The organism is Parundibacterium terreum (genome assembly GCF_014636315.1).
GTDB lineage: Bacteria > Pseudomonadota > Gammaproteobacteria > Burkholderiales > Burkholderiaceae_D > Undibacterium > Undibacterium terreum.
Window position 1 is genome coordinate 403699 of the sequence record NZ_BMED01000005.1, and the last position, 57475, is coordinate 461173.

The 57475-nt window shown below is 55.0% G+C and carries 54 protein-coding genes (2 of these 54 running past the window's edge); 38 read left to right on the top strand and 16 right to left on the bottom strand.

Annotated elements, in window-relative coordinates:
• From lpdA to IEW12_RS22590, 3 genes are all read left to right on the top strand, one after another.
• A protein-coding gene (gene lpdA / locus IEW12_RS22580; protein WP_188568368.1) for a dihydrolipoyl dehydrogenase crosses the window boundary here: on the top strand, positions 1–734 show its 3' portion. The gene continues 694 nt to the left of window position 1, outside the view; the window shows 734 of its 1428 coding nt (coding positions 695–1428); its start codon lies beyond the left edge, outside the window; it ends in the stop codon at positions 732–734.
• A gap of 283 nt (positions 735–1017) precedes the next feature.
• Positions 1018–2115 carry a cell division protein ZapE gene (gene zapE, locus IEW12_RS22585; RefSeq protein ID WP_188568369.1) on the top strand — a complete coding sequence of 366 codons (1098 nt, stop codon included), beginning with the start codon at positions 1018–1020 and terminating at the stop codon, positions 2113–2115.
• Positions 2116–2128: 13 nt separating this feature from the next.
• Positions 2129–2575, top strand: a complete 447-nt coding sequence (locus IEW12_RS22590) for a hypothetical protein (RefSeq protein WP_188568370.1) — start codon at positions 2129–2131, stop codon at positions 2573–2575.
• Positions 2576–2627: 52 nt separating this feature from the next.
• Here IEW12_RS22590 and IEW12_RS22595 read toward each other — a convergent pair whose 3' ends face one another.
• The 3 genes from IEW12_RS22595 to IEW12_RS22605 form a co-directional block, all read right to left on the bottom strand.
• The gene (locus tag IEW12_RS22595; protein ID WP_188568371.1) at positions 2628–3821 is read right to left on the bottom strand and encodes a pyridoxal phosphate-dependent aminotransferase; all 1194 of its coding nucleotides are present in this window, start codon (positions 3819–3821) and stop codon (positions 2628–2630) included.
• Positions 3822–3885: 64 nt separating this feature from the next.
• Positions 3886–4533, bottom strand: coding sequence for a uracil phosphoribosyltransferase (upp, locus tag IEW12_RS22600; RefSeq protein WP_371874571.1), 648 nt, complete (start codon positions 4531–4533; stop codon positions 3886–3888).
• 22 nt (positions 4534–4555) lie between these two features.
• Positions 4556–4702: a hypothetical protein gene (locus IEW12_RS22605; protein ID WP_188568373.1), complete on the bottom strand. Its 147-nt coding sequence runs from the start codon at positions 4700–4702 to the stop codon at positions 4556–4558.
• Between the two features lie 304 nt (positions 4703–5006).
• Between IEW12_RS22605 and IEW12_RS22610 the strand changes: the two genes are divergently transcribed.
• The 4 genes from IEW12_RS22610 (at position 5007) to IEW12_RS22625 (ending at position 16085) form a co-directional block, all read left to right on the top strand.
• A complete protein-coding gene (locus IEW12_RS22610; protein ID WP_188568374.1) occupies positions 5007–9002 on the top strand; it encodes a response regulator in 3996 nt (1331 codons plus the stop codon).
• A 2-nt stretch (positions 9003–9004) separates the two neighbouring features.
• Positions 9005–9379 (top strand): response regulator, encoded by a 375-nt coding sequence (locus IEW12_RS22615; RefSeq protein WP_308789154.1) that lies wholly within the window; start codon positions 9005–9007, stop codon positions 9377–9379.
• Between the two features lie 181 nt (positions 9380–9560).
• Complete coding sequence (locus IEW12_RS22620) at positions 9561–10631, top strand: HD domain-containing phosphohydrolase (RefSeq protein ID WP_229751289.1); 1071 nt, start codon at positions 9561–9563, stop codon at positions 10629–10631.
• 219 nt (positions 10632–10850) lie between these two features.
• Positions 10851–16085 carry a hypothetical protein gene (locus IEW12_RS22625; RefSeq protein WP_188568376.1) on the top strand — a complete coding sequence of 1745 codons (5235 nt, stop codon included), beginning with the start codon at positions 10851–10853 and terminating at the stop codon, positions 16083–16085.
• Positions 16086–16246: 161 nt separating this feature from the next.
• Here the strand turns inward: IEW12_RS22625 and IEW12_RS22630 are convergent, their stop codons facing one another.
• Together IEW12_RS22630 and ompR are read right to left on the bottom strand one after the other, a co-directional pair.
• Positions 16247–17593 (bottom strand): ATP-binding protein, encoded by a 1347-nt coding sequence (locus tag IEW12_RS22630; protein ID WP_188568377.1) that lies wholly within the window; start codon positions 17591–17593, stop codon positions 16247–16249.
• Positions 17594–17640: 47 nt separating this feature from the next.
• Positions 17641–18405 carry an osmolarity response regulator transcription factor OmpR gene (gene ompR / locus IEW12_RS22635; protein ID WP_188568378.1) on the bottom strand — a complete coding sequence of 255 codons (765 nt, stop codon included), beginning with the start codon at positions 18403–18405 and terminating at the stop codon, positions 17641–17643.
• A 275-nt stretch (positions 18406–18680) separates the two neighbouring features.
• On the opposite strand from ompR, the gene IEW12_RS22640 reads away from it, so the two are divergent.
• The gene (locus IEW12_RS22640; protein WP_188568379.1) at positions 18681–19025 is read left to right on the top strand and encodes a hypothetical protein; all 345 of its coding nucleotides are present in this window, start codon (positions 18681–18683) and stop codon (positions 19023–19025) included.
• A 104-nt stretch (positions 19026–19129) separates the two neighbouring features.
• Here IEW12_RS22640 and smpB read toward each other — a convergent pair whose 3' ends face one another.
• On the bottom strand, positions 19130–19579 hold the full coding sequence (gene smpB / locus IEW12_RS22645; protein WP_188568380.1) for an SsrA-binding protein SmpB: 450 nt from the start codon (positions 19577–19579) through the stop codon (positions 19130–19132).
• Positions 19580–19722: 143 nt separating this feature from the next.
• Here smpB and IEW12_RS22650 point away from each other — a divergent pair, with 143 nt between their 5' ends.
• Together IEW12_RS22650 and IEW12_RS22655 are read left to right on the top strand one after the other, a co-directional pair.
• On the top strand, positions 19723–20154 hold the full coding sequence (locus IEW12_RS22650; protein ID WP_188568381.1) for a type II toxin-antitoxin system RatA family toxin: 432 nt from the start codon (positions 19723–19725) through the stop codon (positions 20152–20154).
• Positions 20147–20452, top strand: coding sequence for an RnfH family protein (locus IEW12_RS22655; protein ID WP_188568382.1), 306 nt, complete (start codon positions 20147–20149; stop codon positions 20450–20452). Before IEW12_RS22650 ends, IEW12_RS22655 begins: the two co-directional genes overlap by 8 nt.
• 34 nt (positions 20453–20486) lie before the next feature.
• Here the strand turns inward: IEW12_RS22655 and IEW12_RS22660 are convergent, their stop codons facing one another.
• On the bottom strand, positions 20487–20987 hold the full coding sequence (locus IEW12_RS22660) for a DUF4124 domain-containing protein (protein WP_188568383.1): 501 nt from the start codon (positions 20985–20987) through the stop codon (positions 20487–20489).
• 147 nt (positions 20988–21134) lie between these two features.
• Between IEW12_RS22660 and guaB the strand changes: the two genes are divergently transcribed.
• The 3 genes from guaB (at position 21135) to guaA (ending at position 25451) form a co-directional block, all read left to right on the top strand.
• Entirely contained in the window at positions 21135–22595 is a 1461-nt protein-coding gene (gene guaB, locus IEW12_RS22665) for an IMP dehydrogenase (protein WP_188568384.1), read from the top strand.
• Positions 22596–22796: 201 nt separating this feature from the next.
• A complete protein-coding gene (locus IEW12_RS22670; RefSeq protein WP_188568385.1) occupies positions 22797–23846 on the top strand; it encodes a GGDEF domain-containing protein in 1050 nt (349 codons plus the stop codon).
• Positions 23847–23849: 3 nt separating this feature from the next.
• Positions 23850–25451, top strand: coding sequence for a glutamine-hydrolyzing GMP synthase (gene guaA, locus IEW12_RS22675; RefSeq protein WP_188568386.1), 1602 nt, complete (start codon positions 23850–23852; stop codon positions 25449–25451).
• Between the two features lie 206 nt (positions 25452–25657).
• Here the strand turns inward: guaA and IEW12_RS22680 are convergent, their stop codons facing one another.
• Positions 25658–26629, bottom strand: coding sequence for a GlxA family transcriptional regulator (locus IEW12_RS22680; protein ID WP_443098508.1), 972 nt, complete (start codon positions 26627–26629; stop codon positions 25658–25660).
• 156 nt (positions 26630–26785) lie between these two features.
• On the opposite strand from IEW12_RS22680, the gene IEW12_RS22685 reads away from it, so the two are divergent.
• From IEW12_RS22685 to IEW12_RS22695, 3 genes are read left to right on the top strand one after another with little or no spacing between them, the layout of a single operon-like run.
• Entirely contained in the window at positions 26786–27430 is a 645-nt protein-coding gene (locus IEW12_RS22685; RefSeq protein ID WP_188568387.1) for an HD domain-containing protein, read from the top strand.
• Between the two features lie 51 nt (positions 27431–27481).
• Entirely contained in the window at positions 27482–28489 is a 1008-nt protein-coding gene (locus tag IEW12_RS22690; protein WP_229751290.1) for an MBL fold metallo-hydrolase, read from the top strand.
• Entirely contained in the window at positions 28437–28667 is a 231-nt protein-coding gene (locus IEW12_RS22695; protein ID WP_188568388.1) for a hypothetical protein, read from the top strand. The genes IEW12_RS22690 and IEW12_RS22695 overlap by 53 nt, the downstream gene beginning before the upstream one ends.
• A gap of 138 nt (positions 28668–28805) precedes the next feature.
• Here IEW12_RS22695 and IEW12_RS22700 read toward each other — a convergent pair whose 3' ends face one another.
• Entirely contained in the window at positions 28806–29435 is a 630-nt protein-coding gene (locus IEW12_RS22700; RefSeq protein WP_188568478.1) for a TetR/AcrR family transcriptional regulator, read from the bottom strand.
• A gap of 320 nt (positions 29436–29755) precedes the next feature.
• Between IEW12_RS22700 and IEW12_RS22705 the strand changes: the two genes are divergently transcribed.
• Both IEW12_RS22705 and IEW12_RS29160 read left to right on the top strand, forming a co-directional pair.
• A complete protein-coding gene (locus tag IEW12_RS22705; RefSeq protein WP_188568389.1) occupies positions 29756–31255 on the top strand; it encodes a sensor domain-containing diguanylate cyclase in 1500 nt (499 codons plus the stop codon).
• A 42-nt stretch (positions 31256–31297) separates the two neighbouring features.
• Complete coding sequence (locus tag IEW12_RS29160) at positions 31298–31615, top strand: DinB/UmuC family translesion DNA polymerase (protein WP_371874570.1); 318 nt, start codon at positions 31298–31300, stop codon at positions 31613–31615.
• On the opposite strand, the gene IEW12_RS22710 is transcribed toward IEW12_RS29160, so the two are convergent.
• Complete coding sequence (locus IEW12_RS22710) at positions 31584–32216, bottom strand: TetR/AcrR family transcriptional regulator (RefSeq protein WP_188568390.1); 633 nt, start codon at positions 32214–32216, stop codon at positions 31584–31586. The genes IEW12_RS29160 and IEW12_RS22710 overlap by 32 nt on opposite strands.
• Positions 32217–32351: 135 nt before the next feature.
• Here IEW12_RS22710 and IEW12_RS22715 point away from each other — a divergent pair, with 135 nt between their 5' ends.
• From IEW12_RS22715 to IEW12_RS22735, 5 genes are all read left to right on the top strand, one after another.
• Positions 32352–33143 carry an SDR family NAD(P)-dependent oxidoreductase gene (locus IEW12_RS22715; RefSeq protein WP_188568391.1) on the top strand — a complete coding sequence of 264 codons (792 nt, stop codon included), beginning with the start codon at positions 32352–32354 and terminating at the stop codon, positions 33141–33143.
• A 513-nt stretch (positions 33144–33656) separates the two neighbouring features.
• Positions 33657–34292: a 7-carboxy-7-deazaguanine synthase gene (gene queE, locus IEW12_RS22720; protein ID WP_188568392.1), complete on the top strand. Its 636-nt coding sequence runs from the start codon at positions 33657–33659 to the stop codon at positions 34290–34292.
• 55 nt (positions 34293–34347) lie between these two features.
• The gene (gene queD / locus IEW12_RS22725) at positions 34348–34791 is read left to right on the top strand and encodes a 6-carboxytetrahydropterin synthase QueD (protein WP_188568393.1); all 444 of its coding nucleotides are present in this window, start codon (positions 34348–34350) and stop codon (positions 34789–34791) included.
• 1 nt (position 34792) lies between these two features.
• Positions 34793–35308, top strand: a complete 516-nt coding sequence (gene tadA / locus IEW12_RS22730; RefSeq protein WP_188568394.1) for a tRNA adenosine(34) deaminase TadA — start codon at positions 34793–34795, stop codon at positions 35306–35308.
• Positions 35309–35353: 45 nt separating this feature from the next.
• The gene (locus tag IEW12_RS22735) at positions 35354–36262 is read left to right on the top strand and encodes an LD-carboxypeptidase (RefSeq protein ID WP_188568395.1); all 909 of its coding nucleotides are present in this window, start codon (positions 35354–35356) and stop codon (positions 36260–36262) included.
• 109 nt (positions 36263–36371) lie between these two features.
• Here the strand turns inward: IEW12_RS22735 and IEW12_RS22740 are convergent, their stop codons facing one another.
• Positions 36372–38054, bottom strand: coding sequence for an MFS transporter (locus tag IEW12_RS22740; RefSeq protein ID WP_229751291.1), 1683 nt, complete (start codon positions 38052–38054; stop codon positions 36372–36374).
• Between the two features lie 443 nt (positions 38055–38497).
• Between IEW12_RS22740 and IEW12_RS22745 the strand changes: the two genes are divergently transcribed.
• The 12 genes from IEW12_RS22745 (at position 38498) to IEW12_RS22800 (ending at position 51431) form a co-directional block, all read left to right on the top strand.
• Entirely contained in the window at positions 38498–39676 is a 1179-nt protein-coding gene (locus IEW12_RS22745; protein WP_188568396.1) for an acetyl-CoA C-acyltransferase, read from the top strand.
• 159 nt (positions 39677–39835) lie between these two features.
• On the top strand, positions 39836–41653 hold the full coding sequence (locus IEW12_RS22750) for an acyl-CoA dehydrogenase (RefSeq protein ID WP_188568397.1): 1818 nt from the start codon (positions 39836–39838) through the stop codon (positions 41651–41653).
• A gap of 179 nt (positions 41654–41832) precedes the next feature.
• Positions 41833–42624 (top strand): SDR family oxidoreductase, encoded by a 792-nt coding sequence (locus IEW12_RS22755; protein WP_188568398.1) that lies wholly within the window; start codon positions 41833–41835, stop codon positions 42622–42624.
• A gap of 15 nt (positions 42625–42639) precedes the next feature.
• Positions 42640–43098 carry a PaaI family thioesterase gene (locus IEW12_RS22760; RefSeq protein WP_188568399.1) on the top strand — a complete coding sequence of 153 codons (459 nt, stop codon included), beginning with the start codon at positions 42640–42642 and terminating at the stop codon, positions 43096–43098.
• A 128-nt stretch (positions 43099–43226) separates the two neighbouring features.
• Positions 43227–44225 (top strand): NADP-dependent oxidoreductase, encoded by a 999-nt coding sequence (locus tag IEW12_RS22765; protein ID WP_188568400.1) that lies wholly within the window; start codon positions 43227–43229, stop codon positions 44223–44225.
• A 7-nt stretch (positions 44226–44232) separates the two neighbouring features.
• Positions 44233–45165, top strand: coding sequence for a glutathione S-transferase family protein (locus tag IEW12_RS22770; RefSeq protein WP_188568401.1), 933 nt, complete (start codon positions 44233–44235; stop codon positions 45163–45165).
• Positions 45166–45221: 56 nt separating this feature from the next.
• Complete coding sequence (locus tag IEW12_RS22775; protein ID WP_188568402.1) at positions 45222–46124, top strand: SDR family oxidoreductase; 903 nt, start codon at positions 45222–45224, stop codon at positions 46122–46124.
• Positions 46125–46234: 110 nt separating this feature from the next.
• Positions 46235–47131, top strand: a complete 897-nt coding sequence (locus tag IEW12_RS22780) for an alpha/beta fold hydrolase (protein ID WP_188568403.1) — start codon at positions 46235–46237, stop codon at positions 47129–47131.
• A 5-nt stretch (positions 47132–47136) separates the two neighbouring features.
• On the top strand, positions 47137–47589 hold the full coding sequence (locus IEW12_RS22785) for an acyl-CoA thioesterase (protein WP_188568404.1): 453 nt from the start codon (positions 47137–47139) through the stop codon (positions 47587–47589).
• A 45-nt stretch (positions 47590–47634) separates the two neighbouring features.
• Positions 47635–48066 (top strand): GNAT family N-acetyltransferase, encoded by a 432-nt coding sequence (locus IEW12_RS22790; RefSeq protein WP_188568405.1) that lies wholly within the window; start codon positions 47635–47637, stop codon positions 48064–48066.
• 483 nt (positions 48067–48549) lie between these two features.
• Positions 48550–50274, top strand: a complete 1725-nt coding sequence (locus IEW12_RS22795; RefSeq protein WP_229751292.1) for a methyl-accepting chemotaxis protein — start codon at positions 48550–48552, stop codon at positions 50272–50274.
• A gap of 146 nt (positions 50275–50420) precedes the next feature.
• Positions 50421–51431 carry a hypothetical protein gene (locus IEW12_RS22800; RefSeq protein ID WP_188568406.1) on the top strand — a complete coding sequence of 337 codons (1011 nt, stop codon included), beginning with the start codon at positions 50421–50423 and terminating at the stop codon, positions 51429–51431.
• Between the two features lie 18 nt (positions 51432–51449).
• Here IEW12_RS22800 and IEW12_RS22805 read toward each other — a convergent pair whose 3' ends face one another.
• Genes IEW12_RS22805 through IEW12_RS22820 form a run of 4 tightly spaced genes read right to left on the bottom strand, consistent with a single transcriptional unit; the run spans position 51450 to position 54560 of the window.
• Positions 51450–51764, bottom strand: coding sequence for an Mpo1-like protein (locus tag IEW12_RS22805; RefSeq protein ID WP_188568407.1), 315 nt, complete (start codon positions 51762–51764; stop codon positions 51450–51452).
• A 47-nt stretch (positions 51765–51811) separates the two neighbouring features.
• On the bottom strand, positions 51812–52429 hold the full coding sequence (locus IEW12_RS22810) for a LysE family translocator (protein ID WP_188568408.1): 618 nt from the start codon (positions 52427–52429) through the stop codon (positions 51812–51814).
• Between the two features lie 12 nt (positions 52430–52441).
• A complete protein-coding gene (locus IEW12_RS22815) occupies positions 52442–53248 on the bottom strand; it encodes an alpha/beta fold hydrolase (RefSeq protein ID WP_188568409.1) in 807 nt (268 codons plus the stop codon).
• Position 53249: 1 nt separating this feature from the next.
• The gene (locus tag IEW12_RS22820; protein WP_188568410.1) at positions 53250–54560 is read right to left on the bottom strand and encodes an O-acetylhomoserine aminocarboxypropyltransferase; all 1311 of its coding nucleotides are present in this window, start codon (positions 54558–54560) and stop codon (positions 53250–53252) included.
• Positions 54561–54865: 305 nt separating this feature from the next.
• Between IEW12_RS22820 and IEW12_RS22825 the strand changes: the two genes are divergently transcribed.
• The 3 genes from IEW12_RS22825 to IEW12_RS22835 all read left to right on the top strand — a co-directional run bounded on the left by IEW12_RS22825 (position 54866) and on the right by IEW12_RS22835 (position 57228).
• Positions 54866–55315: a CBS domain-containing protein gene (locus IEW12_RS22825; RefSeq protein ID WP_188568411.1), complete on the top strand. Its 450-nt coding sequence runs from the start codon at positions 54866–54868 to the stop codon at positions 55313–55315.
• 166 nt (positions 55316–55481) lie between these two features.
• Positions 55482–56477: an NAD(P)/FAD-dependent oxidoreductase gene (locus IEW12_RS22830; protein ID WP_188568412.1), complete on the top strand. Its 996-nt coding sequence runs from the start codon at positions 55482–55484 to the stop codon at positions 56475–56477.
• 130 nt (positions 56478–56607) lie between these two features.
• A complete protein-coding gene (locus IEW12_RS22835) occupies positions 56608–57228 on the top strand; it encodes a transglutaminase-like domain-containing protein (RefSeq protein WP_188568413.1) in 621 nt (206 codons plus the stop codon).
• On the opposite strand, the gene IEW12_RS22840 is transcribed toward IEW12_RS22835, so the two are convergent.
• Positions 57184–57475 carry the end of an ABC transporter ATP-binding protein gene (locus IEW12_RS22840; RefSeq protein ID WP_188568414.1) on the bottom strand. 1493 nt of this gene lie beyond the right edge of the window, so the window shows 292 of its 1785 coding nt (coding positions 1494–1785); its start codon lies off the right edge, out of view; it ends in the stop codon at positions 57184–57186. The two genes, IEW12_RS22835 and IEW12_RS22840, sit on opposite strands and share 45 nt — an antisense overlap.

Consider the following 57475-nt stretch of genomic DNA (forward strand, 5'->3'; position numbering starts at 1 on the left):
AGCTGTTTGCCAAGCAAGGCCTGTCCATCAACCTGGGCGTCAAGATCGGCGATATTTCGGCAAGCAAGAAAGATGTTACCGTCAGCTACACCGACGACAAGGGCAATGCGCAGACAGGCGTGTTCGACAAGCTGATCGTGTCCATCGGCCGTACGCCGAACACCAACGGCCTGAATGTTGAAGGCGTAGGCCTGAAACTGGACGAGCGCGGCTTTGTTGCAGTCGATGGCGATTGCAAAACCAATTTGCCGAATGTCTGGGCGATCGGTGACGTCGTGCGCGGCCCTATGCTGGCGCACAAGGCGGAAGAAGAGGGCGTTGCCGTTGCAGAGCGTATCGCCGGCCAGCATGGTCACGTGAACTTCAACACGATTCCATGGGTTATCTACACCTCGCCGGAAATCGCATGGGTAGGCCGAACCGAACAGCAATTGAAAGCTGACGGCGTTGCTTACAAGGCGGGCACCTTCCCGTTCATGGCTAACGGCCGTGCACGCGCACTGGGTGATACCTCTGGTATGGTGAAGTTCCTGGCAGATGCAAAGACCGACGAAATCCTCGGCGTGCACATCGTTGGACCGATGGCATCGGAACTGATTTCCGAGGCCGTGGTAGCAATGGAATTCCGCGCATCGGCGGAAGACATCGCACGTATCTGCCATGCACATCCATCCCTGTCGGAAGCAACCAAGGAAGCCGCATTGGCGGTGGACAAACGTTCTTTAAACTTCTGATGTAGCAATAGTGTCCTCTTCCGTAAATTCGCAACATAAAAGATGGCGGGAATCGAACCGAGCACTGCGTCAAAAATACTCGCAAGGATGTATCCTTGCCGTGCTTTCTTCCTTGTTTCGATCCGATTTCGCCACTTTTATTTGTTACGAACATACGGAATAGGACACTAGACGGCCGCTGATGATTCCCTCATCGGCGGCCTTTCCGTTTCTGCGGAAAATGTACCGTACATTTGCACAACTTAGCCCGCTTGATTTATGGTAGGCGCTGACCCTATCCATCATGAATGTTCTCGAGTTTTATCAGGAAGCTTTAACCCAGCGCGGTTTTCAGGCCGATGCAGCGCAGCAGCGCGCAGTAGATCGTTTGCAGCAGGCATACGATGAGTGGGTAGAGTACAAATCCAAAAGATCGAACAGGCTGACCCGCCTGATTACCCGTCCTGAAGTACCGCGCGGCGTGTACATGTGGGGTGGTGTCGGGCGTGGAAAATCCTTCCTGATGGATAGCTTTTATTCCGTGGTGCCGGTGGTGCGCAAGACCAGGCTGCACTTCCATGAGTTCATGCGCGGCGTGCATCGCCAGCTGGATGAGTTGAAAGGTGTTGCCGATCCGCTGGATGAGGTTGCCCGCCGTGTCGCCAAGAAATACCGCCTGATCTGCTTTGACGAGTTTCACGTATCGGATGTGGCCGACGCGATGCTGCTGTACAACCTGCTGAAGGCCTTGTTCGACAATGGCGTGTCTTTCATGATGACGTCCAACTATCAGCCGGACACCTTGTATCCGGATGGCCTGCACCGTGACCGCATGCTGCCCACCATAGGCTTGCTGAAAGAGCGCATGGACGTCATGAACGTCGATTCCGGCAATGACTATCGCAAGCGCGCGATGGAGCAGGTGCAAGCCTACCTGACGCCGCTGAATGCCGAGACGGACAAGGCATTGCGTTCTGCCTTCAGCCGCATCGCTGAAACCGCTGATGAAGACCCGCGGGTGAATATCGAAGGCCGCGATTTACGCGCGCTGCGTAAGGCCGGTAGCGCGATCTGGTTTGATTTCTCTACCTTGTGCGGCGGTCCCCGCTCGCAAAATGATTACCTGGAAATCGCCAGCCGTTTTCACACTGTGATTTTGTCGTCGGTGCCGCGCATGTCCGCTGCCATGTCGTCGGAAGCGCGCCGCTTTACCTGGCTGATCGACGTTTTTTACGATAATAAGGTTAAGCTGATCATATCGGCTGAAGTTGCACCGGAAGAGTTGTATACTCAGGGTATGCTGTCCAACGAGTTTCACCGCACTGTGTCGCGCATCATAGAAATGCAGTCGCAGGAGTATATGGATGCGGATCAAAGAAATATCGCTGAATCGATAGCCTGATACCTGAGAAACCATGAAAATTTCACCGACTATGCGAGGCTGGAAAACACTGGCACACACGCCACTTTACCTGTTGGCGGCAATACTGCTGAGCGCTTGCGCGACGACCAGCGCCGATGTGCCATCCATCGACCCTATGGGGAAGCAGCTGGCAGCGGCGATCAAGGATCTGGATACCTATTACGTTCCCGGGACGATACAAACCAGGGACGTTTCCCAGGCAGCATTGAAACAGGTATCCGTCAATGAAGCAGCGCTGCAGGACTGGTATGTGCATTCTGAGCAGGCTTGTTATGACAAGTTCTTCGTCAATTCCTGCCTGACCGACATCAAGCTGTACCGGCGTGAGTACAGGATGAAGCTGCAAAGGATAGAGATAGAGGCCAAGGCCTTGCAGCGCAAGCTGCATATCGACGAGCTGGATGAAGACTTAAAGCGGCGCCAGGCACAGAAGCCATAATGAAAAAAGCAGGGTATCCCTGCTTTTTTTACGTGCAAATGTATGGCGCCTTTCAGATTTTCTGCAGGCAGGCAATCGCTTTTTGCAAAGTTGCATCCTGCTTGGCGAAGCAAAAACGCACGATGCCGGACTCTTTCTGCTGCTTGTAAAACGCCGATACCGGAATGGCCGCGACACCCACTTCAGCCGTCAGCCACTGGGCAAACTCCAGCTCGGGCAAATCCGAAATCGCCGTATAGTCGACACACTGGAAATAGGTCCCCGCAGACGGAAGCATGCGGAAGCGTGAATTTTTCAGGCCATCGCGAAACAGGTCGCGCTTGCGCTGGTAGAAAGCCGGTAAATTCAGGTACGGCGCCGGATCGTTCATGTATTCGGCGATGCCCACCTGCATAGGCGTATTGACGGTAAATACGTTGAATTGGTGCACCTTGCGGAACTCGGCCATCAATGCTGCAGGAGCTGCGACATAACCGACTTTCCAGCCGGTCACGTGGTAGGTTTTTCCAAAGCTGGAAATGATGAAACTGCGTTCTCCCAGTTCCGGGTGGCGGCACAGCGATTCGTGCCGTACGCCGTCGTAGACCATATGCTCATAGACTTCGTCCGAGGCAATCAGGACCTGGGTACCGCGCACGATGTCGGCCAGCGCCTTGACGTCTGCCGCGCTGAGTACGAAACCGGTAGGGTTGTGCGGAGAGTTCAGCATGATCAGGCGGGTTTTGCTGCGGATGCTGGCCGCGACTTTATCCCAGGGAATGGTATAACCGTGCTGATTCAGCTCCATGGAGACAAACACCGGCACGCCGCCTGCCAGTTGAATCGATGGGACATAGCTGTCATACGCCGGCTCGATGACGATGACTTCATCTCCTGCATGTACGCAAGACAGTAGTATGGTCATGATGCCCTGGGTCGCACCTGCCGTGATCGTGATTTCGCTGGCGGCGTCATAGCTGTGGCCGTAGATCGATGCAATCTTGGCGGCGATCCTTTCTCTCAGCATGGGTACGCCGGGCATGGGAGGATACTGATTGTGTGCCGCCGCCATCGCAGCGGAGACCGCGCCGGTCAGGGCAGGATCGCACTCAAAATCAGGAAACCCTTGCCCCAGGTTGACCGCTTTTTTTTCAGCGGCCAGTGCCGACATGATGGAAAAAATGGTGGTGCCCACTTCCGGCAGCTTGGAATGCAATGCCAGCGTACTTGCCGGCGTTGACTGTATGCTCGTCGATAAAGAATTCATGCTTGAATCTGTGAAGAGGTTCTCTGCTGGCAGCGCAGAGAACCATGCCGAAAGGGAGGGGGTATTACTTGGTGCCGAACAGGCGGTCGCCAGCGTCGCCCAGGCCGGGGATGATGTAACCATGCTCGTTCAGGCATTGGTCTATCGATGCAGTCACGATAGGCACATCCGGATGGGCCGCTTGCATGACCTTGATGCCTTCAGGCGCTGCCAGCAAGCACACAAATTTCATCGACGTAGCACCGCGCTCTTTCAGCTTGGTGACTGCCGCAGCGGCAGAATTGCCGGTTGCCAGCATAGGGTCCACCACGATAACCAGGCGCTCTGCGATGTCGTCAGGCACTTTGAAATAGTACTCTACCGGCTCCAGCGTTTCAGGGTCGCGGTACAAGCCGATATGGCCTACGCGGGCTGCCGGCAGCAGGTCCAGCATGCCGTCCAGGATGCCGTTGCCTGCGCGCAGCACGGAAATGACACACAATTTCTTACCGCTGATTGTTGGCGCTTCTATGGTTGCCATCGGCGTTTCTATCGTGACGAACTCCAGTGGCAGGTCGCGGGTGACTTCATAAGCCAGCATCTGGCTGATCTCGCGCAACAGGCGGCGGAAATTGTCCGTCGTTGTTTCTTTGCTGCGCATGAGGCTAAGTTTATGTTGCATCAGGGGATGCCTGATTTCCGTCACGTAATCTGACAAGGTGATTCTCCGTATATGGGTAAGGGATACTTTGCTGCTATGCCTGTGCCTGGGCGGCTGGTGACCACATGGACATGGTCGCAGCAATCAGGACTTGCTGCTTTGCCGCCGGCAAATCCTGGCTAGGCCTCAATTTTACGCTGGCATTGCCGTGAACGGAAATGCTTTTAATGGTATTGGTCATGCCCCTACTAATCACTAATATATCTGCATTTGAAAAACAGCGTATGCCTGCCTGGCGCAGACCAAATCTAGTGGGGCACTGGCGGCAATGAACCGAAGGACTGGAACCAGGAATACACGAGACAAGTTAAATATGGCGCAGTCGATGGCCCGGTAGGGCGGGCCACTTGCACATGCCTTGCGACATTGTTAAATTTTCTTGCTAAATATTCAAAAACATTGACAGTTTTGCACTTTGCCGTCTAATCTGGACTCGTAGGCCGAGATTTCCTTCAATGCATCCCGGACGTGATACAGGGGGGTAGATGAGCTCTGGCAGTGAGCAATTCGGATCCAATTTTGCAGGCATACGCGCTCGCATGCTGCTGCTCATCATCGTCATCCTGGTTCCGGTGCTGGCACTCTACGTCCAATATGCGACTGTGACGCGCGAAATAGGCGAACAGCGTGAAATCAATGAGTTGCAAACCATGTCGCGCGAAGTGGCTGCGGCTACTGCGCGTATCAGCGATGCCACGTCGGCGCTGATACAGACTGTCGCGAATTTGCCCGAAGTGCGGCAAATGGATGCGGACGCCTGTCCGAAAACAATGAAGGCGCTGCTGGAGCGATTGCCGCGCTATTCGAATATCACAATATCAAACCTGAATGGCGACATCGTCTGCGGTGGATTGATTAGTACCGGAAAGAAAATCAATGTCGCCGACCGCATCTACTTCAAGGATGCCCTGGATAGCCACAGTGCGGTCGTTGGCGTTCCCACCATAGGCACCATCAGCGGCGAAGCCATATTGCCGGTTTCTTTTGCGGCGCGTGACGCCGACGGGCATGTGCGCTTCGTCATCGCGGCCTTCATGCGCCTGGGCTGGATAGCCAACGATGAAGGGCGTACCAAGAACAGGCCGGGTATAGGATTGATTTTTCTGGATGCGGAAGGCCGGATACTGGCAAGTTTTCCTAGCGAGATCGGCCGTGTAGGCAAGCTCCACCCTGTGGTGAGTCCCTTATTGCGCAGTTGGGAGGCGGCCTTCGTGACCAGGGGCATGGGCTTTGACGAGAAGCCTCGCCGCTATGCGGTAGATCCGGTCAAGCTGGGCGACTACCGGTTCTGGATCGTGGCGACCCTTTCCGAGCAGGAGCTGTTTGGCGCACTGGAGCAGGCATTTGTAAGGAATATGATTGCGCTGGCCTTCTTTACGGTGTTTGCACTAATACTGGCCTGGATTTTGGCTGAGCGCCTGGTGCGGCGGCCCATGATGCGTCTTATCCATGTCTCGCAAGCCCTGCGCGCGGGTGACTTTTCGGCGCGGGTCGGAGGGCCGCGCATCAGCGGAGAAATAGGTATATTGATGGACCAGTATGACTTGACTGCGGCCGACCTGGAAAAGCGCGAACAGGAGCGCAGCAGGCGCGAAGCGGAAATCAAGGCGCTGAACCGGGTGTTGCGCATGATAGGCAACTGTAACCAGGTACTGGTGCACGCCATGGATAAGCAGCAATTACTGCAGAGTTTTTGCAGGCATATTGCACAGGATGGTGGATATCCGCTGGTATGGGTCGGACTGCTGAAAGCCGACGTCCGGCAGGGCGTGGAAATTCTGACGCATTTTGGCGAGGAGCAGGGTTACCTGAATATCGTACAGCTAAGCTGGGGCGATGGCACCCAGGGGCAGGAGCCGGCAAGCCGCTCGGTGCGGGAAGGGCGGCCACTGATTGAGCGGTATTTCGACGACGATGGCAATCCCGGATTTTGGCATGTGGAGTCTGTCAAGAGGGGCTTCCTGTCGTCGCTGTCCCTGCCTTTGCTCAGCAATGGCGAAGTGATCGGTGTGCTGTCAGTCCATGGTGCAGAAGCGAGGGCTTTTCCGGATACTGAAAAAAGCCTGTTTGAGGAGCTGGCGGCGGATCTCGCTTACGGTATCGCCGCCTTGAATGGCCGGGTAGCGCGTGAGAAGGCGGAGACGGAGTTGCGCCAGCACCAGCAATTGCTGGAACACAGGGTGGCTGAGCGTACTGCGCAGATATCTCTCACCAATGATGAATTGCAAAGAGAGATTGTCGATCACCAGATCGCTGAAGAGGCCTTGCGCAAGGCGGCTGCGTACGACCAGACGCAGCGCAAGACGCTGGCACTATTCAATAATGTGCGCGAGCGCGCCGAGCTGTTGCAGGGCATGTTTGAACTGCTGGCTACCGAGCAGGCGTTTCCGGTTGCCGCCTACTATGACTATGATGAATGGCGAGGGATATTTACGGCACAGTCGAGCTGGGGCATGCCGGCAGGTGCACCGCGTGAAATCCGGGTCGGTGAGGGGCTGGTAGGGCAGGTTGCACAATCAGGCAAGGCGATGCTGCTGCAGGACGCGGCTGAGACTGGCAAACTGGAAATAGATACCGGTATTTTTGCCTTTAAGCCGCAGGCAGTATTGATGGTGCCCGTGATTTACCAGGAGCAGCGTTTTGGCGTACTGGTACTGGCATCGGCTCGCGAGTTGAGCCCGCGCGACCGTGATTTTGTCGATCAGTTGGCAGGCCAACTGGGTGTGGCCCTGCACAATCTGACACAGCATGAAAACCTGCAACTGCTGGCTACGCAGTTGCGCGTGCGCGGCGAGGAAATTACGCGGCAAAACCTGCAATTGGAAGATGCGAGCAGGATGAAGAGCGAGTTTCTGGCAAATATGTCTCACGAGCTGAGGACTCCGCTGAATGCGATTATCGGTTTTTCAGAGATATTGAAAGAAAATCTGGTTGGCCAGCTGACTCCGCAGCAGCAGGGACTTACCAGGGATATTTATACCAGCGGCGAGCATTTGCTGTCGCTGATTAACGATATCCTGGACCTGTCCAAGGTCGAGGCCGGATATATGACGCTGGATATGGCGCCTTTACCTATCCAACTGTTGTATAACAACAGCCTTTCCATCGTCAAGGAAAGGGCGATGACGCATCGCGTCAAACTGCAGAGCAATATCGATCCAGACCTGCCCGACATTGTCGCCGACCCAAGGAAGGTGAAACAGATTGTCTATAACCTGTTATCCAATGCGATCAAATTTACTCCTGAAGGAGGGACGGTCAGTTTCGATTTAAAACGGGCCGCAGCTCCCACCGCACCTCCCAATGGCAGCTATTTTGACGTCAGCACGACGGATACCGATTTTCTTGAGATTGTTGTGGCTGATACCGGCATAGGCATCCAGGCGGAAGACCTGCCACGCTTGTTCGAGCCATTTGTACAACTGGATTCTGCTTTGTCCAAGCACTATGAAGGCACAGGGCTTGGCCTGGCTATGGTCAAGCGCCTGGTGCAATTGCACGGAGGCGCGCTGGCGGTGGAATCGGTGCCGGGCGAAGGTTCCCGTTTCAGCGTGTGGCTGCCGTACAAGCTGGCCGGGGACATGCCTGCGCAGGCCGTGTTGCCGGTTGGACCGGTCTCCGGCGATGAAAGGATAGAGAGACTCGTCCCTCCGCGCCGCCATCAGCAGAATCACGCGCAGCAACGGTTCTCGGTGCTGATTGTAGAGGACGACGATCAGGCTGCGCATACGATGCGCCTGCAATTGGAGGCTGCGGGTTTGCAGGTCAGCCGGGCTGTAAGCGGTGAACACGCGCTGGAAGTAGCAGCTGCCGACCCTCCCGATGTGATTACGCTGGATATTTTGCTGCCCGGGATAGACGGCTGGGATGTGCTGACCCGCCTGAAGCAGGATGTCCGCCTGGCGCATATCCCGGTACTGATCGTGTCGATAGTGGCCGATGCGGGCAAGGGTATCAGCCTAGGCGCTACCCAGGTATTACAAAAACCGGTATCAAGGCAGGATCTGGCAGACGCTTTTGCCAGCATAGGCATGCAGACAGGCAAAGCCAAACCTGTGCGTGTACTGGTGATCGATGATGATCCCAAGGCGGTGCGTATCATCAGCACCCATCTTGAGCAGGACGGTTTCAGCGTCGAACGTGCGTATAGCGGTTACGAAGGGATTGCTGCGGCCAGGATAGGGCATCCGGATGTGCTGATACTTGATCTGATCATGCCGGAGCTGAGCGGCTTCGATGTGGTGGAAGCTCTGAAAACAGATGCAGCAACTGTTAATATACCGATTATAGTCATGACATCGAAGATGCTGACGTCGGCGGACCGTGCGGCATTGAACGGACATATTGCTACAATCATTGAAAAATCTGCCTTCAAGCCCGAAACACTTATGAGTGAAATACATCGATTACTGCAAATGACTATGCGTAAAGAACATCAAAGGCAACTGGTGGTTGCCACTGCATCCTCAGAGAGGGAATGACGATGAAAGTTCTTGTTGTTGAAGATAATGAGGCCAATATGAAATTGGCCGTCATCGTGCTGGAAAGTGGCGGTTATCAGGTAGTGCAGGCGGTGGACGGTGCCCAGGGAATAGAGCAGGCAAGACAGGAGTTGCCCGACCTGATCCTGATGGACATCCAGCTACCCGGCACGGATGGCTTGACGGCTACCCGCATCCTCAAGGCGGACGCTGCGACCCGCCACATCCCTATTATCGCGCTGACGGCCTATGCGATGAAAGGTGACGATGAGAGGATGTTTGCAGCCGGCTGTGATGGCTACATAACCAAGCCTATCCACTATCCCGAATTGCTGGCGCAAGTAGCGAGGCATCTGGAACGAGACGTGGAGAGGTAGGCTGCATCGTTTATTTTGTCTGGATTACGCCTGAATTTCGTCTGATTTTTGCCTAACTTGGCTGGGCCCTGCGGACAAGGCTGAGGTAATCCCGTAATCGGCAGCACAATCCAATCAAGCCGTAGCATCATGAAGCCGGCATAGCTTAACAGGCACTGGCAAGGAAGCACGAATGGAGGTAATGATGGCGGACACAGACTCTCGCATACTCATCGTTGACGACGATGTCCATAATGTGAAATACCTGGAGGCAGTGCTGGGTACCGGCGGCTATAGCACCAGGATTGCGACCCACGGCGAAGAAGCGCTGGAAATAACCGCGATTTTCAAGCCCGATCTGATCCTGCTGGACCTGATCATGCCGGGTATAGACGGATTTGAAGTGGCGCGCAGGCTGAAGCTGGATCCAGCAACCAAGAACATCCCCATCATCATGATCACGTCGCTGGATGACCGCGACTCCAAGATCCGTGCGCTGGAAGTGGGGGCGGAAGAATTTCTCACCAAGCCGGTGGACAGGGCGGAACTGTGGGTCAGGGTGAGAAATTTGCTGCGGCTGCGTGAATATACCAATTTCCTGGCCAACCATACCCAGATACTGGAAGGACAGATCAAACAGCGCACTGCGCAACTGACCTCCAGCTATCGTGAAACCATACAAACGATGAACCGGGCTGCCGCCTACAGGGATGAGGAGACCGGTGCCCATGTGAAGCGCATCAGCTACTACTGCGTGGAACTGGCGGAAACCATGGGCATGAGCGCCGACTTTTGCGAGCGGATATTTTATGCAAGCCCCATGCACGATGTTGGCAAAATCGGAATTCCAGACTCGATATTGCAAAAACCGGGTGGTTTTCGGGAAGATGAGTGGGAAATCATGAAATCGCATTCCGCCCTGGGAGCCAAAATGCTGGATGGCGGGGAGTCTCCCTACCTGACGATGGGCCGTGAAATCGCGATGTGGCACCATGAACGCTGGGACGGCACCGGCTATCCGCACGGCTTAGCCGGCGAAGAAATACCATTGGCCGCCCGTATCATGCAGATTGCCGACGTCTATGACGCATTGCGTTCCCAGCGGCCTTACAAGCCGGCCTTTACGCAAACCAGAGCGCTGGACATTATCCTGAACGGCGACGGACGGGTAATGCCGGGGCATTTTGATCCGCAGGTGCTGGATGCCTTCCGTATCAGTTCGCGCCGGCTGCTGGAAATATACGACACCGAGTTTGCATCGGCAGGCCATTAGGCCCGGTACGGCGCTTGCCTTCCGCGGCTTTTCAGCCGCCCATACACCTGAATAAACGGGAAATAGGCAGTGTTTCCCGTTCTGATTCATCAATTGCTTGCCTTTCTGTTCAGTGATAATCCATGTTAGTAAAGCTCCGATTCGGGGAGCGACTCTCAATGGAGGCATAGAATGGACGCAAAGGCATTGTCAAATAGATTGTCTATGGGAAATTTTTCCATGGATACGCATGCCGATTTAAGAGAAGAGTTCCATGCGTCGGAAGCTCCTTTTGAGTCTAATTCCCGGATAGACGTCAAAGGCATACGCGAGGCAATCGCCCGTGTCGAGGCAGAGGCCCGCGCTACCGTTGCCGCAGAAAATCGCGTGCTGGCAGAGGCCCGCGCCCGTGCTCTGGCTGAAGATCGCGCCCAGGTAGATGCCGAAGCCGCCGCTTTAGCCCGGCAAAAAGCCGAACTGGATAAGGATGTCCTCTCCAGTAATCGTGCGCGTCTGGAGGCTGAACGCCTGTCGCGCCAGGCGAGTGAAGCCAGGATCGCTGCAGCGAATGAAGAAACGCTGGAGCTGCAAGAACGCATCAAGATGGACGAGTTGGCGCGCCAGCAGACCGAAGAGCGCACCAAATCTGAAAAAGAAGCGAATAAACGGGCCGCAGAGCAACTGGAAGCCGAGGCTGAGCTTGGTGCCAAAGCCAAGCTCGTTGCCGAAAACCTGGCCAGGGAAACCCTGAATGCCCGTAACTGGGCCAGCGAGCGTTTTGCTGCATCCGATGCAGCCCGCCAGGAAGCGGAGGAGCGCGCGCGTGCCGATTTGCGCATTGCCGAATTGGCCAGGGAGCGTGAAAAACGCGACCGCGAAGCGCGTGAAACTGCTGAAATGCTGCTGAAAGTCCGCACCGAAACCCTGCAACTGACCAAAGAGCGCGACGACGCCGATGCAATGGCGCTGGAGTTTGCAATCAACCGCGCACCGATAGAAGTCCGTGCACGCGAAGATGCATTGGCCAGGGTAGCGATGGAGCAGGAACACGAGGCAATGGCAAGAGCGCGTGTAGAGTCTGAGCGCCGTGCTACAGAAGCGATACAGATGCGCCTGCAGGCAGAGACGGAATTGCGCAATGCGGCTGCCAAGCGGGAGCAGGCCGAATTGATCGCTGCGGCAACGGCGCAAGCCCGGCGCGATGCGGAAGAAAGCATACGCCAGGTGACAGAATCCCGCATCACGGCCGAGCGCGAATTGCAGTCTACTGCAATGCACAGGATAGAAGCGGAACAACTTGCCGATGAAGAAGCACGGATACGGTTGGAAGCGGAAACTGCTGCCACTGCAGAGGCGCGTCGCCGCGCTATGCTGGAGCAGCATGCCGGGCAGGCTGCACAGCAGCGGGCACAGGAAGAGCAGCGGGCAGCCATGCTCGCCAAGGAACGTGCCGATAGGGAATCCGAATCCCTGAGCCTGGCGCGTGAACAGGCAGAGTCTGAACAGCAGGCTCTGGCAGCATCTACACTGCATGTCGAATTGTTGAAGAAAACCAGTGTGGCTGCGGCACAAGCGGCCGAGGCTGCGCTGGAACTGGCACACGCCGAGCAGTCGCGCGTAGAAGCCGAGCAAAAGGTTGCGCGGACTATCCAGGAAAAACTACAGGCAGAACAGAAAAAGGTCGAGCAGGCGGAAGAGGCTGCAAGACTGGAGCAAGTCCGTATCAACTTGCTGAAGGAGCAGCAGGAAGTTGAAGCCCAGGTCAAGCTGGCGCGTGAAAAGGAATGCGCGGCTGAGCAAGCCATTCTGGAAAAGAACCAGGAGCAGGCCGAGCTGCAACAGCAAATCGCTGCACTGGCGGTCAAAAAAGAAGAAGACGCTGCAGAATTGTTGCGTCTTGAGCAGCAACGCGCGAACGATGAGCAAAAAGCGGCAGAACTGATGCGTGACAAGCTGGAAGTCGAGCGCAAACGTGCTGGCGCAGTACAGCAAGTCATCCTTGCCACGCAGGAAAAATTGAGCCTGGAGCAAGCTGCGCAGACAGAGGCTGAAGCTCGTTTGCAGGCAGAAGAAGAAGCGCAAGCAGTTGCACAAGCCAGGGCTTTGCACGAAAAAGAAGCCAGGATGGCATTGGAGGCGACAGCTACCGCCGAGAAACATGCCCTAGAACAAGCAGAGCAGCTTGCCGAAATGCAAAAGAAAGCCGCCAAACTTGCTTTGGTCAAAGCGCGCCAGGCGGTAGAGCTGGGCAAGGCAGAGCAAGTCCGCTTGCAGGCCGAGCATGAGGCCGTCGTTGCCGCTCAGCAAAAATTGGAAGCAGAACGCGCTGCTGCTGAAGAGGTTATCGCACGCGCCGTGATAGACCGCGAGCACGCGGCAGTGTTCCATCAGCGCCAGCAGCAGGAAGCAGCCGCCAAGGAAGCCCGTCAGGCAATGTTGCAGGCAGAACAGTTGCGCCTGGAAAAAATGACTGAGCATGCAGAGTTGCAACGCGAGTCCTCTACCATTGCCCAGACCAAAGTCGCAGAGGCATTGGAATTGGGCAAGACTTTGCGCCTGCGTGCCGAATCCGAAAAACGCGCCTTGGCTGTCGTTGAGCAAAAGCTGGCCGCTGAAAAGCAATTGATTATTGAGTTGGAGCAAAAAGCCGCCCAGGAACAGCAGCAACTGGATGTATGCAATGCGAAGTTGCGCGCAGAACAGGAAACACTCGCTGCGACTGCGATCAAGCTGGAAGCCGGGAAAAAATTACTGGCGCAAAACCAGGCTCAGGCCAAGTCGGAGCAGGAACTGGCATTGGCACTGAGTGCAAAAGCAAGCGTTGCGGAGCAATTAGCCAACGCTGAGAAGGAAAAAGCGCTGGCGCAGCAGCGCAATGTCGCTATTTTGCAGGAGCAGTTGCAAGCTGAGCAAGAGCGTGCCCGGATTGAGCAATTGCAAATGCAGGCAGCTCAGGAAAGGCTGAACGCCGAACAGGCAGCGCTGGCAGATGCAGCGGCGCGTGCGCAGGCGGAACAATTACAAGCCGAACTGGCAGCGGCGCGGGCCGTGGCTGAACAGCAGGCGAAAGGCGCAGCGCAAGCCAAGCTTGCACAAGAACAGGAATTGCACGGCAGGGTAAAAGCATTTGCAGAAGTACAGCATCAGGCCAGGGAGTTGCTGGTTGCGAAGATGCACAAGGTGGCAGAGCTGGAGGAGGCTGCCGCGCAGCGCCTTGCAGCAGATGCGCAATTGGTCAAGCTCACCCAGCAAAAACTGGATACAGAGCGGCGTGCACGCGATGAGGCAAATGCAAAACTGCAGGCAGAACAGCAGTTGAAAGACTATGCCGATGCGCGGGAAAATGTGGAGAGGCAATCGCGTATTTCCACTGAGGCGCTGTTGCATGGCGAACAATCGTTGTATCAGGAAATGGCGGCTCACGCAGAAGCGCAGAATCTGGTTGCCCAACTGACCCAGCAGCGTTTGCTGGATGAAAAGACGGCGCACACATTGCAGCAGCAGCGCCTGCAAGCGGAGCAGGGCGCTGCCCAGATGATGGCGCAAAGGCAAGTGGCAGAAGCGCTGGCTTGCCAGGAAGCGCAGGCCCGGGCGGCTGCAGAACAGCAGCAGCTGAACTTGGTGCAGGAAAAATTGCGGGCGGACGCTGCAGTAAAAAGCGCCGTCGAAGAGTTGAATCAGGCGGAGCAGCGTTGGATCGCCTCTTCTGCCGAAGAGGCGGACAACAAGCGCGATGCTGCGCAGGCGCTGAATGAAAAGAATCGCTTGCTGGTTGAATCTGCAATCGCCGAGAAGGCGCGTTGCGAGGCTGATCAGCAGTTGATACTGGAATTGCAAGCCAAACTGGAAGCTGAGAACAGGGAGCGCGAAGCTGTCGCGCAGCGTGCAGAGTTTGAACATGGCGTTGCTGACGTCTCTCGCCAAAGGGCTGAGCTGGAAGAGCAGGCTGCGGCGGATCTGGCAGCGAAACTTGCGGCTGAGCAGGCTTTGTTTGCGAAATCGGCAGAACATGCGGAAGCGCAGCGGGTTGCAAATGAGGCTGTGCAAGAAAAGCTGAAGGTCGCTGCCGAAGTGGCTCGCCTGGAAAATGAAAGGGCAGCAGCGGAATTGAACGCTGCTGATCTGGTGCAGCGTAAATTGGCGATGGAAAAACTGGCTTTCACTGAAGCCGGCAAGCGCCAAAAAGCGGAACAGGAATTGCTGGCGATAGCCGAAGCGAAAGCCAGGGCCGAGCATGAAGCGAACCAGAATATCCAGGCCAGGCTTGCCAGTGAACGGGAAGCTGCCGAATTGCTTGCGCAGCAAGCACAGATCGCACAGCAGGCAGCCGAGCTGGCCGAAATCCACGCAAAGGATATGCGTGAATTGCAGCAAGCCCAATTGCAGCATGCCGATCTGGAACAGGAAAAGCTGCTTGCAACACAAGAACAGTTGCGCTTGGAGCAGGAAAAGATCGCGTTGAATGAAGCTGCACTGGCTGCGATAGAAGAAAAAATCGCCGCCGAAAAAATGATTTTTGCAGAATCCGAACAGCGCGTGCGCATGGAACAGGAACTGTGCAGGCAAAGCGAATTGCGTGCTGAGCAGGAACTGGCTGCGCGCGAAGCGTCACAAGAGCGTCTGGAACTGGAACAAGAGTTGAATGCTGCTGAAGTTAAATTCGCAGAAGAGCAAAAACAGGCATCCAAACAAATCGCCGCTCAACTGGAGCATCAGGCACTGCAACAGCAGCAATTGATACAACTGGAAGAAGACCGTCTGGTGGCGCAGCGTCAACTGGCTGAAACCATGCAGCAACAGCAAGTGGCCGAGAGCAAGCTGTGCGAAGAAGTTCTGCAGAAGCTCGCCCTTGAGCAGGAAAACAATGCATTGCTGCAGCAGCGCCTGGAACTGGAAGCACATGCAGTAGCGACTTTGCAGGCCAGCGTTGCAGCGGAACAGGCAGCGATGGAAGTGCAGCAGGCGGCATTGATTGCAGCGCAGCAGGCAGCAGCCGAAGCCAGTGAAATGGAGCGCCAGCAACAACAGGTCCAGGCGCAACTGGAGCAAGAGACTGAGGCCGCACGCCTGCAATTGCAGCGTGAAACCGAGCAGGCAGAATCAATTGCGAAAGAATTGCTGACCCGTTTCACGCAGAAAACTGAGCAAAACCTGGTTTGGCGTCATCGCGCTGAGGCAGTTTTGTCGGAAGCCCCGGTTGCCGTGGCCTTGCCTGCAAAACGCGCCGGCAAGCTGCGCACCTCGGTATTCAGCGGTATTGCCGTTGCGGCTGGCGTGGCCGGCGTTGTTGGATGGACTACCCTGGATTTATCCCACGCTGCCGGCTTGGGCGCCAAAGGGGCAGTGCGTACGGCTGCTGTAGCCGGAGCGATCTCTCCTGCCAAGGCGGTAGATAGCAAGCTGAAGATGTCCTACCAATTGGCCGCTGCAACGCCTGCGGCTGATGGCAATGAATTGAAGTTGGCACAGAAATAGGCACAATGCGCTGACTTTAAGGAAGGCTAAACGACTAACGGCTGCCCAGAAATGGGCAGCCGTTTTTTTAATCAGTCTGCAAAAAGGTGGCCGTGGATATCGGTGGCCAGGTTTCCAGTCCTGGTGCGCAGCCTTAGTTCGCAGCCTTAGTTGCAAGCTTATTACGGAAAGGCGATCAGCACCATGAAGCCGCCATTCGGATGGTTGGATATCCTGAGCTTGCCATGGTGGCGCTTGACGATGCGCTCCACGATAGCCAGCCCCAGGCCGGAGCCGTTAGCCTGGCCACGCGCTGCGTCCAGCCTGGTAAATGGTCTCAGCAGGCGTGGCAGGTCGGCCTCGGGCACGCCTTGGCCGTGGTCGCGGAAACTGAGCATGATGCCCTGTTTCTTTTCCTTGTTCTTGTAGCTGGTGCGGATATCAATGTGGGTGAAAGCGGTGTCGGCGGTTTTGCCGTAGCGCCGTGCATTTTCGATAATATTGGTAAACAAGCGGTGCAGTTCAACCGTGTTTCCCTGAATTTCCATGTTCGGATGAATCGCTGCACGGACTATGATGTCGCTTTGCCGGGAGTATTCTTCAATGATCTGCTCCAGCATATCGCTGAGGCTGACAAATTCAAAGTTCAGCTCTTCAGACGGTTTTGCGTAGACCAGGAACTGTCCTATGATGGCGTCCATCTGGCTCAGGTCGGACTGCATGCCCAGCCGGGCGTCATCGGTCAGGCTGGCCATTTCAACTTCAAGCTGCATGCGCGCCAGCGGCGTGCGCAAGTCGTGCGAGATACCTGCCAAAATCACCGCGCGGTCTGATTCTATACGCACAAGATCTTCCACCATCTGGTTGAAGCTGATATTGGTTTCCTTGATTTCGTTCGGACCTGCTTCAGGTAGCGGCTTGGGCTGTTTGCCTTTGGCCAGCATGCGGGCGGCAGCGCTAAGGCGGGCCAGCGGCTCATTAATCAGCTTGGAAATGAAGGCCGCGCCGAGCAAGGTCAGGAACAGGGTAATCGCCGCCCAGCCCAGCAATTGCAGGCCGGTCGCAGGTTCCAGCCGGCCTTCATCCAGTTTTAGCCAGTATTGGTCGCCGTCGATTTCGAAACTGATCCAGAAGCCCGGAACATTGTTCATCTTCTTGGCAAAGCGGGTATCTTCACCCAGGCGCTCCCGCACCAGGCTTTGCAGTTCCCGGTAGATGGGAGTTTCTTCCGGCGGGTCTATCTTGTCCGTATCCTCCAGCAAATAGATACGTATGCCCTCATTGCTGGCCAGATCAATCAGCAATTCCGTGCGTTTGTCGGGAGCGGAGTGGGTGAGAGCGGCGCGGGTAATCGTGACGACAGAAACGATCTGGGCCGCGATCTGCTGCGCTCGCGGGGTGCGTTCCACCATGCGAAAGCTCGCAAACCAGGCCGCCATACTGCTCATGACCAGAAAGGTCAGCAAAAAGAATGTGCGCCAGAACAGCCCGCTCAGGAGCCAGTCAAAACTGTTTAAATAGGCGCGCATTCACATTTGGGCGGCAAGGTCTCGATGAAAATCGCTAACGATACTGTTTATTGACGGGATTGGCCGTCAGGGATAAACACATAGCCCAGGCCCCATACAGTTTGTATGTACAGGGGATTGGATGGGTCCGGCTCTATCAGTTTGCGCAATCTTGAGATTTGCACGTCCAGGCTGCGATCAAATACCTCATATTCGCGGCCACGGGCCAATTCCATCAATTTCTCGCGCGATAGCGGCTGCCTTGCGTGGCGGGCAAATACCTTCAGCACAGAAAACTCGCCGGTAGTCAGGGCGATATTTTCACCGTTCTTTTTCAGCGTGCGGGTTGCCAGATCCAGTACAAAGTCGCCGAACTCAAAAGATTGCGGACCATCGGAGGGGGCGCCAGGCAATTCATCGGGGGTCTTGCGGCGCAGTACAGCGTTGATCCTGGCGACCAGTTCGCGTGGGCTGAAAGGTTTTGGCAGATAGTCGTCCGCGCCCATTTCCAGGCCGATGATGCGGTCCACTTCTTCGCCTTTGGCGGTCAGCATGATGATGGGAGTCTGGTCGCCGGCACCGCGCAGGCGGCGGCAAATTGCCAGGCCGTCTTCTCCAGGCAGCATCAGGTCCAGCACCAGCAAGTCATAGCGCTCGCGTATCCATAATTTGTTCATGGCCTGCGCGTTTTCCGCGCTGACGACGTTGAAGCCTTGCTCAGTCAGATAGCGCCGCAGCAGGTCACGCAGGCGAACGTCGTCGTCTACTACGAGGATTTTTGCTTTCGGTCCGCTATTGGCGGCGTTGTCGGGGTTGTTATCTATAGTATTCATAGGGGTATGTTACTGTCAGAAACAAATTTGATCGTCATATTTTGTTAATCCATTACAAACTGTTACACACTTTACCGATTTGGCTGGAGGATTGCGAACAGCAGCGCATAAACTAACATCAAATAATTTATTTGAATGTCCAGCGTTGGATTTAAGCATAAAACCGTCGCTTTATGCTGGCCTCCCACGATGTACTTAGAGCATAATTGCTGCGTTGACACAAAAGATTTCTTGATCATTCATAGCTAGGAAGTCGCTTGTTTGCGAAAAACGGAATGGATATAAGACGTTCACAACTTGTTTTCTTTTTGCTGCTGCAGACAGTTAGCCTGACTGCGCTCGCCGAGCCTGGCCGCTTTGGCGGCTTTTTCTCGTTCGGAAAAAGCAAGGCCCCTGAGCACAGGGAAGAGCAAGTCCAGCGCGCAGCAGACAAGAAAATGGAAAAAGAGGCCCTGGTCGAACAGCGCAACGAGGCCAAGCGCCAGGCTGCACCAGCCGGCCCATCCAATGGCGGCGGCGAAGCTACTCAAAAACGCAGCCGCATGACGCCTGATGAGCGCCGCGCACTGCGCCGCCAGATCAATGATGCGGGACACGATATCTACGTCCCTGGGCGCTAGTTCGCTGCCGTACTCCCGTCTCTGCCAATCAGTTCACAGCAATATCATTCAGTCATTCATGACTGCGGCCGGGTTTGATCCGGTCGCAGTCTTCACCAGCATTTTTAACGCCTGTGCTGCTTCATCACTTTTTGTTGCTCTCTTTGCCAGTCGCGTTCTTTTTCTGATTCCCGCTTGTCGTGCTGTTTCTTGCCTTTGGCAAGGCCGATCTGGCATTTGATCATGCCTTTGCTGAAGTGCATATCCAGCGGAACCAGTGTATATCCGGCGCGCTCCACCTTGCCGATCAGCTTGTTGATCTCGGCGGCATTGAGCAGCAGTTTGCGCGTCCTGACGGAATCAGGGTGAATATGCGTAGACGCAGTGGGCAGGGCGCCTATATGCGCGCCAAACAAAAAAATCTCGCCGTTGCGAACGATGACGTAGGCTTCTTTGAGTTGAGCGCGCCCGGCTCGGATGGCTTTGACTTCCCATCCTTGTAATACGACCCCGGCCTCGAATTGTTCTTCGATAAAATAGTCGTGAAAGGCTTTTTTGTTATCAGCAATGCTCATGCAGTTTTAAGAATATTTCTATTTCGGCCTAAAAAATCCCGTTTTAAGTTTCATTTCGGGCTGACTTGCGTGTTTTTTTGACGAGGAAACAGAGTGAGTCGGTTAAAATTTCGAATTGTGATTCTACCAAATGGTTCTTATTGATGGCAGTCGTACATAAAACAGTTTTTGTCGGGTATAGCGCAGCGCAAATGTTTGCGCTGGTCGACGGGGTGGAGAACTACCCCCAGTTTCTGCCGTGGTGCGGTGAAGTCCACGTCAAGGAAAGAACCGATGATACATTGATTGCAACACTGTCCATCAACTATCATGGCATAAAACAGCGTTTTACGACGCAAAACAAGAACAACCCGCCACACTCGATGGAAATGGGCCTGGTTGACGGACCCTTCAAGCAGCTAAGCGGCCGCTGGAAGTTTACCGAATTGCGGCCGGACGCCTGCAAGATAGAGTTTGACCTGAGCTATGAATTTTCCAGCAAGCTGCTGGAACATCTGATCGGCCCTGTGTTCGGCAAAATCGCCAACAGTTTCGTTGACTCTTTTTGTGCCCGTGCAGAGACTTTATATGGCTGATGCCGGATTTATCAAGGTCCAGGTTTGTTATGCCGCTATCAATGGCATAACTTTGCTGGATTTGACGATGCCTGCCGGCGCTACGCTGTCAGATGCTGTCACGCGTAGCGGCATACTGCTAAAACATCCGGAAATTGACATCGAGGTCCATAGAATGGGCGTATATGGCAAATTAAAAGCCGCGGACGCGCCATTGCATGACGGCGACAGGGTAGAAATCTATCGCCCCCTGATCGCCGACCCCAAGGAAGCGCGCCGGCGCCGGGCCGGCAAGCAGAAAGTGGAGCGGCAGGCCTAGGCCGGGCCGCCTACATCGTTAATTTACAATCCAGTTATTTACAATCTGCGGTGGTGCGCCTGGCATCGGCAAGTTCTTTGGCTCGTTGCTCGTCCGTCAAGTAGCTTCTTTCGCCTTTGCTATCGGTAGTCGCAATGCGCACGCCTGATTCCAGCGATTTCTGATAGGAGCTGGCGCGCTCGCAATTGGTTTTTTTCTGGCTGGCGATGCGCTTTTCTTCTTCCGCTTTCTTGTCTTTCTCCGCTTGTTCAGCCTTGCGTTTCATGAAGTCTTCATTTCTGCTGGCCGTGGTTACCGGCTTCGGTGCCTGATCAGCGTCCGGGGCAGGCGCCGCGTTGTCCTGGGATGGGGCTTCAATGCTGGCCTTGCCGGGCGATTTCAGGATGCGGTTATTGGGCACCGACTTGGGCGGCGGTGTATCGGAATACTGCTTGACTCCCTTTTCATCCACCCAGACATACTGGGCAAAGGCGGAGGCGCAGACAAAAAAGGACATCAATACTGAGAAAACGAGTTTTTTTTGATATTTTTGCATGGATCGTTATTCCGAAAGGGCTAGTCTGGCTTTTTGGGCGATAGACCGAAAAGCCGGGTTTGAAAGAAATTTGCTAGAGTTTTACACGGTTAAAGACGTCTCGGCAAGTTTTCTGTATAATGCGGCTTTGCGCCTATAGGAAATGCTATGCGTTTACTCCAAAAAGCACTCACGTTCGATGACGTGCTACTCGTTCCAGCTTACTCGAACATTCTCCCTAAAGATACTTCACTTACTACGAGTTTGACTCGTAATATCAAACTGAATATCCCTCTGGTTTCCGCTGCAATGGATACGGTTACCGAGGCCAGGCTTGCGATTGCGATGGCGCAAGAGGGTGGTATAGGGATAGTCCACAAAAATCTGACACCGAAAGAACAGGCCCGCGAAGTCGCCAAGGTCAAACGTTTCGAATCCGGCGTATTGCGTGACCCGATCACGATTCCGCCGACGATGAGAATTCGTGATGTGATGGCCCTGTCCCAGCAGCACGGCATCAGCGGTTTTCCGGTAGTCGAAGGCAAAACGGTCGTTGGTATCATTACCAACCGGGATTTGCGCTTTGAAGAAGAGCTGGACGCGGAAGCGCGCGCCAAAATGACTCCTCGCGACAAGCTGGTATTCGTCAGGGAGGGCGCGGATCTGTCCGAAGCCAAGCGCCTGATGAACAAACACAGGCTGGAGCGCGTACTGGTCGTTAATGACCTGTTCGAACTGCGCGGTCTGATTACCGTCAAGGATATCCAGAAATCCACCGAGCATCCTTTCGCTTCCAAAGACGATCAAGGCAAGCTGCGTGTAGGCGCTGCGGTCGGTGTGGGTGCAGACAATGACGAACGTATCGATTTGCTGGCCAAGGCCGGCGTAGACGTCATCGTCGTCGATACCGCGCACGGTCACTCCAAAGGTGTGCTGGATCGCGTTCGCTGGGTCAAAACCAATTATCCGCACATAGAAGTCATCGGCGGCAATATCGCTACCGCTGCGGCGGCACTGGCTCTGGTAGAGCACGGCGCTGATGCAGTCAAGGTAGGCATAGGCCCAGGCTCGATTTGCACCACCAGGATCGTTGCCGGTGTCGGCGTGCCGCAAATAACCGCTATTGCCAATGTGGCCAATGCGCTGAAAGGCACTGGCGTGCCATGTATCGCAGACGGCGGCGTGCGTTTCTCCGGCGACGTGTCCAAGGCGCTGGCAGCAGGCGCCTCCACCGTGATGATGGGCAGCATGTTTGCCGGCACGGAAGAAGCTCCGGGCGAAGTGATTCTGTTCCAGGGCCGCAGCTATAAATCTTATCGCGGCATGGGTAGCTTGGGTGCGATGGCAGACGGCTCCGCCGACCGCTACTTCCAGGATGCTGCAAATAATGCCGACAAGCTGGTACCGGAAGGTATCGAAGGGCGCGTTCCTTACAAAGGCAGCGTTCTGGCTATCCTGTATCAACTGGTGGGCGGCGTTCGCTCTTCCATGGGGTATTGCGGCTGCGCCACGATAGAGGATTTGCGGACCAAGGCAGAGTTTGTGGAAATCACCTCTGCAGGTATGCGTGAATCGCACGTACATGACGTGCAGATTACCAAGGAAGCGCCGAATTATCGCGCCGATTAAGGTAATCGTAGTAGTCTTGCCGAACGTAAAAAAGGCGGCGGGAAACCGGTGGGGGCATTGCTTAAAAAGCAAAATACTTTCCCTTTATTCGCTTAGCGGCGATAACGGCGGCTTGTTACGGCGCCGGTGGGGGATTGGGCCTTGCGCAGGGTTTTCCGCCGGCACTCAAGCTATCCGGTTTTCATAAAGGTTCTGCACGGTATGACCACTCAGCTAGATCGTTCAAATCCTGCCACTGTGCTTCAGGCCAACTCAGGTTTTGAGAACGTATTTGCCGAAAAATTCGAAAACCGGCTGAAACGCTTCGAGCGTCTTGGCCTGAGGTTGTTTTCGGTTGCCAACTGCATGGTCAATTTTATCAACTCGCCTGCGAGATTCGACAAGGCTGAGCGCTCCATGGCGGCGCTGGAGGTGATGTTTTGCGAAAGCATGCCGGTTCCGGAAGATGTAGTGGTGGTTCCGGATACGCGAAATGATCCCGCGCTGGCGGAAAATCGCCTGGTGGTAGGTGCGCCGTATATCCGTTTTTACGCGGCACAGCCTATCTGGGATCATGCGCAGAATCTGATGGGCAGTGTGGCCCTGATTGATTATCAGCCGCGCGAATTCAGCGACGAGGACAAGCATTTGCTGAGTGACCTGGCGGTCATGATAGAGCGCGAACTGGCGCTGAGCACGATGTACCACGCGCAACTGGAGCTGATCAAGCAGAACCGCAACCTGAAGCGCGATTCGCTGATCGATCCTATTTTGGGAACCTGGAACAAGGCCGCCATTGTGCGTTCTTTGCGGCTGGAGATGGATCGTTGCAGCAAGGCGGAAAAGCCGCTGTCCCTGATTTTTGCCAGCCTGGACCAGAGCGATGTCATTCGCAATACCCATGGCATTGCAGCCAGCGACGTGATCATGGTGAAGATCGTCAGCCGCATCCGTTCTTGCATCCGTCCTTTTGATGCGCTGGGGCGTTTTGGCAATGACGTCTTTTTGATTGTGCTGCCCGGTGCATCGCATCTGGTGGCAACCGCGGTGGCGGAGCGTATCAGATTGGCCGTCATGACGCATCCGGACAAGATAGGAGATGCGCAGATTGCATTAACGATCACCGCCGGGATGATATCGACCGATACCTTCCCCAATGTAGAGCCGGAAACGCTGATTAGCCTTGCCGAAAAAGCCCTGTTATCTGCAAAGAGCGCAGGAAATAACCGTGTTGTACAGGCTACGCCTATGCAACCTGACATTACCATTTGATTTATGCATTCGAAAATACTCATACTCGATTTTGGTTCGCAAGTCACACAACTGATTGCACGCCGTGTGCGCGACGCAGGCGTCTTCTCGGAAGTCCATCCGTATGACGTGGATGATGAATTCATCCGCAACTACGGCGCAGCCGGCATCATCTTGTCGGGCGGCCCCAATAGCGTGACAGAAGGCGATACACCACGCGCGCCGATGGCGGTATTCGAAGCCGGCGTGCCTGTTCTGGGCATCTGCTACGGCATGCAGACCATGGCCGAGCAGCTTGGCGGCAAGGTGGAAAATGGCCATGTACGCGAATTCGGTTATGCCGAGGTGAGGGCGCGCGGCCATACGGCACTGTTCAAGGACATCAACGATTTCACTACCGCTGAAGGCCACGGCATGCTGAAGGTATGGATGAGCCACGGCGACAAGGTCAATGAAATGCCCGCCGGTTTCAAGCTGATGGCATCCACCGATAATTGCCCTATCGCCGGCATGGCCGACGAAGAGCGCCGCTTCTACGCCGTGCAGTTCCATCCGGAAGTGACACACACCGTGCAGGGCGAAGCCATCATTGGCCGTTTTGTGCATGAAATCTGCGGCTGCAAATCCGACTGGAATATGCCTGACTACATCAGCGAGGCGGTTGAATCTATACGCCAGCAAGTAGGCAGCGATGAAGTCATCCTGGGCTTGTCCGGTGGCGTTGACAGTAGCGTAGCCGCTGCGCTGATCCACCGCGCCATCGGCGATCAATTGACTTGCGTGTTTGTTGATCACGGCCTGCTGCGCCTGGACGAAGGCAAGATGGTGATGGACATGTTCAGCAAGAATCTGGGCGTGAAGGTCATCCATGTGGATGCGACTGCACAATTCATGGGCCATCTGGCCGGCGTGACCGATCCGGAAGCCAAGCGCAAGATCATAGGCCGCGAATTTGTCGAAGTGTTCCAGGTGGAATCGGCCAAGCTGAAAAATGCAAAATGGTTGGCACAGGGCACGATTTATCCAGACGTGATCGAGAGCGCGGGCAAGGGCAAGAAGGGCTCGCACACAATCAAGAGCCACCACAATGTCGGCGGCTTGCCGGATACGCTGAACCTGAAACTGCTGGAACCTCTGCGAGAGCTGTTCAAGGATGAGGTGCGTAAGCTGGGCGTTGCCCTGGGCTTGCCGCACTCCATGGTGTATCGCCATCCTTTCCCAGGCCCAGGCCTGGGTGTGCGCATCCTCGGTGAAGTGAAGAAAGAGTTTGCCGACCTGCTGCGCCGAGCCGATGCGATCTTTATCGAAGAACTGCGCAATACGCAAACCGAGCCTGCACCAGGCAGCAATGAAAAAGCGATGAGCTGGTACGACGCCACCAGCCAGGCTTTCGCCGTATTCCTGCCAGTGAAGTCGGTAGGCGTGATGGGTGATGGCCGTACCTATGAATACGTGGTAGCACTGCGTGCAGTACAGACGCAGGATTTCATGACCGCACACTGGGCGCACCTGCCGCACAGCTTGCTGGGCAAGGTATCTAACCGCATCATCAATGAAGTGCGCGGCATCAACCGCGTGGTATACGATATCTCGGGCAAACCGCCTGCGACTATTGAGTGGGAATGAATTGACTTTCTAACTCATTGATTCTGTTGTACTAAATAAATGCCATTGATGGTCGTGACGTATCATCAATGGCATTTCTCATGGCATGGTGTCTTTCGCGTCAGCTATTTACTCTCGAACCCAAGGAGATGTCGCGCAGGGTCTGTCGCGTTGCGCTACGACCGTGTGGAAATCGTCTCAATGGATGTCCTGAAGTCATTTGATCGCTAGTTCCGCGCGACGCGCGGCTGAGAGTTTGACCGGAATTGCTTGCGGTAGGCTGACGGTGAAAGACGAAAGGATGACTGGAAGTGCTGCCGCATGGATAGCCCAGTCCCAAACCCAGCCTCCTGGGCAACGACTTCAATCGATGCAGTGCTGCTTTCAAGCAGATGCTGGGCATGCACCAATCTCTGGCTCAATATCCATTGTTTAAACGACGTGCCGGTCGCATCGCGAAAATGACGTGTGAAGTTGCGCCGGCTCATCGCTGCGCGCTTCGCGAGCGATTCAATGGTATGGACTTGCTCCAAATGCGCTGTCACCCATTCGAGAACTTGGGAAAGGCGGCCATCGCTGCTCGTGACCGGCAAGGGACGTTCGATAAACTGCGCTTGCCCTCCCTGTCGATGCGGAGCGACCAGTAATCTTTTGGCCCGCCGATTTGCGACCTCGGGACCAGAAATCTGGCGTAACAGATGCAAGCAGCAATCGATGCCTGCAGCGACGCCCGCCGAGGTGAGGACATCGCCTTCGTCGACATACAGTACATTCGGATCCACTTTTACTTTGGGATGTCGTTCGGCCAGTGTGTCGACACATTCCCAGTGAGTGGTGGCGGTTTTGCCGTCCAAAAGGCCAGCCTGGGCCAGCGGAAACGCCCCAACACACAACCCCACGACTCTAGCGCCTCTGCGGTGCGCCCGCTGAAGCGCTTCGAGCAAAGAAGGTGGGGCCTCGCGACAGTCGTCATGCCAGGAAGGCATGATCACCAGGTCCGCCGAGTCCAAAGCGGAAAGGTCGAACGGCGTGTCGATCGTAAAGCCCGCCGTAGTTTGTAACGGCGCCTTGTCAGTTGTACAAACTACCACTTCAAAAGCCGACACCCCGGGGTCGCGCGAATTACCACCAAAAACCAGGCACGGCACCGATAAGTGAAACGGGATGATACCGTCGAAAGCAATGACGGCAATTTTCAAGCGACGGGATAAAACAGCTATTTTTCGCATGGCCCAATTATATCGCACAATGGCTTTCAGGCCGCTGGTCATGAATGCGGGATGTATCGACAATGGCTGTGGTGGGAGAGCAAGCTCCGCCTGCATCCCGACCGAGTGCCAATCAATATAGGTGACATGATGAACAATGCTGAGATCTCCGGCGTGAAGATTCCGGACAGTCGTATTGCCCGGGAAATAACCCAACACATTCGCGATACCGAAACCGATATGTTGTTCCAGCATTCGAAGCGCGTTTATTTTTGGGGTGCCTTGCTTGGACAACGCAAGGGTTTGAAGTTCGATCCGGAGCTACTTTACGCCGCCGCTATGTTCCATGACATCGGCATCACGCCGCACTATCACGGGAGCCAGCTCCGCTTCGAGGTCGATGGCGCGAACGCGGCACGCGAATGTCTGCAAAGCTATGGAATCGCCCAAAGCGATATCGAGAAAGTCTGGCTTGCGATCGCGTTGCATACGACGCCCGGCATTCCTGAACATATGCACCCTGAAATCTTCCTGGTGCAAGCTGGCGCCGGAATGGATATGGCGGGCCGCTACCAGGCAGATTTCTCGGATGAAGAGCGCGGCGCAGTGATTGCCGCCTGCCCGCGCGATCATGATTTCGGGCACCAAGTCATCGAAACTTTTTATCAAGGCCTGAAGCATCGGCCTGGCAGCACCTTCGGCACGTTCAATGACGATTTTCTCGCATTTAATGATCCTGAATTTCAGCGGGCGAATCTGTGCAGCATCATCCTCGCCAACTGGCCGGGTTAGAACGGCGTGCACATCGCCACAGTTCTTCTTCTCTCACCAAAGGAAAGCAAAATGAATACATTCATCAAATTGGGCAAAAGTGCCAAAAAGTCTCATTTACGGTCAATTTCGATTGCATCGGCAATACTGCTGGCCTCCGCGATGGCCTTTGCTGCTCCCGTCAGCCATCTCGCCCAAACGACGCAGGACGACTATTTTCACACTGGCGCAGGCGCCAGATATTTGAAGCGTGCCGATTCGGATCTCGTCGTGGAATCCCTGCGTGGAAACATCAGCGTACTAGTGGGTTCCGGCGGCAACATCACCGTCCTTTCGGGAAGGGACGGCAAGTTCCTGGTTGACGCGGGTATTAGTAAATCACAGGAAAAACTACAGGTTGCACTCAACAACCTCAGTCCCGCGCCTGTGAAATTTGTAGTCAACACGCACTGGCATTGGGACCATACGGATGGCAATGCATGGATGCATGCGGCTGGAGCCACCATAATTGCCCACAACAATACCTCGAAGCATTTGACCGAAACCACGCATGTGAATGCCTGGAACTGGACCTTTGATCCGGTGCCGGCGTCGGCGCGTCCAACACTGCTGGTCGATAAGGAAAAAATATTTACCTTCGCTGGAAGCGAGGTTGAAGTTGAAAATTTTGGCGACGGCCACACCGATGGCGACCTGTGGGTCTATTTCAAGAATGCAGATGTGCTGGCGTTGGGAGACACTTTTTGGAACGGCAACTATCCGTATATCGATAACGAAGACGGCGGCAGTATCAATGGAGCGATCAAGTGGGCCAGCCAGGCCGTTGCACACACGACTGACCACACCATCGTTATTCCTGGCCACGGTGCGGTAGGCACTCGTAAACAGTTGATCGAATTCCGTGACATGCTGGTCACGGTACGCGACAACGTAGCTGCGCTGAAACAACAAGGAAAATCGCTCGATGAAATTATTGCCGCCAGGCCGACCGCTGCCTTCGACGCGAAATGGGGAAATTTCGTATTCAATGGCGACCAATTTACCAGGATGGTCTACGCCGGCCTGCGATCAGAAAATTAAAGACGAGGCAAGAGAGCGCCGGAACAATGGCCTGCTGACCTTGGAGATGGCAGCTGCCTCGCGCCAGATCAGTGGGGGCTATCAAATTTCAGGACATGGCATTTTTCATCGCATTACTCTAACCACGCTGCGCCAACTGTATGACTTTGTGATGATTTCCGGCCTTGTTGATCATTGAGTGAGGATGATCGTGCGTCCGGCACTGTCCAGCGTCTGATCGCGCCAAACTTTAAAAGGCCCGCTTAACTGTGGGCCTTTTTGCGCTCGGACATTCCCTGTTTAGGTATAGGCGGATGAATCGGCGAGTTTGCTTGAGTTAATGCGTTGCGCCGTGTGGGTGTTGGCTAGCAGGCTGATCGTGCAAGCCATTTTCGGAATTTCTATGCTGGCCCGAGGTCTTCCCCAGCCATGCCAGCGTATCCGCCAGTAGCTGGTCGGATAATTCCGGGTCGTCGACTATCCTCGCCAGCATAGCGGCGCCTATCATTGTTGCCCAACTGCCGGTAGCGGCCTGCCTGCGTTCTTCTGCGTCGCTGCCGGGCATACCTTTGCTGAATATGTCGATACGGCTGCGCACATTCGCAGTCATTGCGTGCCGCGTTTCTACCGATGCGCCCGCAGCTTCCGTGCCCAGGGTGGAGTACAGGCAAGCGGTGGCGCGTTCGTCGCGCTGCTTTGCGCTCAGGTAGATCTCGGCAAAATCCATCATCCATTCGGGCAGGGCGCTTTCCCTTGTTCCGTCTCCCGGCATCAGCACATGGGCGGAGGTCTGGGCGATCAGGTCTTCCTTCGACGTGAAATGGCCATAGAAGGCGCCATGCGTCAGGTCTGCTGCATGCATGATTTCCGCCACGATCACACCATCAAAGCCACGTTCACGAAACAGGCGTGCGGAGGCTTTCAGAATACTCTTTCCAGCTTGCGGGTTGGTTAAAGACGGAGGCAGGTAAAAGTCGCAAGAAGTGACGTAGCCTGAAACAACTACATTTGGATCAGAAGGAGTTGGGATTCTAGGAGGCGCATGGCCGGGTGGCAGCCTTTTACCAGGCGGTGGAAGGTGGATCAAACTGACCAGGTCAATTCAGCGAGCAAAAGAACAACCTTAGGCTTATGAGTCTTTTTGGGTCTTCTCTCAGCTCAATCTCGACTTCTTAGCGTAATTAACCCATAGTAAAATAAGATTCATTTAGACACTATTCGTTGATTATAAAGGTAATGATGCCTAACGCTAAATTGCGGTATTCCCCGTCAATCCGGGCGCGGTTAATGTTGCTCGTATTGGCTTGCATACTTCCGGCAACGCTATTAGCGGTCATTCTCATCTACTACGATTACCAGTCAGCATATGCGGACTTTGTACAAAACGCGATGGCAACTGCTCGATCCAATGCGATGGGGGTCGATCAGGAGTTTATCGCCCTTGAAGCCACGCTCATTGGATTTTCCTCCACTAATCGTCTCAGCCGAGACAATCTGAAATTCCTTGACACCCAAGCGCGCAAATTAGCCGTCCGTCAGAAGATTTTTAATGTCGTAATGGAGGATGCATCTGGCCAGCAACTTTTTAATACCTTCGCCCCCTATGGGTCTCCTCTTCCTCGTGAAGATGACTCGCAGTCATTGCGGTTCCTTCGTACGCATGATCAGACCTTTATATCCAGCGTGTTTTCCGGCCCTGTAACCAAGAAATGGATGACAGCGGTCGGTATACCAAGCAAAACGATTGATGGCCAATGGGTGGCCCTGACTGCCACACTGACAGTGGAACGTTTCAGCGCTATTTTGCAGCAACAACATTACCCTGAGTACTGGATCACTAGTATCGTTGATCGAGGTGGCCGGGTTGTCGCTCGCTCGGTTGATATCGAGCGTTATATCGGAACCGAGATCAATCCGCAAGCAATGAAGTTGATGCTAAATAAGTCCGAAGCGGCCTTTGAAACACAGGCATTTGACGGTACGCCGATGTTGGCGGTAATGGTACGCGCAGCAAATTCCGGCTGGACTGTGGCGATAGGCATTCCTTTGAATCAGCTGAAAGTCGACATGTGGCGCAAGCTGTGGTCACTAGTCCTGGCCACAGTGGTGATTTTAGGCGTTGGCTTGCTGTTTGCTTGGAAAATAGGCACTAAGATACGTAATTCGATGCGCGGGTTGATTGAGCCTGCGCTAGCCTTAGGGAGCGGCAAGCCAGTGAAATTCGTGTCAAATGGTGTACGTGAGGCCGACGAAGTGAGCGAGGCTTTGGTTAATGCATGGGACATGCTTCAGCACGCTCAGTATCAAGCCACGCATGATGTCCTGACCGGCATCGGCAACCGTGCCATGTTTCATGCTTTCCTGGAGCGGGAGCTGGCCGCAGCTGATCGCGCTCACGGTACGTTATCGGTGCTGTATCTCGATCTCGACAATTTCAAACCTATTAACGATACTTACGGCCATGCGATCGGAGACAAACTGCTGATCGAAGCTTCCCTGCGCCTTACGTCGCAATTAAGGAAATCAGACATTGCCGCGCGGCTTGGCGGTGACGAATTTGCGATTGTGCTGTCAGGCGGCATAGATGAAACCGCTTTTGTGGCCGAGAAACTAAGCAGACTGATGTCCCAACCCTACCTGATTGAAGGGAATGAGCTGTTTGCCGAGGCAAGCATAGGGACTGCCACTTATCCAGAGTGCGGCCGCAGCATTGACAGTTTGCTTGCCGCGGCCGACAAAGCGATGTACCGCGCAAAAACCATGCGCAAAAAAGCTAGAAAATCTTAAGTAGATTTTTCTTTCTGCGTCAATGGTCTGACCGGCAATCAGATGTGTGGTCGGCAGTCCTATTGCAATTCAGTCAGCGTGTTTATAAGGCCGGACCCATTCCGATCGAAAAACCGTCAATATTCCTACTGCTGCACAGTTCCGATGCACGATATGTCAGACGACACGCGCGACTTGGTGTGCGGAGCCTTCATGGGCCTGAAGTGCATCTATCGAGCCGGCTACAAATACAAGAAGGTGGCCGTTATGCTGATGAGCCTCTCAACCGAGCGTGCTAGACAGGGTACTTTGTTTGAGGAAGCCAGTGAATTGGCGAGTCTGTTCCGAATTAATGCGCTGCGCGTTGTGGGAGCTGGCTAGCTGGCTGATCATGCAAGGTATCTTCTACACTATTTTGCTGGCCTGAGGTCTTTCCCAGCCATGCCAGCGTATCCGCCAGCAGCCGGTCGGATAATTCCGGGTCGTCGACTATCCTTGCCAGCATGGCGGCGCCTATCATTGTTGCCCAACTGCCGGTAGCGGCCTGCCTGCGTTCTTCTGCGTCGTTGCCGGGCATACCCTTGCTGAATATGTCGATACGGCTGCGGACATTCGCGGTCATTGCGTGCCGTGCCTCTACCGATGCGCGCGCAGCTTCCGTGCCCAGGGTGGAGTACAGGCAGGCTGTGGCGCGCTCGTCGCGCTGCTTTGCGCTCAGGTAGATCTCGGCGAAATCCATCATCCGTTCGGGCAGGGCGCTTTCCCTCGTTCCATCTCCCGGCATCAGCACATGGGCAAAGGTCTGGGCGATCAGGTCTTCCTTCGATGTGAAATGGCCATAGAACGCGCCATGCGTCAGGTCTGCTGCATGCATGATTTCCGCCACGGTCACGCCGTCAAAGCCGCGTTCGCGAAATAGACACGCGGCGGCTTCCAGTATGCGCGTGCGATTGATGGCTACTTGTTCACGGCTGATTTTCATCGTGACTCCTTCATTACCTCTTTTAATCGATGCTTGACATTATACCTGATCGCCATCATGATTATTAATGCTGATGATCATCAGGAATAAAAAGGCGAGCATTTCTTTCATTTATATACATTATTGAGGTTGCACATGAGTAATAACACTAAAGCTACTGCGCTGATTACCGGCGCCTCCACAGGTATAGGCGCGGTCTATGCGGATCGCTTTGCGCGTCGCGGATACGACCTGGTGCTGGTGGCGCGCGACCAGGCCCGCATGGAAACCCTGGCTGCACGCTTGCGTGCGGAAACCGGGGTCAAGGTCGATATCATTGCCGCCGATCTGACCTCAACCGCCGACCTGGGAAAAGTGGAGGCTCGCTTGCGCGATGACGCCGCTATCAGCGTGCTGGTAAACAACGCCGGTGCAGCAAATCCAGGTGGCTTTGAAGTGGGCGACGTAGAAGCCCAGGACCGCCTGATACGCCTGAATGTCACTGCGGTGACGCGGCTCAGCGCTGCGGTGATCCCGCGTTTCCTGGCGGGCGGCAAGGGCGCCATTGTCAATATCGCATCCGTTGTGGCGCTGGCGCCTGAATTCCCGCTGGGTATGTATGGCGCGACCAAGGCTTATGTACTGGCTTATTCGCAGGCTTTGCATGCAGAACTGGGTGCGCGTGGCATTTATGTGCAGGCAGTGCTGCCTGCGGCTACCCGCACCGAGATCTGGGAGCGTTCAGGCCGCGATGTGAATGCTATGCAGGGCGTGATGGATGTCGCAGAAATGGTGGATGCCGCACTGGTCGGTTTTGATCGCCGTGAGCTGGTGACGATACCTTCATTGCCGGATGCTGCACAGTGGGATGCCTATGCGGCTGCCCGCGTGGCAATGTTGCCGAATTTTGCGCAGGAGCATGCGGCTGAACGTTACAAAGCCTCTTAAAACCGGTGGAGGGTTCGCGAAGTTGCGGTATTTCGGCGCGAACCTGGTATTTCGGGCTTGTTTTGTTAATGCATGCTTGCGTTGATGCCGGCATTCCCATAGCCGCGTAGCTATGGGGCAGGGGTGCATGCAGCGTTTGACAGAGGTGCAAGCTCCTCCTGAATATGTGTAATGCATGAATATTCCATTGCGTATGCCCAGGCTTTTTTAGTCGCCTGCAGCCGGGGACTGACGAGTGGGGGACATTGCTGTATACTTGCGTCAGTTGATCATCCAGCTGTGGCGACGCCTCCTGATATCCGTTCAGACTCACCCTTCCATTTTCCGCGCCGGCGAGAACGCCCCGGCCAGGCGAAAATGATGATAAAACACCATGCAGTTTGAAGACCGGCCGTGCTTTCATGTTCCCACGCAGGCCGGAAAGCTGATTGATTTTTAAGCAAAACAAAGTAAATAAACAAGAGTTCGGAAGTGCTGCCAGGTTTGCCGGGTGCTTCCTCGTTGGGGTATGTAGTGACTTATAGCATTAAAGAGATTTTTTATACTTTGCAGGGCGAGGGCAATCATGCCGGGCGCCCGGCTGTGTTTTGCCGTTTTTCCGGCTGCAATCTATGGACAGGCCGGGAAGCCGACAGGTCCACCGCGGTTTGCCAGTTTTGCGATACCGACTTTGTCGGCACCGATGGCGAGCGCGGCGGCAAGTTCAAGGACAGCGATGCGCTGGCGGCGGTGATTGACAGCTTATGGCCGGATACCTATGCCGCCAGCAAGTATGTTGTGTTTACAGGCGGCGAGCCTTTGCTGCAATTGGATGCCGCGCTGATCGACAGCATGCACAAGGCTGGGTTTGAAATCGCTATCGAAACCAATGGTACCTTGCCGGTACCGGATGGTGTGGACTGGATCTGCGTCAGCCCCAAGATGGGTTCCGAATTGGTCGTGCGCAAGGGCAGTGAGCTGAAGGTCGTGATCCCTCAGTTCAAGCAAGTGTTGCGCGACTATGAGTCGCTGGATTTTGAACACTTCTTCGTGCAGGCGATGGATGGCCCGGATCTGCAAAAAAATCTGCAGCTCGCGATTGAACATTGCAAGCAGAATCCGAAATGGAAGCTGAGCCTGCAGACGCACAAGCTGCTGCAAATTCCCTGATCTTCTGCCGGTATGCCCGGCTGCTTTTTTACTCTCTTTTTTGGCTTTACCCCAGATGCTTACAATTACAAGAAAAGTGGAATTCGATGCCGGACATCGGATTCCCGACCACAACAGCCAATGCCGCAACCTGCACGGGCACCGTTATACTTTGCTGATTACGCTGACCGGCGAAGTGGTGCAGCAGGATGGTGAATCCGATAATGGCATGATCATGGATTTCGGCGACATCAAGGCGCTGGCGAATGAGTATCTGGTGGACCTGTGGGACCATGCATTCATCGTATATGAAAAAGACACGATGGTGCGCCAGTTCCTGGACAGCATGCCCAACCACAAGACTGTGGTCATAGACCGCGTGCCTACGGTGGAAAACCTGGCCAAGATCGCCTTCGATATCCTGAAAGACGTGTACCACGACCGCTACGGCCGCGTACTGTCGCTGCAAAAAGTAACCTTGTACGAAACGCCCAACTGCTGGGCCGAGATAGACGGCTAACATGTCTGACCAGGACTTCATGCAACTGGCCTATGCGCAGGCCCAGCATGCGCTTACGCTGGGCGAGGTGCCGGTGGGGGCGGTGGTCGTCAAGGACGGGCAGGTGATTGCCTCCGGCTACAATCATCCCATTGGCAGGCATGACCCTACGGCGCATGCCGAAATCATGGCCTTGCGCGCCGCTGCGGAAATACTCGGCAACTACCGGCTGCCCGGCTGCGAACTGTATGTGACGCTGGAACCTTGCATCATGTGTTCCGGCGCGATGATGCATGCTCGCCTGTCTCGGGTTATTTACGGCGCCAGCGATCCCAAGACGGGGGCCTGCGGCTCTGTATTGAACCTGTTTGAGCAAGAACAGTTGAATCACCACACCAGCGTCAGCGGCGGCGTGATGGCGGAAGAGTGCGGTAACTTGCTGAAAGATTTTTTCTCGTCGCGCCGGCGTGAAGCTGCCGAACGTAAACGCCTTCAGGCAAGTGAATCCGCCGATGCGGTCACAAAGATCCAGTCTTAGCCTATAATTTCCGTTGAATATTTAAACAGTCAATGGAAACAGATTTTGAATTCTCCTCTCGGTATTGCCATCTTCGCCCCCAGCAGCGGCCCCTTGGACGACAGCGTCATACAACGCGGCCTGCTCAAGTTGGAAGAGCTGGGTTTTTCAGTCCATAACTACTATCAGCCTGAACAACGGTACCAGCGTTTTGGCGCCAGCGACGCGCAACGCGCTGCGCAGATCCATATGGCGGCAGAGAATCCTGATGTGCAGATCGTGATGGCGCTGCGCGGCGGCTATGGCTTGAGCCGTTTGCTGCCTGAGCTGGATTTTCAGCGCCTGGCCGAAAGCGGCAAATGCTTTGTCGGCCATAGCGATTTCACCGCTTTCCAGCTTGCCTTACTGGCCAAGACTGGCAGCGCCAGTTTTACCGGGCCTATGCTATGCGATGATTTTACCCGCACGGAAACCAGCGATTTCACGATAGATAGTTTCCTCAACAGCCTGCGCGCGGACCGGCATGCGGTCAGCTTTTCGTCTGCAGGTGGCCTGGATATCAAGGTCACCGGAAAACTATGGGGTAGCAACCTGGCCATGCTGACGCATCTGATTGGTACGCCTTACTTCCCTGATGTGGAAGGCGGCATTCTGTTTGTAGAAGATATTGCTGAACACCCTTACCGGGTAGAGCGCATGATGCTGCAATTGCACTACGCAGGGATATTGCAAAAGCAAAAGGCCATCGTATTCGGCGATTTTTCCGGTTATCAGTTGGGCGCGAATGACAACGGCTATAACTTTGACGAGATGCTGCGCTACCTGCGCGCGACCATCCCCGTTCCCATGCTGACTGGCTTGCCGTTTGGCCATATCAAAGACAAGGCGACGCTGGTTTTTGGCGCCGATGCAGAATTGAGCTGCGTTGACGGTCAGGCAGAAATAAGGATGCCTGGCTGGCCAGCGCTGAAGTAAAGCGAACGCCTAGCTTTTAGCTGGTACATAAAAAACCGCCGGACTTCGGCGGTTTTTTGTTTTGCCGGGACACCGTTGCCGGTGTCCCGTTTGCTTCTATCTAGCTGAATCAGTCGGCAGCGTAGATGTTGTTGTCCTTGGTTTCAGGAACGAACAGCATACCGATGACAAAGGTGGCTGCAGCAATGATGATTGGGTACCACAGGCCGTAGTAGATATCGCCCTTGTACGCTACCAGTGCAAATGCTGTGGTTGGCAGCAAGCCGCCGAACCAGCCGTTACCGATATGGTAAGGCAGGGACATGGATGTGTAGCGGATACGGGTTGGGAACATTTCCACCAGCATCGCTGCAATCGGACCATACACCATGGTGACATAGATCACCAGGATCAGCAGCAGTACAAACACCATAGGTTTGTTGATCTGTGCTGGATCCGCCTTGGCTGGATAGCCTGCAGCCTTGATCGCATCGCCCATTTCTTTCTTGAATGCCTTATCCTTGGCTGCAGCATCATCCTTGGACAAACCGCTGGCATCGTAACCCTGAATCACTTTTTCGCCGATCTTGATCGACGCTACCGAGCCAGCAGCAGCAGGTTCACTCGTGTAAGCGACTGATGCATTTGCCAGTACGGTACGGGCAATATCGCAGGAAGAAGTGAATTTCTTGGTACCGGTCGGGTTGAACAGGAACTGGCATTTTGCCGGATCTGCTGTCACTACCACTGGCGAGCTTTTGATCGCAGCTTCCAGAGCAGGATTGGCATAGTGGGTCAATGCACCAAAGATAGGGAAGTAAGTGACGGCAGCGATCAGGCAGCCTGCCATGATGATAGGTTTGCGGCCAATTTTATCGGACAGCGAGCCGAATATGATGAAGAAAGGCGTGCCTACCAGCAGTGCTGCAGCGATCAGGATATTGGCCATTGCGCCATCTACCTTCAGCGTTTGCTGCAGGAAGAACAGTGCGTAGAACTGGCCTGTGTACCAGACCACGGCTTGGCCGGCGGTCAGGCCGATCAGCGCCAGGATCACGATTTTCAGGTTTTTCCATTTGGCGAAAGCTTCTGTCAGCGGTGCCTTGGATGTCTTGCCTTCGGCCTTCATTTTAGCGAAGGCAGGGGATTCATTCATGGAAAGACGGATCCAGACCGATACTGCCAGCAGGAAGACGGAAACCAGGAAAGGAACGCGCCAGCCCCAGTCTGCAAAGGCTTCTTCGCCTATCGCTTCGCGTGTGCCGAGAATGACGATCAGCGACAGGAACAAGCCCAGCGTTGCCGTAGTCTGTATCCAGGCTGTGAATGCGCCGCGCTTGCCATGTGGTGCGTGTTCTGCCACATAGGTTGCCGCACCGCCGTATTCACCGCCCAGTGCCAGACCCTGCAGAATACGCAAGGCGATCAGGATAACCGGAGCAGCAAGGCCGATGGTTGCGTAGTTAGGCAGCAGGCCCACGATGAAGGTGGATGAGCCCATGATCAGGATCGTCACCAGGAAAGTGTATTTGCGGCCTATCATGTCACCCAGGCGGCCGAATACCAGCGCGCCGAAAGGACGGACGATGAAGCCGGCTGCAAAGGCCAGTAAGGCAAAAATGAATGCTGTGTTTGGATCGGTGCCGGCAAAGAATTGCTTGGCAATGATGGATGCGAGGGAGCCGTACAGATAAAAGTCATACCATTCAAAGACGGTGCCTAGTGAGGATGCAAAAATAACCTTGCGTTCCTCCGACGTCATGCCGCCTGCGTCGGTCCGTATGCCGCCCGAGGCAATTGGTGCTGTTGCCATGCTTGTCTCCTTATAATGTTTTAAAGTATGTGCAAAGAAGGATAACCAACAACCAATACCTTCCTTTTTGCGCCATCACAGTCTGCGATGCGAAACTTACATCATGCTGTCTTGAAACTTACAGAAGCTTACAAAAAGTTTAAGGATTTGCCGGTATGGGGATTTAACATTTGGGCCAAAGAGGTGCCGGAAAGCGCTGCAAAATAAGTTAATATTTTTGCGAACGGTCGTACTAAAAATATGTTATTCTGATATTCGTCCATGCATGCAAGCAGGTCGAAACTCTGCGGAATTGATGTTCGTTGGTGGTTTTCCCGTGTTGTTTGAGCACGCCTGCAAGTGATCATCGTTTAGTTTCGCATTTAGTTTGATCATTTAGTCTTAGCGCTTAGTGTTAGTAGAATTTTGTTAATAAATTAAATCAAATCCATTAGGAGACAAAAATGTCAGATGCAGTCATCGTATCCACCGCACGTACCGGCCTCGCAAAATCCTGGAAGGGTGCTTTTAATATGACGCATGGCGCGACCATGGGCGGCCACGTATTGAATGCGGCCATTCAACGCGCCAAGATCGAAGCGGGTGAGGTCGAAGACGTCATCATGGGTTGTGCAACACCGGAAGGTGCTACCGGCAGCAACATCGCGCGCCAGATCGCTCTGCGCGGCGGCTGCCCGGTTACCACGGCGGGCATGACCATCAACCGTTTCTGTTCTTCCGGCCTGCAGACCATTGCAACTGCTGCCCAGCGCATCATTGCAGGCGAAGGCGATATCTATGCCGCCGGCGGCGTTGAGTCGATTTCCTGCGTGCAGAATGAAGCCAATTCCCACATGATCGTGGAAACCTGGTTGAAAGAACACAAACCAGAAGTCTACTGGCCTATGCTGCAAACTGCAGAGACCGTAGCGAAGCGTTACAACATCTCGCGCGAGCGCCAGGATGAATACGGCGTGCAAAGCCAGTTGCGCGCTGCAGCAGCGCAGGCTGCCGGCTTGTTCAATGCCGAAATCGTTCCTATGACAACAATCATGGGCGTGGCTGATAAGGCGACCGGCATGCTGGTCAGCAAGGAAGTAACGATCTCCGCCGACGAAGGCATACGCGCCGATACGACCTATGAAGGCGTTTCGAAAATCCGTACAGCGGTACCAGGCGGTGTCATTAGTGCAGGCAATGCCAGCCAGTTTTCCGACGGTGCTTCTGTTGCCATCGTGATGAATAGCAAAGTGGCGGAAGCCAAAGGCCTGCAACCGCTTGGTATCTTCCGCGGTTTTGCGATCGCCGGTTGCGAGCCTGATGAAATGGGTATCGGCCCCGTGTTTGCCATTCCCAAACTGCTGAAAAAAGCCGGCCTGAAAGTGGAAGATATCGGCTTGTGGGAACTGAATGAAGCCTTTGCCGTGCAGGTATTGTATTGCGCTGACAAACTGGGTATCCCTATGGATAAACTGAATGTCAACGGCGGTGCGATTGCCGTCGGCCATCCTTACGGCGTATCGGGTGCACGTCTGACAGGCCATGCACTGATAGAAGGCAAACGCCGCGGCGCGAAATATGTGGTCGTTACCATGTGTATCGGCGGCGGCCAGGGCGCAGCGGGCTTGTTCGAAGTCGTCTGATCGCCTGATCAATAGAGAGAAAAACAGCTTCCGGGCTTAATCCGGAAGTTGCGGCCGGTAGGGAGAGCCATTGTCTCTTTCGTGCCGGTCGCATTTCGGTGCCGCCAATGTGTCAGCACCCTGTGTCCACTAAACCTCACGCTATTGAGCAGGCTAGCTATGCAATCAAAAATCATCCCCAGGCGCGATCTCGATTTTTTGCTGTATGAATGGCTGAATGTCGAATCCCTGACCGAGCGTCCCCGTTTTGCCGATCACAGCCGCGAAACCTTCAATGCCGCCATGGACACCTGCGAGCAGATCGCCAATGACCTGTTTGCGCCGCATAACAAAAAAAACGACCAGAACGAACCGCATTTCGATGGTGAAGTCGTCCACATCATTCCCGAAGTAAAGACTGCGCTGAATGCTTTCTGCGAGGCCGGCCTGATGGCCGCAGGGCAGGATTTCGACGTCGGCGGCATGCAATTGCCTTGCGTAGTCGAGAAGGCCGGCTTTGCCTATTTCAAGGGCGCCAATGTCGGTACCTCGTCCTATCCTTTCCTGACCATAGGCAATGCCAATACGCTGATGAAGTGCGGCACGCCCGAACAGAAGGAATTGTTTGCCAAACCTATGCTGGAAGGCCGCTTCTTCGGCACCATGTGCCTGTCCGAACCGCAGGCCGGCTCCAGCCTGTCTGATATATCCACCCGTGCTGAACCGCAAGCGGACGGCAGCTATCGCCTGACCGGCAACAAGATGTGGATCTCGGCCGGCGAGCATGAATTATCGGAAAACATCGTACATCTGGTGCTGGCCAAGGTGCCAGGCGAGGATGGCAAATTGATCCCGGGCGTCAAAGGCATTTCGCTATTCATCGTACCGAAGAAACTGGTGAATGCAGACGGCTCGCTTGGCGAGCGCAATGACGTCGTGTTGGCCGGATTGAACCACAAGATGGGCTACCGCGGCACCACGAATTGCCTGCTGAATTTTGGCGAGGGCAAGTTCAAGCCGCAAGGCAAGGCCGGTGCAATAGGTTACCTCGTCGGCACCCTGCACAAGGGGCTGGCGAACATGTTCCATATGATGAACGAGGCCCGTATCGGCGTCGGTCTTGGTGCGGTAATGCTGGGTTACACCGGCTACCTGCATTCGCTGGACTATGCGCGCAACCGTCCGCAGGGACGCGCGCCGCAAGACAAGGATCCAGCGGCACCTCAGCTGCCCATCATCCAGCATACTGACGTCAAGCGCATGCTGCTGGCACAAAAGGCCTATGTGGAAGGTGGCTTGGCGCTGAACCTGTATTGCGCAAGGCTGGTGGACGAGGAGCGTAGCGGCCTGACGCCGGAAGCCAGGGCGCATGCCTTGCTGCTGCTGGACATCCTGACGCCGGTCGCCAAGTCCTGGCCCTCGCAGTGGTGCCTGGAAGCCAATAACCTGGCGATACAGATCCACGGCGGCTATGGCTATACCCGCGAATACAATGTGGAACAGTTCTATCGGGACAATCGCCTGAACCCTATCCACGAAGGCACGCACGGCATACAGGGCCTGGATTTGCTGGGCCGCAAAGTGACGATGCAAGATGGCGCGGCCTTCCAGGCACTGGGCGCAGAGATCCAGAAGACCATTGCCAAAGCAACGCTGGAGCCGCAACTGGCTGAATATGCGGCAGGACTGGCAAAAGCCTTGCAACGTATTGCCACGGTCACCAAGCAATTGTATGCGGCCGGAGACCTGAATAAGACGCTGGCCAATGCCTCGCTATACCTGGAAGCCTTCGGCCATACGGTAGTTGCCTGGATATGGCTGGAGCAGGCACTGCTGTCATTGAACAAGGCGCAGCAGCATGATGCCGATTTCTATGCGGGCAAACTGCAGGCATGTAAATATTTCTTCCATTGGGAATTGCCCAAGGTGCACCAGCAACTGGATCTGCTGGCCAGCATAGATACCACCACACTAGAGATGCAGGACGCGTGGTTTTGAGAATCTGTTTAATATCTTACTGCGCGGACGTGATCGGGACTCATGCGCTGCTCAAGATGCTCACGTACCTAAAGTACGTTCCGCTCTTTGCGCTGCTCTTCGCCCCGCTGACGCCCGCTCGCTACAGATCTTAAACAGATTCTAAGACAACATTACACTGAAAATAACAGGAGACAACAATGACAACAGCACGCACCGTAAAACAATTATTCGACCTGACAGGCAAGACGGCACTGATCACCGGCGGCTCACGCGGCCTGGGTTTGCAGATGGCAGAGGCGCTGGGCGAGCAGGGCGCAAAAATCGTCTTGTCCTCACGCAAGCAGTCTGACCTGGACGAGGCTGTCGCGCATTTGAAGAGCCGCGGCGTAGATGCCAGCGCCATCGCTGCCGACCTGTCCAAAGAAGCTGCGATCAAGCCCCTGGTTGATGAAGCGCTGCAACGCCTGGGGCATATCGACATCCTGATCAACAATGCCGGCGCTACCTGGGGCGCTCCTGCGGAAGATCATCCGGTGGAAGCTTGGGACAAGGTGATGAACCTGAATGTACGCAGCATCTTCCTGGTGTCGCAAGAAGTGGGCAAGCGTTCCATGCTGCCGCGCAAGCAAGGCCGTATCATCAACATCGCATCGATTGCCGGCCTGGCCGGCAATGGCCCGGGCACGATGAAGACTATCGCCTATAACACGTCGAAAGCGGCGGTCATCAACTTTACCCGCGCACTGGCTGGTGAATGGGGACCATACGGCATTACCGTGAATGCGATTGCGCCGGGCTTCTTCCCCTCCAAGATGACCAAGGGTCTCCTGGAGCAACTGGGTGAGGAAAAACTGTCCAGGGAAGCACCGTTGCAGCGCATAGGCGATGATGAAGACTTGAAAGGTATCGCGATGCTGTTCGCGTCTGATGCCGGCAAACATATTACCGGCCAGACTTTGGCGGTGGATGGCGGCGTCTCCGCAGTATAAGCGAGGCACCATACCATGAGCGAAACCACGAGTTTGCCCATTGCCCAGCCTACGCAAGTCCTGAACCCGTTCTTGCATGACATGGGGGTCGAGTTTCTGGAAATGGAAAACGGCCGCGCCAGGCTGGCGCTGGACCTGACTGGGCGCCATATGAACAGCTGGCAGGTAACGCATGGCGGAGTCACGATGACGATGCTGGATGTCGTGATGGCGATGGCAGGCCGTTCGCTGAGCGACGACCTGAAAGGCGTCGTCACTGTCGAGATGAAGACTACCTTCCTGCAACCGGGCGGTGTGCCCGGCGGGCGCATAGAAGCAAGGGGGCATGCCTTCCATCGCTCTTCCACCATGTGTTTTTGCGAAGGCGAAGTCTGGAATGGCGACAAGCTGATCGCCAAGGCCATGGGGACGTTCAAATATTTGCGGCGCCTGAAGTCGGGCGAAAACATGAAGAAGCTTTACGGCAGCGATTAATTGCAATACCGATGAAACGCCGGTGGTGATGCCTATGCCGGCCGGCGTTTTAATCTTCTATCCAATGCAGGTATCAAGTGCCCGCAGCTCAGCGAAGCCAGGCACGCAACCAAAGAAATGAGACCATCATGACAGCTAGCTATCAACGTATCGTATTGGCATCCCGCCCTAAAGGCGCGGTCGTTCCTGAAAACTTCCGCCTGGAGACGGTGCCGGTTCCGGAATTGAAAGAGGGTGAGGTACTGGTTCGCAACCATTATCTGTCGCTGGACCCGTATATGCGCGGACGCATGGAGGATGCAAAGAGCTATGCTGTGCCGCAGCCTATAGGCGAAACGATGATAGGCGGCACAGTCGGTGAAATCGTTGCCACTAAAAATCCAAAATTTACAGTCGGCGACAAAGTGGTGGGTATGCTGGGCTGGTCGGAAATGGGTGTTTCTGATGGTGTGCTGCTGCGCAAAATCGATACAACACATATTCCGCTGTCCGCCTATCTGGGCTCGGTAGGCATGCCGGGCATGACAGCCTGGTACGGCCTGACGCAAATCATGCAGCCTAAAGCGGGTGAAACCGTTGTTGTATCGGCCGCCAGTGGCGCGGTAGGCAGCGTAGTCGGCCAACTGGCAAAGCAGATGGGTTGCCGCGTGGTGGGTATCGCCGGCGGTGCGGACAAATGTGCCTACGTTGTCAATGAACTGGGTTTTGATGCCTGTGTGGATTATAAGGCTGGCCAACTGAAGGCAGACCTTGCGGCAGCAACACCGAATGGCATCGACGCGGTATTTGAAAACGTCGGTGGCGAGATCTTTGATGCCGCGCTGGAACGCATGAATGCATTTGGCCGTATCGCCTTGTGCGGCATGATCGCCGGCTACGACGGCCAGCCTGTGGCAATCAATAATGCCAGGGTATTCTTGACCATGCGCCTGAGCATGCGCGGCTTCATCGTGTCCGAACATATGGACCTGTGGCCTAAAGGCCTGAGCGAACTGGGCGCGCTGGTCGCTACCGGTAAGCTGAAGTTCCGCGAGTCCGTCGCGCCGGATCTGGCCGCTGCACCGGAAGCTTTCATGGGCCTGCTGAAAGGGAAGAACTTCGGCAAGCAGCTGGTCAAGCTGATCTGAGGCTGACATGGCAGATCTTATTTTTCACCATTATCCGGTTTCGCCATTCTCGGAAAAAGTCCGCCTGATTTTCGGTTTCAAGCAACTGGCCTGGAAGTCGGTGATGATTCCCTCCATCATGCCCAAGCCGGATGTGGTGGCGCTGACCGGCGGTTACCGCCGTACCCCGGTATTGCAGATCGGTGCGGACATCTATTGCGATACTCCTTTGATTGCCGACGTGTTGGAAAAATTGGCTCCGACGCCGTCGCTATATCCTGCGGCCGTCGCCGGCCTAGGCAGGACCCTGGCGCAGTGGGCGGACACAACACTCTTCTGGACTGCGATTGCCTATACCTTCCAGCCTAGCGCGATCACCGGGATTCTGGGCGACATCACGCCGGAACAGATGAAGGCCTTCAGCATGGACAGGGCGGCGATGCGCGCCAATGCACCGCGCATGAGCCTGCCGGAAGCTGCCGGGCAACTGATGGAATATCTGCGCCGCCTGGAAGACATGCTGGCGTCGGGTTCGACTTTTTTGCTGGGTGAGGCTGCCAGCATTGCCGATTTCTCTGTTTATCATGCGCTATGGTTTGTGCGCCGGGTTCCTGCGGTAGCAGGTATTCTGGATGCCTATCCGACCGTGCTGGCATGGATGGACAAGATTGCTGCGTTTGGCCATTACCAAAAAGAAAAAATGACCAGCGAGCAGGCGATAGAGCAGGCGCGCAATTCCACACCTGCCGATACTTCAGGCTACGCGTTTGTCGATACGCATGGCATTGCGCTGGGAGAGCCCGTATCTGTCATGCCGACCGACTATGCATTCGATCCGGTAGTCGGCGAGCTGGTGATATGCAGCAGCAATGAATTTGCCATCAAGCGCAACGACGAACGCGCAGGCACGGTCGTTGTGCATTTCCCTCGCGTGGGTTTTCAAATGAAGCGTGCCGAATAAGCCGCACAGTGAATAATAAATAAAATCCAGTACCGATATTCAAAACAGGAGACAAGATGAAAAATTTCAAAGACAGGGTAGCAGTCATCACCGGCGGCGGCAGCGGCTTTGGCCGTGAATTCGCCAACATCGGTGCGCGGCTGGGCATGAAGCTGGTATTGGCCGATGTGCAGCAGGATGCGCTGGACAAAGCGAAAGCGGAACTGGAAGCACAGGGCGCTCAAGTACTGGCAATGCGCTGCGATGTGCGCCACGCGGAAGAAGTGCAGGCGCTGGCGGATGCGACGATGCAACGCTTTGGCTCCGTGCATCTGGTCTTCAATAATGCCGGTGTAGGCTCAGGCGGCCTGGTTTGGGAAAACACCCAGGCCGATTGGGAATGGGTGCTGGGTGTGAACCTGTGGGGCGTGATCCATGGCGTGCGCATCTTTACTAACCTGATGCTGGAATGCGCGAAGAAGGAAGCAGACTACGAGGGCCATATCGTCAATACGGCATCCATGGCCGGCTTGTTGAATGCGCCGACGATGGGGGTCTACAACGTCTCCAAGCACGCGGTCGTGTCCCTGTCCGAGACTTTGTTCCAGGATCTGGATCTGGTGCAGGCCCCGATAGGCGCATCGGTACTGTGTCCTTACTTTGTTCCTACCGGTATCAGCCAGTCTCAAAGGAATCGCCCTGGCGATGTTGCTGCCTCTGCACCGACTGCCAGCCAGCGCGCAGCGCAGGCCATGTCGGACAAGGCAGTTTCGTCCGGCAAGGTCAGCGCGGTCGATGTGGCCGAGATGACTTTCAACGCCATCCGCGACAAGCAGTTCTATATCTACTCGCATCCCGGCGCGCTGGGCAATGTGCAGGAAAGAATGGAAGCGATCATCACGCAAACCAATCCTGGCGATCCGTACAAGGCTGCTCCGCATATCCGCGACATCCTGCGGGAAAAGCTGAAAGCCGGCTAAGACCGACGCTGTTGATTGTTCGTTGATTGTTTGTTGATATTGATGGGCATGTGCCGGCTTGCCGTCCACATGCCTGTTTTTTTTGATTGGCCGGGAGCACGGGAGCACCTATGAGCACTATGATCAAATCGAATCAATTCGCATCTTTATCCAATGGCACGCGCCTGCACTATGCCAGCGCTGGTGAACAGGGCAAGCCATTAATCCTTTTCGTGCATGGTTTTCCAGAGTTCTGGTATGAATGGGCGGCCCAGTTGCCGGAATTCGGCAAGGACCATTTTGCCGTGGCGCCCGACCTCAGGGGCTTCAACCTGTCCGACATGCCTGCCGACCTGTCCGCCTATAAGGCAAAGCACATCGTAGATGACCTGCGGCTGCTGGCGGCACATCTGGGATACGAAAAATTTGTCCTGGTCGCGCATGACTGGGGCGGGGCAATTGCCTGGAACCTGGCCATCGCCTTGCCGCAGTTAGTGCACAAGCTGATCATCATCAATTCCCCGCACCCGTATTTGTTCATGCAGGCGCTGACAGGGGATTCTTCCCAGAAGTCTGCCAGCGGATACATGAACTGGCTACGGGCAGAGGGAGCGGAAGCGGCGCTCGCCAAAGATGATTTCGTGCTGATGGATGGTTTCTTCAATGGCATGGGACAGCCGCCTGCGGATTGGTATGACAAAGCTACCCAGGCCAAATACCACGAATGCTGGTCGCGCGGCTTGAGCGGCGGCGTCAATTACTACCGCGCCTCGCCTTTGCATCCGCCTACCGATGACAACAAGGGGCCATTGCAATTGAACTTGAAACCCGAAGACTTCAGGGTAAATGTGCCGGTGCGCGTGATCTGGGGCGAAAACGATAAGGCGCTTCCAGCCAGCCTGCTGAACGGCCTGGATACGTTTATCCCGGATCTGGAAGTTGTCCGCATCCCTGAAGGCACGCACTGGATCATCCATGAGCAGCCGGATAGGGTGAATGCGCTGATCCGCGGTTTTGTAGAGGCGTAAACCATATGGCACGTTCAGATTTTAAATTTTTCCATTCTTTGCGGGTGCGCTGGGCTGAAGTGGACATGCAAGCCATCGTTTTTAATGGCCATTACCTGACCTATTTTGACGTCGCTTTCACCGAGTACTGGCGGGCCACCGGTTTGCCGAATGCAATGGAGCAGGCTGCCGACGGCAAGGAGATGTTCGCCCGCAAGGCGACGATAGAATATATGGCTCCGGCGCGTTTTGACGATGTGCTGGATATAGGCGTGCGCTGCGCGGGAATAGGGCGCTCGTCGATACGTTTTCTGGTCGAAATCCATCTGGGCGACCAGCACCTGATTTCCGGTGAGTTGTCATATGTATATGCCGATACGGCCGTGCGTAAAGGCGTTGCAATACCTGGCCGCTGGCGTGAGATAATAAATGCTCTGGAAACCATCAAGCCGGAGGACCTGTCTACCCAGACCAGGTAGCCGGCCGTTGTTCATCAAACTGAGTAAGACTGCGAATAAAGCATCATGAATACAGAACTACATGTGAAACTGGGCGATTGGTCCAGCCTGCAAACAGACGCACAGGCGATACGCTATAAGGTCTTTGTCGTTGAACAAAAAATTCCTGCTGAGCTGGAATGGGATGTCAAGGATGCAGAATGCCTGCATGCTGTCGCCTATGACTCGCAACAGCAAGCGCTGGGCACTGGGCGCCTGTTGCCGGACGGGCATATAGGCCGCATGGCCGTTCTGGAATCTGCGCGCGGCCAGGGAGTCGGCGTGGCGATTCTGCAGGCCTTGATGCAGCAGGCCAGATTGCGCGGCGATGCCGAGGTCAAACTGAATGCCCAGGTGTCTGCCGAGAATTTCTATGGGCGCAATGGCTTTGTGCGTGACGGCGATGTGTTTGAAGAGGCCGGCATTCCCCATCTGCATATGCACCATCAATTCCCCTGATTTTTTTGCGGTAGCTAGTGGTGGCGGCTAGCGCAGCTTGATTGCGCAGGCCTGGATTGCTCAGCATTTCTGTGTGAGCTTTAGCATGTATCTCTATGCTGTTACTTCTACCAGGGTAACGGCGTCATTTGATTCCCCCGATTTTTGCACGTCTGACCGGCGTTCAAAACGGGGGTTTTCTTTTTGTGTTTCTTTTTACTAAAAATGTCAATCTGACATCGCAATTGCAAACGGCGTTAATAAAATGAATATACATATTTAGTATATAAATGTGAAATTCTCCTGGATGACCGTCGCTTTTTGTCGTCATCGGGAGTTATTGCCGCTTGGATAGCAATCCCCGAGCGGTTTCGTTGTAGATCACCCCTAAGCACTCGCCAATTTCTTACGCGTTAGATCTTTGCGCAATATTCGTTTTGCACGTCCAGGCAGCGAAGCATCAGGCATCGTTCCAATTTGTTTGTTCGCCATCAGGGGAAAGGTATGAATATGCAGAGTATGAAAGTGTCTACGCGTTTGAGCCTAGGATTCGGGCTTGTGCTGGTCATGCTGGTGATGGTCATATTCTTGTCTGTGAGCCGTATGGCGCAAATGCAGGACCGTATGGAAGAGATTGCCAATGTCAATAATGTGCAGTCCAAGTTTGCGTCCGCCATGTACCTGAGCATCACCGAGCGGGCGCTGGCTTTACGCAACCTGATACTGCTCAGTGAGGATGCCGAGATCCAGGTAGAGGTCAACCGCGTCAAAGTACAGGCAAAAAAATATGCCGACGCAGAGGATGCGCTGGCAAAAATGATGAGTGCCGATCGTAGCGCCAGCCGGGAGCAAACGGCCTTGTTTGACAATATCCGGACTCAGGCAAGGCTAGGCGATCCCTTGATCAATGCTGTACTCGACTTGGGCTTACAAAAGAAAAAAGATGAGGCATACAAGCTATTGCGCTCCGAATTCAGGCCGGTGCAAAAAAAATGGTGGGATTTGCTCAATGATTTTCTGGGCGTGGAAGAAAAGCAAAACGCTGAAGCCATACTGGAAGCTGAAAACGCCTACGCCAGCGCGCGCATCGTGGTATTTGTCTTCGGCGCTATCGCCTTGCTGGTGGGAGTCATGGCATCCGTAGGGATTACGCGCAGTCTTCTCAGACAGTTGGGCGGAGAGCCTGGGTATGCCGCCGACATTGCGGGGCGGATTGCTGCTGGCGACCTGGCCGTAGAGGTGATTGTTGCAGATAAGGACCACACCAGCCTGTTGTACGCGATGAGGGACATGCGGGACAAGCTGGCCAATATTGTCGGGCAGGTGCGCAGCGGCACCGATACAATTGCGACAGCCTCGCATCAGATTGCTTCCGGCAACCTCGACCTTTCTTCGCGCACGGAACAGCAGGCCGGCTCTCTGGAAGAAACGGCTTCCTCCATGGAGGAACTGACATCCACCGTAAGGCAGAACTCCGACCATGCGAAGCAGGCCAACCAGTTGGCGGTGTCTGCTTCTGAGGTTGCGGTGAAGGGCGGCACAGTCGTTGCCGAAGTGATAGATACGATGGGCTCCATCAATGATTCATCCAAAAAAATCGTCGATATCATCGGTGTCATAGACGGTATCGCCTTCCAGACCAATATCCTGGCCTTGAATGCTGCGGTGGAGGCGGCACGCGCCGGCGAGCAGGGACGGGGATTTGCCGTGGTCGCCAGCGAGGTGAGGAATCTTGCGCAGCGCTCGGCACAGGCGGCCAAGGAAATCAAGACATTGATCAATGACTCGGTACAGCAAGTCGACGTCGGCGCCAGGCTGGTTGATCAGGCCGGTGCGACCATGCAGGAGATCGTTGCCAGCATACGACGCGTGACCGATATCATGACCGAGATCATGTCCGCCACGCATGAACAAAGTTCGGGCATAGAGCAGATCAATCAGGCGGTCATGCAGATGGATGACATGACGCAGCAAAATGCCGCGCTGGTAGAGGAGGCTGCTGCCGCCGCAGGTTCGCTGCAAAGCCAGGCGAACAGTCTGGCCGAGGTAGTCAGCGCATTCAGGCTAAGTGGAATGCCCTCCGGGTACGCCGCAATTGAAAATGTCCGTCCGCTGCCACAAAAAGCAAGAGCAGCATTGCCGCATCCCTCTCCACGGCAAGTCAGGCAGGTGAAGAGCGGCAATGCCGGCATAAAGTCCAAGGCGGAAGAGGAATGGCAAACATTCTGACGGCGCTTGAGTATTCCTGGCCTGGCCGGTAGACCTGCTTGAGATAAGCTGGCAACAATGTTCAATACAGATTCCGTCTCACTCGAGACAGTGAGTACGAGTTGTGTCAATATCTGACTAAGGATGGCTTTGTCAGGTGACTTTACATGGATTCAGAAAAGCAAACCGCAGGGTCGCAGGCATGCGATTTTGATGTGTTCAACGGCGATGCCGATGGCATCTGCGCCTTGCACCAGCTCAGGCTGGCCGCGCCGCGCGATGCGAGGCTGATTACCGGGGTCAAGCGCGACATACAGCTACTCTCCAACTTATTGCCATTGTCGATGTCGCGATATGCGTGTGTGAAAGGCAGCCATATTTGCGTGCTGGATATCTCGCTGGACAGCAATCTCGATGCAGTAAAGTGCCTGCTGGATCAGGGCATCAGCATGACTTATTTTGATCACCACTCGGCGCCTGCAGGCTACGCCCATCCTTTGCTGGACCTGCACTGGGATGAGTCCCCAAATATCTGCACCAGCATTCTGGTTGACCGCTACCTGCAGGGCAGGTTCAGGCTATGGGCGATTACCGCTGCCTATGGCGATAATTTGTCCAGTGTTGCTGCCGGGATGGCAGCACAGGCCGGCTTGCCGGATGCCGCAAGCAAACAGCTATGCGAGCTGGGAAATTTGCTGAACTACAATGCCTACGGCGAGACCGAGGCAGATCTGCATATCGCTCCCGCCACGCTGTATCAGGATTTGCATCAATATGCCGATCCCTTCGACTTTATTAACCACTCCGGCAATTTCAGTTTGCTTCAGCAAGCCTATGCGCAGGATATGTGCTTGCTGCAGGATGTGCAGCCGCGCTGGATAAAAGAAAGCGGCGCCATCTATGTGCTTCCCAATCAGGCTTGGGCGCGGCGCGTGTCGGGCTTGCTGGCCAATAAATTGCAGAGCGAATGTGTTGACCGCTCTTTTGCCGTCCTGACCGAGAAACCGGATGGCTGTTTTATTGCCAGTGTGAGGTCTTGTGCGCCGGGACAAAAGACGGCACACGGCTTTTGTTCCTCTTTCGCCACTGGGGGAGGGAGGCAGGCCGCAGGCGGCATCAACCGCCTGGAGGCCTGTGATCTGGATAGTTTCGCCGCCAGATTTTTTGCCTATTTCTGACAGGTCCGGCAGCCGGTTTCAGGCCGGCTGAAAAGCGATCTTCCCGGTTAACAATTGCCAGTACATGACCCAGTCGCCCATTAATGAATATAAAGGTTGCTTGAAGGAGGCGGGCTTGTTTTTTTCAAAAACGAAATGTCCCACCCAGGCGAATCCGTAGCCACAAAGCGGCGCCGCCAGTAGCCACCAGGCATTCCCTGTACTAAGGGCGAGCACGATGGTGCTCAATACGAGGCTGGAGCCGACAAAGTGCAATTGCCTGCAGGTACGGTTGGAATGCTCGCTCAGGTAAAAAGGATAAAACTCGGCAAAGCTGGTAAATTTTTTTGTCATGGCGTCTCCTCCATTTTGTTTTAAATTTTATAGCTCGAATCTCTATTTTATACCGCAGCCACCAGTACGCCAGCCGCCAAGACCAGTGTACCGGCTATCCTTTCGGTAATCACGCTGTATTTAGGCTGCGTCGCCCAGTGGCTGGCCTTGCTCGCAAGCATGCCGTAACCAAGCAGGATAAAAAATTCCGGAATGATGGAGCAGGCTGCCAGTATGCTCATCTGCAAGCCTACCGGCTGCGATGGATCGATGAATTGCGGCAGGATCGCGACAAACATCAGCAAGGTCTTCGGGTTGGTCAGCTGTAGCATGACGGCGCCCGCGTAAATCTGCCTGCCGCTCAAAGGCTTGCCCTCCAGGCGTGACAGCGTGATCGGCGATGGCCTACCAAAAATTGCCGACAAGCCCAAATACACCAAATAAGCAGCACCTAGCCATTTGATCGCGAGAAACAGTGTGGGAGAGGCCAGGATCAGTGAGCCTATGCCGGTTGCCGACAGCGCAAAATAAAGGGCATTGGCGCTCAGGATGCCCAGTGTTACAAACAGCGAAGTGCGCCACCCCCTGGAGATTCCATATGCCACTACCATCATCACCGCCGGCCCCGGCGACAGCGATAATGCTGCTTCCGTCGCCGTAAACAATAGCCAGCTTTGCATCGTCATTGCCATGCCTGATTACGCCTTTGCAAACGAAAACAGTGCAGACAGTACGGCATCCGGTTGTTCCGCCATCAGCGAGTGGCCGCAGTTATCCAGCAGTGTGATGCCGGCGTGCGGAATGGCCTTGCTCAGCGTCGACGTCGCTTTGGGTGGCGTCATCATGTCTTTTTTACCCAGCAGGAACAGGGTAGGGCAGCTTACCGCCTGCGCAGCCTGCTCGCCATTGGCATAGCTGTTGCAGGCCGCAAAATCCGTATAAAAGACCTTGTCAGGATTGATGCTGGAGATGCGTTGCATCAGGCGCTGGCTGCCGCCCATCACATAAAAGCCCGGCCCCGGGCTGGATGGCTTGTGTGCAATGCTGGTATGCGACCAGATGTTGACCATGTCTATCGCCGTTTGTTCTTCATCCCTGGCGGCATTTAGCAGGGTATCGGATACCTTCATCGGATACGCGGTGCCCACCATGGCCAGTTTGCTAATGCGCTCACTGGCGCGGCCGCAGGTTTCCAGCGCAATCAGGGAGCCCATGCTGTGGCCCACCAGGCTGGCCTTTTGCACGCCTGCTGCATCCAGCAGCGCGATCAGCCAGTCGGACATCTGTTCCACGCTGGTCAGTGCCGCACCCTTGCTGCGGCCGTGTCCCGGCAAATCCACTGCCAGCACGCTGAAGCCGTGATGGGCAAAGTAGCGGGTTTGCAGTATCCACACGGAATGGTCGTTCTGTGCACCGTGGATAAAAACGACCGTAGGCAATTCCGGATTGAAGGCCTTGCCTCCTGTATAGCAATAAGCCTCATGTCCTTGTACATTCAATAGCATTTCAAGCCCCTTTCTGGGCGGCTTTCAGGCCGCGCGCCAGATCTTCCAGCAGATCGTCAATGTTCTCCAGGCCTACCGACAGGCGCATGGTGCCCTCAGTGATACCGGATGCAGCCAATTGCTCTGCCGGTACCCGGAAGTGCGTAGTGGAAGCAGGGTGGATAACCAGGGATTTGGCATCGCCTACGTTTGCCAGATGGGAGAATACGCCCAGCGATTCAACGAAACGCTGGCCCGCAGCGCGATTTCCCTTGATGCTGAACGAGAATACGGCGCCGCAGCCTTTCGGCAGCAAGGTCTTGGCCAGTTCATAGTCGGGATGGGATTCCAGCTCCGGATAAGAGACTGATTCCACTGCTGGATGGGCAACTAGGAATTCGACCACCTTGCGCGTATTCTGCACATGCCTGTCCATGCGCAGGCTCAGGGTTTCTATACCTTGCAGCACGGCAAAGGCATTATGCGGACTCATCACTGCACCGAAATCGCGCAGGCCTTCGCGCCTAGCACGCAAAGAGAAAGGCGCTACGGTGGATTCTTCGGCAAATACCATGCCGTGAAAACCGTCATACGGCTCGCACAGCTCGGCAAACCGGCCAGTTTTTTCATAGGCTTCTTGCCAGTTGAAGGTGCCGCCGTCCACCAGCAAGCCGCCGATTGCGGTGCCATGCCCGCACAGGAACTTGGTTGCGGAATGGAATACCAGGTCGGCGCCATGGTCGAAAGGGCGCAGCAAATAAGGGGTGGTGAAGGTGGAGTCCAGCATCAGCGGCAGGTAATGCTCATGTGCGATTGCAGCAACTTCAGGGATGTTCAATACGTCCAGGCCGGGATTGCCCAGGGTTTCGCCAAACAAGACCTTGGTATTGGGGCGTATTGCACTGCGCCATGCATTCAGGTCGCGCGGGTCGACGAAGGTAGTTTCTATGCCGAAACGTTTCATCGTGTAGGCCAGCAGGTTCTGTGAGCCGCCGTACAGTGCGCGGGACGCAACTACATGCGAGCCGGCGCCGGCGATCGTCGCCAGGCCCAAATGCATGGCCGCCTGGCCGCTGGCGACGGCAATACCTGCTACGCCGCCTTCCAGCGCGGCGATGCGCTCTTCCAATACCGCGTTGGTCGGGTTGGATATGCGGGAATACACATGGCCGGCGCGTTCCATATTGAATAGCGAGGCCGCGTGATCGGAATCCTTGAATACAAAGGATGAAGTGAAATGAATAGGGGTCGCGCGTGCACCTGTTGCCGGATCGGGTGCGGCACCGGCATGCAGGGACAGGGTGTCAAAGCCTGGATAGTGAGGGGCGCTCATAATGATGTTATTCTCCTAATTGCAGTGCGCCAATGCTACCATTTATTGTGCCGGTTTTGATGCGGTAAGCTGGCGGGCATCGCCCGGAAAGTTTTGGCAAACACGTGTAATATCAAGGGAATTCCTGCGCCGGCAGTTGCGGCGGGCAGTCTTCAAATGCCACGATTGGTGGTTGATTCGCGTTTGATTCGTGCCTGATTGCTGCTTTGGCGGGATTAGCGCTAGATTTTTTCAAGTGCTTGGGATACATTGGAATCAATACCTATAATAAATAAAGACGCTTAACGATGCGCAAAGGAGGAAACATGAAAGTCTCTGAAATTCTTCAGGTGAAGGGCAATATCCTGTTCACAGTGACTCCGGACACACCCATCGTGGAAGCTGTCAACGCGATGGAAGAAAAGGATATCGGTTCGCTGGTCGTGATGGAATATGGTGATCTGGTCGGTATGCTGACTTTCCGCGAAGTCATCAAGGCCATCCACCAAAATAACGGCGGATTGGGTACGGGTACCGTGCGCAAGCATATGGACGATGCTCCGCTGACTGTGACACCGGATACCGAAGTCAATGAAGTGCGCCGCATGATGCTGGAAAAGCATTCCCGCTACCTGCCGGTAATGAATGCCCGCACCTTGCTGGGCGTGATCTCGTTCTATGACGTCGCCAGGGCGGTATTGGAGGCGCAAAGCTTTGAAAATAAAATGCTGAAAGCCTACATCCGGGATTGGCCGGTTGAAGAGAATGAAGAATAAACTGGCCGCATCAATCAACTGATGACAGTCAAATCCGACAAAACCGCTCGCGGCGCTTAAATGCCCGAGCGGTTTTTTGTTGCCGCCGTTTTTAGCATTCAGTATTGCACGCACATTGTGTATACATTCGCATATACCATTTGCACTCACATCCAGGACAGCCACCATGCATATTGCCATCGTAGGAGCAGGTATTTCCGGTTTGACTTGTGCACGCCAACTGCAGTCGCTAGGGCATTCCGTCACCGTCTATGAAAAGAGCCACGGCGTCAGCGGGCGCATGAGCACCCGCCAGACGGAGCTGGGCGGGTTTGATCACGGCGCCCAGTATTTCACGGCAACCACGGAGCGCTTCAAGAAAGAAGTCGCGGACTGGCGCAAGGTGGGCTGGATCGCGCCCTGGTCGGGCAAACTGGCCAGCCTGGATACGGGTGTCAGCAAGCCCGCGGGCAACGGTACGAAGCGTTTTGTGCCGGTGCCGGGCATGAGTTCACTCGGCAAGCGTCTTGCGCACGGGCTGGATGTCCGGCTGGAGCAGCAGGTGGTTGCGGTGGAACTGGCCGATAAACGCTGGCTGCTGTCGGTCAAGGCAGATACCTCTCCGGTTAATGCCACGGCCGGTCCTTTTGATGCGGTTGTACTGGCGATGCCGGCAGACCAGGCTATTCCCTTATTGAACTCGGCGCCTGCCTTTGCCAAACAGGCCCAGAAGGCCAGGCTGGCGCCTTGCTGGACCTTGATGCTGGGTTTCCAGGCACCTCTGGAACTGGAATATGACGGTGCATGGATCAACCATTCCCGTCTCGGCTGGGTTGCGCGTGATACCGCCAAGCCTTCGCACCGGGCAGGCGAGCGCTGGGTTTGCCATGCCACTGCCGCCTGGAGCCTGAAGCATCTGGAAGACGACCCTGAAAGGGTGAAAGAAAAATTGACCAAGGCCTTCCACGAAGCGACCGGTTCGTATATCCAGCCCATTCATGCTGTGGTGCATCGCTGGCGTTATTCCCAGTCGGTACAGCCGTTGGCAGAAGATTGCATGTGGAATGGCAAGCAGCGCATAGGCGTCTGCGGCGACTGGTTTGCAGTCGGCCTGGACGGTAGCGGCAGGGTGGAGAATGCCTACCTGAGCGGCCTGGCGCTGGCGAAGGCTATAGGCAGCTAGCATCTTCGAGCGTGGTAGTCGCGAAGGCACTGGCGGTTTCAATTTGATGGGGAATATGCAAAAATTGCATTCCCTATTCATTCCCTATTAATTGTCCGCCACGACAAGCCACCAGCTAAGCACCACAACTATGCAGGAATTTCTCGCCGCCAGTAGCTACATAGACTGGCAACACCCCGCCGTAAACAGCAAGGCTGCAGAGCTTGCCCTGGCTGCTACTTCACACACGGACTTGATCTCGCGCTGTTTTCATTTTGTCCGCGACGACATCAAGCACAGTTCCGATTATCAGATGAATCCTGTGACTTGCCGCGCATCCGACGTGCTGCACTACGGCACCGGCTATTGCTATGCAAAGAGCCATCTGCTGGCGGCATTGCTGCGCGCGAATGGGATACCGGCAGCCTTGTGCTACCAGCGTCTGGCGCTAGGTGCGGAAGGCCCGCCTTATTGCCTGCATGGCTTGAACGCCGTGTATCTGAAGGAGCATGGCTGGTACTGGATGGATGCGCGCGGCAACAAGCCGGGCGTCGATGCCCAATTTTGCCCGCCGCTGGAAAAATTGGCCTTTCCCGTCGTTTCTACCCAAGAGCGGGATCTGCCTGGGCGCTGGGCGGAGCCTCTGCCTGAAGTCGTGGCGGCGCTGACCGGTTATGCCACGGTACAGGAAGTGTATGAGCATCTTCCTGATCTGGATCCAGACAACTTAAATAGCCAGGCTCTGCCGTTCACCGGTTTGCAGGCGCCATAAGGCAGCATAGCTGCCATTCAGCGCCAGCAGTTCATCATGCGTGCCGCTTTCCATAATACTCCCGGCTTCCATCAGATGTATCGCATCCGCCTGCCTTACCGTCGACAAGCGGTGGGCGATAACTATCGTAGTACGGTTGCGGCTGACAATATCCAGGCTGCGCTGTATCGCCGCCTCGGTTTCATTGTCCACTGCGCTGGTCGCTTCATCCAGAATGAGAATGGCCGGGTCTTTCAATATTGCGCGC

Bases quoted from the DNA above. Each gene is read 5' to 3' on its own strand.
- zapE (WP_188568369.1), top strand. From the start codon at position 1,018: ATGAATGTTCTCGAGTTTTATCAGGAAGCTTTAACCCAGCGCGGTTTT.
- IEW12_RS22590 (WP_188568370.1), top strand. From the start codon at position 2,129: ATGAAAATTTCACCGACTATGCGAGGCTGGAAAACACTGGCACACACG.
- IEW12_RS22595 (WP_188568371.1), bottom strand. From the start codon at position 3,821: ATGAATTCTTTATCGACGAGCATACAGTCAACGCCGGCAAGTACGCTG.
- IEW12_RS22605 (WP_188568373.1), bottom strand. From the start codon at position 4,702: ATGACCAATACCATTAAAAGCATTTCCGTTCACGGCAATGCCAGCGTA.
- IEW12_RS22610 (WP_188568374.1), top strand. From the start codon at position 5,007: ATGAGCTCTGGCAGTGAGCAATTCGGATCCAATTTTGCAGGCATACGC.
- IEW12_RS22615 (WP_308789154.1), top strand. From the start codon at position 9,005: ATGAAAGTTCTTGTTGTTGAAGATAATGAGGCCAATATGAAATTGGCC.
- IEW12_RS22620 (WP_229751289.1), top strand. From the start codon at position 9,561: ATGATGGCGGACACAGACTCTCGCATACTCATCGTTGACGACGATGTC.
- IEW12_RS22625 (WP_188568376.1), top strand. From the start codon at position 10,851: ATGGATACGCATGCCGATTTAAGAGAAGAGTTCCATGCGTCGGAAGCT.
- IEW12_RS22630 (WP_188568377.1), bottom strand. From the start codon at position 17,593: ATGCGCGCCTATTTAAACAGTTTTGACTGGCTCCTGAGCGGGCTGTTC.
- ompR (WP_188568378.1), bottom strand. From the start codon at position 18,405: ATGAATACTATAGATAACAACCCCGACAACGCCGCCAATAGCGGACCG.
- IEW12_RS22640 (WP_188568379.1), top strand. From the start codon at position 18,681: ATGGATATAAGACGTTCACAACTTGTTTTCTTTTTGCTGCTGCAGACA.
- smpB (WP_188568380.1), bottom strand. From the start codon at position 19,579: ATGAGCATTGCTGATAACAAAAAAGCCTTTCACGACTATTTTATCGAA.
- IEW12_RS22650 (WP_188568381.1), top strand. From the start codon at position 19,723: ATGGCAGTCGTACATAAAACAGTTTTTGTCGGGTATAGCGCAGCGCAA.
- IEW12_RS22655 (WP_188568382.1), top strand. From the start codon at position 20,147: ATGGCTGATGCCGGATTTATCAAGGTCCAGGTTTGTTATGCCGCTATC.
- IEW12_RS22660 (WP_188568383.1), bottom strand. From the start codon at position 20,987: ATGCAAAAATATCAAAAAAAACTCGTTTTCTCAGTATTGATGTCCTTT.
- guaB (WP_188568384.1), top strand. From the start codon at position 21,135: ATGCGTTTACTCCAAAAAGCACTCACGTTCGATGACGTGCTACTCGTT.
- IEW12_RS22670 (WP_188568385.1), top strand. From the start codon at position 22,797: ATGACCACTCAGCTAGATCGTTCAAATCCTGCCACTGTGCTTCAGGCC.
- guaA (WP_188568386.1), top strand. From the start codon at position 23,850: ATGCATTCGAAAATACTCATACTCGATTTTGGTTCGCAAGTCACACAA.
- IEW12_RS22685 (WP_188568387.1), top strand. From the start codon at position 26,786: ATGATGAACAATGCTGAGATCTCCGGCGTGAAGATTCCGGACAGTCGT.
- IEW12_RS22690 (WP_229751290.1), top strand. From the start codon at position 27,482: ATGAATACATTCATCAAATTGGGCAAAAGTGCCAAAAAGTCTCATTTA.
- IEW12_RS22695 (WP_188568388.1), top strand. From the start codon at position 28,437: ATGGCGACCAATTTACCAGGATGGTCTACGCCGGCCTGCGATCAGAAA.
- IEW12_RS22705 (WP_188568389.1), top strand. From the start codon at position 29,756: ATGTTGCTCGTATTGGCTTGCATACTTCCGGCAACGCTATTAGCGGTC.
- IEW12_RS29160 (WP_371874570.1), top strand. From the start codon at position 31,298: ATGTGTGGTCGGCAGTCCTATTGCAATTCAGTCAGCGTGTTTATAAGG.
- IEW12_RS22710 (WP_188568390.1), bottom strand. From the start codon at position 32,216: ATGAAAATCAGCCGTGAACAAGTAGCCATCAATCGCACGCGCATACTG.
- IEW12_RS22715 (WP_188568391.1), top strand. From the start codon at position 32,352: ATGAGTAATAACACTAAAGCTACTGCGCTGATTACCGGCGCCTCCACA.
- queD (WP_188568393.1), top strand. From the start codon at position 34,348: ATGCTTACAATTACAAGAAAAGTGGAATTCGATGCCGGACATCGGATT.
- tadA (WP_188568394.1), top strand. From the start codon at position 34,793: ATGTCTGACCAGGACTTCATGCAACTGGCCTATGCGCAGGCCCAGCAT.
- IEW12_RS22740 (WP_229751291.1), bottom strand. From the start codon at position 38,054: ATGGCAACAGCACCAATTGCCTCGGGCGGCATACGGACCGACGCAGGC.
- IEW12_RS22745 (WP_188568396.1), top strand. From the start codon at position 38,498: ATGTCAGATGCAGTCATCGTATCCACCGCACGTACCGGCCTCGCAAAA.
- IEW12_RS22750 (WP_188568397.1), top strand. From the start codon at position 39,836: ATGCAATCAAAAATCATCCCCAGGCGCGATCTCGATTTTTTGCTGTAT.
- IEW12_RS22755 (WP_188568398.1), top strand. From the start codon at position 41,833: ATGACAACAGCACGCACCGTAAAACAATTATTCGACCTGACAGGCAAG.
- IEW12_RS22760 (WP_188568399.1), top strand. From the start codon at position 42,640: ATGAGCGAAACCACGAGTTTGCCCATTGCCCAGCCTACGCAAGTCCTG.
- IEW12_RS22765 (WP_188568400.1), top strand. From the start codon at position 43,227: ATGACAGCTAGCTATCAACGTATCGTATTGGCATCCCGCCCTAAAGGC.
- IEW12_RS22770 (WP_188568401.1), top strand. From the start codon at position 44,233: ATGGCAGATCTTATTTTTCACCATTATCCGGTTTCGCCATTCTCGGAA.
- IEW12_RS22775 (WP_188568402.1), top strand. From the start codon at position 45,222: ATGAAAAATTTCAAAGACAGGGTAGCAGTCATCACCGGCGGCGGCAGC.
- IEW12_RS22780 (WP_188568403.1), top strand. From the start codon at position 46,235: ATGAGCACTATGATCAAATCGAATCAATTCGCATCTTTATCCAATGGC.
- IEW12_RS22785 (WP_188568404.1), top strand. From the start codon at position 47,137: ATGGCACGTTCAGATTTTAAATTTTTCCATTCTTTGCGGGTGCGCTGG.
- IEW12_RS22790 (WP_188568405.1), top strand. From the start codon at position 47,635: ATGAATACAGAACTACATGTGAAACTGGGCGATTGGTCCAGCCTGCAA.
- IEW12_RS22795 (WP_229751292.1), top strand. From the start codon at position 48,550: ATGAATATGCAGAGTATGAAAGTGTCTACGCGTTTGAGCCTAGGATTC.
- IEW12_RS22800 (WP_188568406.1), top strand. From the start codon at position 50,421: ATGGATTCAGAAAAGCAAACCGCAGGGTCGCAGGCATGCGATTTTGAT.
- IEW12_RS22805 (WP_188568407.1), bottom strand. From the start codon at position 51,764: ATGACAAAAAAATTTACCAGCTTTGCCGAGTTTTATCCTTTTTACCTG.
- IEW12_RS22810 (WP_188568408.1), bottom strand. From the start codon at position 52,429: ATGACGATGCAAAGCTGGCTATTGTTTACGGCGACGGAAGCAGCATTA.
- IEW12_RS22815 (WP_188568409.1), bottom strand. From the start codon at position 53,248: ATGCTATTGAATGTACAAGGACATGAGGCTTATTGCTATACAGGAGGC.
- IEW12_RS22820 (WP_188568410.1), bottom strand. From the start codon at position 54,560: ATGAGCGCCCCTCACTATCCAGGCTTTGACACCCTGTCCCTGCATGCC.
- IEW12_RS22825 (WP_188568411.1), top strand. From the start codon at position 54,866: ATGAAAGTCTCTGAAATTCTTCAGGTGAAGGGCAATATCCTGTTCACA.
- IEW12_RS22830 (WP_188568412.1), top strand. From the start codon at position 55,482: ATGCATATTGCCATCGTAGGAGCAGGTATTTCCGGTTTGACTTGTGCA.
- IEW12_RS22835 (WP_188568413.1), top strand. From the start codon at position 56,608: ATGCAGGAATTTCTCGCCGCCAGTAGCTACATAGACTGGCAACACCCC.